Here is a 55,979-nt window from a genome sequence, read left to right on the forward strand (position 1 = left end):
TTTCACATCGGTTGGTGGGGGGGGTGGCGGCGGTGGTGGGGCGGGCTGCGGCTGTCCGCCCTGACGGGACCGCTGCTTGAGAGTTACGGACCTGACTGGCCGGGCCCCCTCCCCCCTCCCCCTCCCACCCTCCGCCACCACCCACCCACCCGCGCGCGCCCACCACCCACCTCGGCCACCTCGGCCACCTCACCCACCCACCCACCCGCCCGCCACCTGGCGCGGCCCTCTGGCACAGCCCTCAGGTGCAGCCCCTCAGGTACAGCCCTCAGGCACAGCCCTCAAGTGCACCCCTCTGCCACAGCCCTCCAACCCTCGCCACCCTCCGCCGGCTGGGCACCGGGCCCGGTGCCCAGCCTTGCGGGGTGTGCGGTGTCAGCGCCGGACCGGGCCGTTCTCCTTCCGCATCGACTTGGTGATCGTCTTCCACTTCTTCAGCCGCGCCGAGGCGAGCCGGGCGTCCGACCGGGACGCGATCCACTCGTTCTCGCGCTGGAGCTTGCGGTAGCTCTCCCACCTCCGCTGCGGCAGCGTGCCCTCCTCCAGCGCGGCCTGGACGGCGCAGCCGGGCTCGGTGTGGTGGCCGCAGTCGTGGAACCGGCACTCCTCGGCCAGCTCGGCGATGTCGGCGAAGGCCAGGTCCACGCCCTCACCGCCGTAGAGGCCGACTTCGCGCAGTCCGGGGGTGTCGATGAGCACGCCGCCCCCGGGCAGCGCTATGAGTTCGCGGGTGGTCGTGGTGTGGCGTCCCTTCTGGTCGACGTCGCGGGCGGCCTGGACGGTCATGACGGCCGCGCCCGCGAGCGCGTTGGTGAGGGTGGACTTGCCGACGCCGGACTGCCCGATGAGGGCGGTGGTGCCGGGGGTGCAGGCGCGCAGGACGTCCATGCCCTCCCCGGTCTCGGCGCTGACGACGAGCACGGTGACGCCGGGGGCGACGCCTTCGACGTCGGCGCGGATGAACTCGGCGTCGTCGACGAGGTCGGCCTTGGTGAGGACGACGACGGGTTCGGCGCCGGACTCCCAGGCGAGGGCGAGGAAGCGTTCGATCCGGCCGAGGTCGGGGTCGGCGGCGAGGGAGGCGGCGATCAGGACGGTGTCGACGTTGGCCGCGAGCACCTGGCCGTCGGAGCGCTTGCCGGCGACCTTGCGGATGATCGCGGTGCTGCGCGGCAGCAGCGCCGTGACCGCGGCCATGGGCTGGGCGTCGAGGTCGACGGCGGCCCAGTCGCCGGTGCACGGGCAGTTGATCATGTCGGCGTCGCCGACCGGCCGGGTGTCGAGCCGGACGGTGCGCGCTTCGCCGGTTTCGGGGTCGGCCAGGACGGCGTCGCACTGGCCGCGGTCGACGCGGACGATGCGGGCCGGGACGAGACCGGCCTCGGCGAGCGGGGTGAACAGCTCGTCGAGCTCGGCCGTCCAGCCGTAGCCGGACAGCGCGGCGCAGAGCTCAGAGCTCTCCGCGTGCTCAGAGCGCTCGAAGTGCTCAGAGCTCTCGGCGTGCTCAGGCAGCTCGAAGTGCTCAGCGGCCGGGGAGGACGAGGAGGAAGAAGAGGGGTACGACGGAACGGAGGCAGCGTTGAACAACGCAGTGGGCCCTTCGGGAGGAGATGATCCCGGCAGGCTGCGGCTGGCTCGGAACGTCAGCCGGCGGCCGGGAAAAGGAGGTGATCGCGCGTGCTGCCCAGGGCAGCTATCGGGGCAACGACGGCCATGGGGCTCACCTCCTGCTCTCTACTCCTCGGGCGGCCCGAAGAGGGCGCCCGAACCGGACGGGAGAAACGCTAGCGAAGAACGGTTCCCGCGCCAACAGGTTTTTGATCTGCGGAAATGCGCGGGCGAGGGCGGGATCAGCCGCCGTAGCGGTGCTTGAGGTTGGGGTCGTCCAGCCACCAGGGCCGCATCCCGGTCTCCTCTTCCTCCTCGCGGCCCTCCGCGCGCGCCTGGGCCGCCGCCTCCTCGAAGCGGGCGTCCAGCTCGGCGTCCACGGCCTTGATCTCCTCGCGCCCCTGCACCACCATGCGCCGCACGAGCGCGGCCAGGAACGGCAGCCCGACGAGGTCCCCCAGCACCCAGAAGGCGTTGCCGCCCCAGGTCTGGTCCTGCGCGAGGCTCGGCCCCCAGGGCCGCCCGAGGGCGACGTAGTGGTGCTCGGCGACGAGGTGGCCGCCGTAGATGAGGACGATCCCGAGCCCGGCGTCGAAGATCACCTCGGCGAAGGTGATGAACAGCCCGACCAGGTGCGGGTACTCGTGCCCGACGGGGTCGATCTGGAGCCGCGGCCAGAAGTAGGCGAGCCCGAGCAGCACGAGCACCAGGTGCAGCACGAGGTTCCCGGCGCCGCTGGAGACCGACCAGTCGTACCAGGGCGTGAAGTAGAGGAGCCACGGCGGCGCCATCAGCAGCGCGGTCGAGACGGCCGGGAACATCAGCACCTTGGACGGCTTGCTGCGCAGCGCCCGCAGGATCCGCTCGCGCCGCCGCTCGGACGCGGACCCGACGAGCAGCGAGACCGGCGCGCCGAGCGCGAGCAGCAGCGGGACGACCATGAGCAGCAGGACGACCTGGACGGCCCGGTCGGTGAAGAGGACGCGGTCGTAGACGCCGAGGCCGGAGCAGGTGGCCCAGATCCACAGGAGCAGCCCGCCGAGGAAGGCCGCGGTGCGGGTGGGCTGCCAGCGTTCGCCGCCGGTGCGGTGGACGGCCCGGACGGCGAGGAGGTACCAGGCGCCGAGGAGGACGGAGAGGCCGAGGACGAGGGGTTCGGCGGTCCACGAGGTGGCGAGGTCGGACCACTGCCAGGCCGGCGGCCCGCTGTAGCCGAGCGCCTGCACCGAGCCGTCCATCCGTCCGCCACCTCGTCCACGCCGTGCTGCCGCCGGCCCCGTGCCCGGGCGGGCTCGGGGTGCGCCGGGGTCCGTTCGCGGTGTCCGGCGCCCCGCCATGATGGCCGGTGGGCAGTGGATCACCGCGGCCAGGGGGCCTCTCTATACCCCACCCTGAACAAAGCTTTGCCAAACCTTGCCGAAGCTTTGCCGAGGCAAAGTTTTCGCCCCGTTCCGTCCCCATGCGCAACCGGCGGAGGGGCACGTTCGTCTGGCAGGATGCACCGTCGGCATACCGGCCACGTGGGTGACAACAAGGGGACGACAAGGGTGCAAAGCACTGCACGCGGCGAGGGCCGCCGGCTGGCGGCGCGCCACCGCAACATCGAGCTGGGCCTGCTGGCCCTCGCGGTGGCCGTCTGTGTGGCGGGACACATCGACGCCGATCTGGCGCTGACCGGCAAGATGCCGCCGAACCTGCTGATGCGGCTCCTGCCCCTGGTCGGGCTGGTGGGCGCGGCGCACATGGCGGTGCGCCGGTTCGCCCCGTACGCGGACCCGCTGATCCTGCCACTGGGCGTGTTCCTGACCGGTTTCGGGCTGATGCTGCTGGACCGGCTGGACATCTCCTACGCGGCGGCGCACGCGAAGAAGGGCGACTTCCAGAAGCTCCCGGCCGCGCCGCAGCAGTTCATGTGGGTGTTCATCGCGGTCGTGGTGTCCCTCGCGCTGGTGGTGTTCATCAAGCACCACCGGTTCTTCCAGCGCTACGTCTACATCCTGATGGCGGGCGCGCTCGTCCTGCTGGCCGCGCCCGCGTTCTTCCCCGGGCGTCCGGAGGACTTCGGCGCCAAGCGCTGGATCCGCCTGTTCGGGCTCTCCTTCGAGCCGGACGAGTTCGTCAAGGTCGCGATCACGATCTTCTTCGCCGGCTACCTGATGGCCTCGCGGGACGCGCTCGCGCTGGCCGGCCGCAAGATCTGGGGCATGACCCTGCCGCGCGGGCGGCATGCCGGGCCGGTGCTGGCGATCTGGGTGATGAGCCTGCTGGTGCTGATCTTCGAGCGTGACCTCGGCACCTCGCTGATCTTCTTCGGCATCTTCGTCGTGATGCTGTACGTGGCGACCGAGCGCACCAGCTGGGTGGTGCTCGGCCTGCTGATGGCGGTCGGGGGCGCGGCGGTGGTCGGCACCCTGGAGCCGCACGTGCACGGCCGCGTCGAGGCGTGGCTGCACCCGCTCGACATCTACAAGCCGGTGCACGACAAGGCGATCATCTCCGACCAGCCGGCCGAGGCGCTGTTCAGCCTGGGCACCGGGCACCTGACCGGGACGGGCCTGGGCTCGGGCCGGCCGTGGCTGATCGGCTTCGCCGGGCGCAGCGACTTCGTCTTCACGACGATCGGCGAGGAGCTGGGCCTGGCCGGGGTGACGGCCGTGCTGCTGGTGTACCTGCTGCTGGTGCAGCGGGGTCTGCGGACGGCCGTCGGGCTGACCGACCCGTTCGGGAAGCTGCTGGCGACGGGTCTGTCGACGGCGCTGGCGCTGCAGGTGTTCGTGGTGGTCGGCGGGGTGAGCGGCCTGGTGCCGCTGACCGGCAAGGCGTTGCCGTTCCTGGCGGCGGGCGGTTCGTCGCTGCTGGCGAACTGGCTGACGGTGGCACTGCTGATCAAACTGAGCGACTCGGCGGGGCGGACGGCGCTGGAGCCGGCGCTGCCGAGCACGGACTTCCCGGCGCAGGTCGCCTCGAAGCGCCCGGCCCAGGCCGACCAGAGGGCCGGTCAGGCCACCGGCCAGGGCTCCGGCCAGGCCGGTCAGGGGGACGGCCAGGCCGGCCAGGCCCCGGGCCGGACGCCCGCGCACGGCACGCCGTCGGACCCGCGGTCCGAGCCCGCGCCCGAGGCGGGTGGGCAGCAGGCCGGCCGGCCGGGCGCGGTGGCGGACTTCCCGACGGCGCCCGGCTACGGCACCGCCCCGGATCCGTCCCGGCCGGGCGGCACGCTGGGCGGCGGCTTCCACACGCCGGCGCAGCCGTCCGGACCGCACTCGTCGACACCGCAGCCGTCGACTCCGTACCCGCCCGGCCCGTACCCGCCGAACCAGAACCCGGCGACCGCCTGACGGGCCGCAAAGGCACCCCGAAAGCACCGGGACACCGGGCACACCGGGCACAGCGGGCACAGCGAAACAGCAAGCGAAGCAGCAAACGCCACAGGGCCTCCCCCGCACCCGCGGGGGAGGCCCTGTCGCACGTCCTACCGCTGCTGGTCCCAGGGCGGCCGCGGCGGGTAGCCGGGCGGCGGGTACTCCGGGGGCGGGGCGGTGGGCCGGTCGCTGTCGGGCGGCGGCGGGGTGGGCCGGTGGTGGGGGCCGCCGCGGGCGGTGAGGCGGCCGCGCACGTTGTCGGCGGCGAGGACGTCGGCCCAGCGCTCGGGGTACTCGGAGGGCACGTCGACGTCGTCGCCCTCGTCCTCGCCCCACTCCTCCTCGGCGCCTTCGGCGAGGCCGAGTTCGCGGGCCCGGCGGGCGCGTTCGGCGGCGCGCCGGGCGGCGACCTCGCGGACCGTGGCCGCGGCGGCGGCCTCGTGGGCGCGCTCGTTCTCGGCGCGGGCGTCGGCGGTCTCCAGGGTGGGCCAGCGCCGGTCTATGGCGGCGTTCATGGCGGCGCCGATGAGCACGGCGAGCGCCACGACGAAGATCCACAGCAGGACGGCGACGGGCGCGGCCAGCGAGCCGTAGACGGAGGGGCCCTCGACGGAGCTGACGAGGTACAGGCGCAGCGCGACGCTGCAGAAGACGAGGACGACGAGGGCGACGAGGGCGCCGGGGATGTCCTCGCGCCAGGGCGTGGAGACGGGCACGGCGAGGTGGTAGAGCGTCGTGAGGGAGACGATCAGCAGGGCGATGGCGACGGGCCAGTAGGCGGCGCCGACGAGCCCGGCGATGCCCGGTACGGCGTTCTCGACGAGGCCGGGCCCGGCCATGAGCAGCGGCAGCACGAGGGAGCCGATGAGGAGGGCGCCGAGGTAGAGGCCGAGGGACATGAGGCGGGTCTTGACGATGCCGCGCTTGCCGTCGAGGCCGTACATGACGGTGATGGTGTCGATGAAGATGTAGAGGGCCCTGGAGCCGGACCACAGCGAGAGCAGGAAGCCGATCGAGATGAGGTCGGGCCGGGTGGTGTCGAACACCTGGTTGAGCAGCGGCACGACGACGTCGTTGATGGAGGAGTCGGAGAGGACCGTCCCGGAGGCCGAGACGATGTCGTGCTTGAGGCGCTCGATGGTGCCGGCGCCGAGGACCTGGTCGAGGTAGCCGAGGGTCGCGGCGAGGCCGAGGAGCAGCGGCGGGATCGACAGCAGGGTGAAGAAGGCCGCCTCGGCGGCGAGGCCGGTGACCCGGTACTCGACGCAGGTGTTGGTGGTGTCCCGGACCAGTTCCCACGCCGTGCGGCGCCAGGTGGCCTGCTTGGCCGCGCGCCGGGAGCCCTTGCCCCGGCGTCGGGAGGGCCGCTCGGGGTGCGGTCTGCTCGTATCGCCTGCTGCTTGCACAGGGCTAACGGTATCGGGCCGGGCCCGGCCGGTTGATCTCAGCGGGGCCCCGGGCGTGCGTCCGCCGGTTTCCGGGCGGGCGGCGGGGGGAGCGGCGGGAACGCGGCGGCGTCCCGCATTCCGAAACCACAGCGTCCATGATGCGGACGTTAGTGGACCGCGAGTCGTGCGCCGTGCGAATCTCTTGCCATGCCTAGCGCCGGAACCACCCTGGTAGGTCGACTCCACGTCGATCTCCTTCGCGTGTCCAGCGCCATCTGTCCGGTGACCTGAGCCCCACCCCGCCGCCACCACCGCACCCCGGCGCCACCACCTCGCCATCCCCGCCGACGTGGATGCGCACGGCGCCCGCCCGGCCCGGTCACTGCCCTCACGGTCCTGAGAAACAGCAGGTCACAGGAGCACCGTCCGGTCGAGCACGCCCAGCGACCCACCCGGCGTCAGAGCCACCTGCCCCGAAGGACTTCACCATGGCCACCTCCCCCGAGACCGTCGAGCCCACGGCCGACAGTGCCGCCGAGCGCCGCCCCGCCGGGGTCCGCAAGGTGACCCGCCACCGCGGTGAGGGCCAGTGGGGCATGGGGCACCACACCCCGCTGAACGCCAACGAGCAGTTCAAGAAGGACGACGACGGTCTCAATGTGCGGACACGCATTGAGACGATCTACGCGCACCGCGGCTTCGACTCGATCGACCCGGCCGACCTGCGCGGCCGGATGCGCTGGTGGGGGCTGTACACCCAGCGCAAGGAGGGCATCGACGGCGGCAAGACCGCGATCCTGGATCCGCACGAGCTCGACGCCGAGTACTTCATGCTCCGCGTGCGCGTCGACGGCGGCCGGCTGACCGTCGCCCAGCTGCGGGCGATCGCCGAGGTGTCCGAGCAGTACGGCCGCAACACCGCCGACCTGACCGACCGCCAGAACGTCCAGTACCACTGGATCCGGATCGAGGACGTCCCGGCGATCTGGCAGAAGCTGGAGGCCGTCGGCCTGTCCACCACCGAGGCCTGCGGCGACACCCCGCGCGTCATCCTGGGCTCGCCGGTGGCCGGCGTCGCCGAGGACGAGATCATCGACGGCACCCCCGCGATCGAGGAGATCCAGCGCCGCTTCATCGGCAACCCGGACTTCTCCAACCTGCCGCGCAAGTTCAAGTCCGCGGTCTCCGGCTCCCCGCTGCTCGACGTCGCGCACGAGATCAACGACGTCGCCTTCGTCGGCGTCGTGCACCCCGAGCACGGTCCCGGCTTCGACCTGTGGGTCGGCGGCGGCCTGTCCACCAACCCGAAGCTCGGCGTGCGCCTGGGCGCCTGGGTCCCGCTGGAGGACGTGGCCGACGTCTACGGCGGCGTCATCGGCATCTTCCGCGACTACGGCTACCGCCGCCTGCGCAACCGCGCCCGCCTGAAGTTCCTCGTCGCCGACTGGGGCCCGGAGAAGTTCCGCCGGGTGCTGGAGGACGAGTACCTCAAGCGCGCGCTGACCGACGGCCCCGCGCCCGCCGAGCCGGTCGGCCGCTGGCGCGACCACGTCGGCGTCCACAAGCAGAAGGACGGCCGCTTCTACGTCGGCTTCGCCCCGCGCGTCGGCCGGGTGGACGGCAAGCTGCTCGGCCAGATCGCCGACCTCGCCGAGGCCCACGGCAGCGACCGGGTGCGCACCACCGCCGAGCAGAAGATGCTGGTCCTCGACATCGCGGAGGACCGGGTCGAGTCGCTGGTGGCCGGCCTGGAGGCGCTCGACCTGCGCGTCACGCCGTCACCGTTCCGCCGCGGCACGATGGCCTGCACCGGCATCGAGTACTGCAAGCTCGCCATCGTCGAGACCAAGGAGCGCGGGCGCACCCTGATCGACGAACTGGAGGAGCGCCTGCCGGAGTTCGCCGAGCCGCTGACCATCAACATCAACGGCTGCCCGAACGCCTGCGCCCGCATCCAGGTCGCCGACATCGGCCTCAAGGGCCAGCTGGTCACCGACGAGCACGGCGACCAGGTCGAGGGCTACCAGGTGCACCTGGGCGGCGCACTGGGCCTGGAGGCCGGGTTCGGCCGCAAGGTCCGCGGCCTGAAGGTCACCAGCGCCGGCCTGCCCGACTACGTCGAGCGGCTCCTGACCCGCTACCAGGCCGACCGCACCGAGGGCGAGCGCTTCGCCCAGTGGACGGCCCGGGCCACCGAGGAGCAGCTCTCATGAGTGAGCGAGCCGCACCGTTCTTCTGCCCGTACTGCGGGGACGAGGACCTGCGCCCCTCCGAGGCCGGGCACGGCTCCTGGGAATGCCACGGCTGCCGCAGGGCCTTCCAGTTGAAGTTCCTCGGCCTGCTGTCACCCGCTGCCGCGGGGGGACCGAGCGAAGGGGGAAACGCAGTTGACCGGCACGACGACTGACTACGAGGCGATCGCGACCGCCGCGGGCCGCGACCTGGAGGAGGCGACCCCGCAGGAGATCCTGCGCTGGGCCGCCGACACCTTCGGCAAGCGGTTCTGCGTCACCTCCTCCATGGAGGACGCGGTCGTCGCCCACCTCGCCTCCTCGGTGTTCCCCGGCGTGGACGTGGTGTTCCTGGACACCGGGTACCACTTCGCGGAGACCATCGGCACCCGGGACGCGGTCGCCGCGACGATGCCGGTCAACGTCATCACGCTCACGCCGCTGAGGACCGTGGCCGAGCAGGACGCCGAGCACGGGCCGCACCTGCACGACCGCGACCCGGACCTGTGCTGCTCGCTGCGCAAGGTCGAGCCGCTCAACCGCGGCCTCGGCGCCTACGACGCGTGGGCGACGGGCCTGCGCCGCGACGAGTCGCCGACCCGGGCGAACACCCCGGTGGTGTCGTGGGACCCCAAGCGCCGCAAGGTCAAGCTCGCCCCGATCGCCCGCTGGACGCAGGACGACGTGGACGCCTACGTCGCCGCGAACGGGGTGCTGCTCAACCCGCTGCTGTGGGAGGGCTACACCTCGATCGGCTGCTCGCCGCTGTCCTGCACCCGCAAGCCCGCCGAGGGCGAGGACGCGCGGGCCGGCCGCTGGTCCGGCTCCGGCAAGACCGAGTGCGGCATCCACCTCTGAACCTCCGAACCACCGTCAACCGACCAGAAGGAACCCCACCGTGACGACAGCCGACACACTGGCCGCCAACGGAGCCGCAGAGGCGGCCCGCGCGGCCGCCCCCTGCGAGCGCGGCGCCACCGTGTGGCTGACCGGGCTGCCGAGCGCGGGCAAGACCACGCTCGCCTTCGCCCTCGCCGAGCGGCTGCGCGCCGAGGGCCACCGGGTCGAGGTCCTGGACGGCGACGAGATCCGCGAGTTCCTCTCCAAGGGCCTCGGCTTCTCCCGCGAGGACCGGCACACCAACGTCACCCGGATCGGCTTCGTCGCCGAGAAGCTGGCCGCCAACGGCGTCAAGGTGCTCGCCCCGGTGATCGCCCCCTTCGCCGACTCGCGCGCCGCCGTCCGCGAGCGCCACGCCGCCGCCGGCACCGAGTTCCTGGAGATCCACGTCGCCACCCCGGTCGAGCTGTGCGCCGAACGCGACGTCAAGGGCCTGTACGCCAAGCAGGCCGCCGGGGAGATCTCCGGCCTCACCGGCGTCGACGACCCGTACGAGGCGCCGGAGCACCCGGAGCTGCGCCTCCAGACGCAGGGCCGCGCGGTCACCGAGTCCGCCGCCGAGCTGCACGCCTTCCTGACCGAAAGGGGCCTCGCATGACCACCGCGACCCAGCACACGGTGCAGGCCGACGACACCCCGTTCGCGCTGTCCCACCTGGACGCGCTGGAGGCCGAGTCGGTGCACATCTTCCGCGAGGTCGCGGGGGAGTTCGAACGCCCGGTGATCCTCTTCTCCGGCGGCAAGGACTCCATCGTCATGCTGCACCTGGCGCTCAAGGCCTTCCGGCCCGCCGCGGTGCCCTTCTCGCTGCTGCACGTCGACACCGGGCACAACTTCCCCGAGGTCATCGCCTACCGCGACCGCGTCGTCGCCGAGCACGGCCTGCGCCTGCACGTCGCCCACGTCCAGGACTTCATCGACCGCGGCGTCCTGCGCGAGCGCCCCGACGGCACCCGCAACCCGCTGCAGACCGTCCCGCTGCTCGACGCGATCGAGACCAACCGCTTCGACGCCGTCTTCGGCGGCGGGCGCCGCGACGAGGAGAAGGCCCGCGCCAAGGAGCGCGTCTTCTCCCTGCGCGACGAGTTCGGCGCCTGGGACCCGCGCCGCCAGCGCCCCGAACTGTGGTCGCTCTACAACGGCCGGCACGCCGTCGGCGAGCACGTGCGCGTCTTCCCGCTCTCCAACTGGACCGAGCTCGACGTGTGGCAGTACATCGAGCGCGAGGGCATCGACCTGCCGGAGATCTACTACGCCCACGAGCGCGACGTCTTCTCCCGCAGCGGCATGTGGCTCACCGCCGGCGAATGGGGCGGGCCCCGCGAGGACGAGCCCGTCCAGCGGCGCCTGATCCGCTACCGCACCGTCGGCGACATGTCCTGCACCGGCGCCGTCGACTCCGACGCCACCACGATCGAGGCCGTGATCGCCGAGATCGCCGCCAGCCGCCTCACCGAGCGCGGCGCGACGCGGGCCGACGACAAGCTGTCCGAGGCCGCGATGGAAGACCGCAAGCGCGAGGGGTACTTCTAGCCATGACCAGCACCACCCAGGCCGGCATGACCCAGACCGGCACCGCCACGTCGCTGCTGCGCTTCGCCACCGCCGGCTCCGTCGACGACGGCAAGTCCACCCTCGTCGGCCGCCTCCTGCACGACTCCAAGTCCGTGCTCGCCGACCAGCTGGAGGCCGTCGCCCACGCCTCCCGCAACCGCGGACAGGCCGCGCCCGACCTCGCGCTGCTCACCGACGGCCTGCGCGCCGAGCGCGAGCAGGGCATCACCATCGACGTCGCCTACCGCTACTTCGCCACCCCCCGGCGCCGGTTCATCCTCGCCGACACCCCGGGCCACGTGCAGTACACGCGGAACATGGTCACCGGCGCCTCCACCGCCGAGCTCGCCGTCGTCCTCGTCGACGCCCGCAACGGCGTCGTCGAGCAGACCCGCCGGCACGCCGCCGTCGCCGCCCTGCTGCGCGTGCCACACGTCGTCCTCGCCGTCAACAAGATGGACCTCGTCGACTACGCCGAGCCCGTCTTCGCCGCCATCGCCGCCGAGTTCACCGCCTACGCCGCCTCCCTCGGCGTCAAGGACGTCCTCGCCGTGCCGATCTCGGCCCTCGCCGGCGACAACGTCGTCGAGCCCTCCGCCCACATGGACTGGTACGGCGGCCCGACCCTGCTGGAGCACCTGGAGACCGTCCCGGTCGGCAGCGACCCGAGCGCCGAGCCCGCCCGCTTCCCCGTCCAGTACGTCATCCGCCCGCAGACCGAGGCGCACCCCGACTACCGCGGCTACGCCGGCCAGCTGGCCTCCGGCGTGCTGCGCGTCGGCGACGCCGTCACCGTCCTGCCCTCCGGCCACACCACCACCGTCGCCGGCATCGACGCGCTCGGCGAGGAGACCGACATCGCCTGGGCCCCCCAGTCGATCACCGTGCGCCTCGCCGACGACATCGACGTCTCGCGCGGCGACCTCATCGCGGCCGGCCCCGCCCCCGTCCCCACCAAGGACATCGAGGCGACCGTCAGCCACCTCAACGAGCGCCCGCTGCGTGCCGGGGACAAGGTGCTGCTCAAGCACACCACCCGCACCGTCCGCGCGCTCGTCAAGGAGATCTCCTACCGGATCGACATCGACACCCTGGAGCGTCGTTCCGGCGCCGACGGGCTGAACGTCAACGACATCGGCCACGTGGTGCTGCGCACCGCCGAGCCGCTGGCGCTCGACACCTACTCCGCCAACCGCCGCACCGGATCGTTCCTGCTGATCGACCCGGCCGACGGCACCACCCTCACCGCCGGCATGGCGGGCGAGGCCTTCGACACCGTACGCAGCACCGACGTCAACGACGCCACCGAAGAGGAGGACTGGGTCTGATGCCCAGCGAGGCGTTCTCGGGCATGGACAAGGAAGGCGGCCGCATCGGCAGCGGCGTCCTCGGCAGTGGCCAGGGCGGACTGAGCCGATGTGTGGGCCGACAGGGCTGAGAACGCCCTGTCACCGGGCCGCCTCCCCCGCAGCCGCCCGGCTTGCCCGGCATCCGCGATGCCGCAAGCACCACCTTCCGAACTCCAGCCCCGAGACCGCCTCCTGACGGTCCGTCCGCGAACGGGACACCACCATGGCACCGATCCAGGCCCTCCTGCATACCCGCATCCGCCCCAACGCCGGGCGGATCAGACGCGCCGCCGCGGCCGCCGTCGCCGGCCTGGCGACCGTCGCCCTGCTGTCCGCGTGCAGCTACGGTTCCAAGGCCGAGGGGAAGTCCTCCGGCGACGCCGGCTCCTCCGCCGCCGGGGCTTCGGCCGCCGGCGACAAGCTCTCCGCCGACACGGTCAAGATCGGCTACTTCGCCAACCTGACCCACGGCACCGCCCTGGTCGGCCTCCAGGAGGGCCTCTTCCAGAAGGAGCTCGGCGCCACCAAGATCAAGACCCAGGTCTTCAACGCGGGCCCGGCCGAGATCGAGGCGCTCAACGCCGGCTCCATCGACATCGGCTGGATCGGCCCCTCCCCCGCGATCAACGGCTACACCAAGTCCGACGGCAAGTCGCTGAGGATCATCGGCGGTTCGGCCTCCGGCGGGGTCAAGCTGGTCGTCAACCCGGACAAGGTCTCCTCCCTCGACGACCTCAAGGGCAAGAAGATCGCCACCCCGCAGCTGGGCAACACCCAGGACGTGGCGCTGCTCAACTACCTGGCGGGCAAGGGCTACAAGGTCGACCCGAGCACCGGCGCCGGGGACGTCTCGGTGGTGCGCACCGACAACAAGGTCACCCCCGACGCCTACAAGCAGGGCTCCATCGACGGCGCCTGGGTGCCCGAGCCCACCGCCTCCAAGCTGGTCACCCTCGGCGCGAAGGTCCTGCTCAACGAGAAGGACCTCTGGCCGGACAAGAAGTTCGTGATCACCAACATCATCGTCTCGCAGAAGTTCCTCAAGGAGCACCCGGACGTGGTGGAGGCCGTGCTGCGCGGCTCGGTGAACGCCAACGCCTTCATCAAGGCCAACCCGGACAAGGCCAAGGCCGACGCCAACGAGGCCATCAAGAAGGAGTCCGGCAGCGCGCTGGAGCCGGCCATCCTCGACCCGGCCTGGGCGGACATCGACTTCCTGGACGACCCGCTGGCCGGCACCCTGCAGGCCGAGGCCGACCACGCCGTGACCGCGGGGCTGCTCAAGAAGCCCAACCTGAACGGGATCTACGACCTCGGCCCGCTGAACAAGGTGCTCGCGGCCAAGGGCCAGGCCCCCGTGGCGGACGCCGGACTCGGCGCCAAGTAGCGCCGTCTCCCCTCCAGTTCCGCGGTCCGGACCCCCGCCCGCCCGGTCGATCCCCGATCGATGCCCACCGGACGGGCGGGGCCGGACCCCGGCTCCCAAGCTCCCCGCCCCTCCCTCCTGCCCGCCGACGGGCAGGAGGGGCCCATGACCACTCACGCAGGAGGTGCCCGGATGACCTCGGCACTGACCACCTCGGCGGACGCCCCCGGCACCGCCGGCGCCGCGCCCGCGCCCGCCGTCCGGATCTCGCACGTGCACAAGTCCTTCGGCCGCCCCGGCGCGCAGACCCACGTCCTGGACGACATCACCCTCGACGTGGCGCCCGGCGAGTTCGTCACGCTGCTCGGCGCCTCGGGCTGCGGCAAGTCGACCCTGCTGAACCTCGTCGCCGGCCTCGACCGCCCCACCCGCGGCAGCATCGAGGTGCCCGGCGCCCGGCCCGCCCTGATGTTCCAGGAGCACGCGCTGTTCCCCTGGCTCACCGCCGGGCGCAACATCGAACTCGCCCTCAAGCTCGCCGGCGTCCCCCGCCCCGAGCGGCGCGCCGAGGCCGAGCGGCTCCTCGAACTCGTGCGCCTGAGCGGCTCCTACGGCAAGCGCGTGCACGAGCTGTCCGGCGGCATGCGCCAGCGCGTCGCGATGGCCCGCGCCCTCGCCCAGGGCAGCAAGGTGCTGCTGATGGACGAGCCGTTCGCCGCGCTCGACGCCATCACCCGCGACGTCCTGCACGACGAGATCACCCGGATCTGGGCCGAGCGGCAGCTGTCCGTCCTGTTCGTCACCCACAACGTGCGCGAGGCCGTGCGCCTCGCCCAGCGCGTGGTGCTGCTCTCCTCCCGCCCCGGCCGCATCGCCCGCGAGTGGCACATCGACCTGCCGCAGCCGCGGCGCATCGAGTCCGCCGGCGTCGCCGACCTGTCCATCGAGATCACCGAAGAACTGCGTGGGGAGATCCGTCGCCATGTCCAGCACTGACACCACCCCCGTCCTGGACAAGCGCGGAGCCGCCGACACCGCCGACGTCGGCGCCGGCCTGGACGCCCTGGACGCCGTCTCCGCCCGGCGCAGCTCGCTCGGCGAGGTGCTGCGGCAGAAGGCGCTGCCGCCGCTGCTCGGCGTCCTCGTCGTGCTCGCGCTGTGGCAGGGCGCGTACAGCCTGCACCTCACCACGTCCGACAAGCTGCCCAGCCCGGCGGCCGTGTGGCACTCCGCGCAGGACCTCTGGTACCAGGGCACGCTGTTCTCGATCATCTGGACGAGCGTGTGGCGCGGCCTGTCCGGCTTCCTGCTGGCCGTCGTCATCGGCACCCCGATCGGCCTGGTCGTCGCCCGCGTGAAGCCGGTGCGCACCGCGATCGGCCCGGTCCTGCAGGGCTTGCAGTCGCTGCCGTCGGTCGCGTGGGTGCCGGCCGCGGTGATCTGGCTCGGCATCAACGACTCGATGATGTACGCGGTGATCCTGCTCGGCGCCGTGCCGTCCATCGCCAACGGCCTCGTCGCCGGGATCGACCAGGTGCCGCCGCTGTTCCTGCGCGCCGGGCGCACCATCGGCGCCACCGGCCTCACCGGTGCCCGGCACGTGCTGCTGCCCGCCGCGCTGCCCGGCTACCTGGCCGGGCTCAAGCAGGGCTGGGCGTTCTCCTGGCGCTCGCTGATGGCCGCCGAACTCGTCGCCTCCTCCCCCGACCTCGGCCTCGGCCTCGGCCGGTACCTGGAGAACCAGCGCGAGTTCTCCGACATGCCGGGGGTGCTGCTCGGCATCCTCCTGATCCTGTTCGTCGGGATCGCCATCGAGCTGCTCGTGTTCACCCCGGTCGAGCGCCGGGTGCTGCGCAACCGCGGCCTGCTGGCCGCCGCGAAGTAGGGACGCACCGCATGACCGCCCTCCTCCTCATCGCCCACGGCAGCCGCGACCCGCGGCACGCCGCGACGGTGGCCGCGCTCGTCGACCGGGTGCGGGCGCAGCGGCCCGGGCTCGACGTCGCGACGGCGTACCTGGACCACTGCGCGCCGCGGATCCCGCAGGTGGTCGGGCGGCTCGGGGCGGCGGTGGCGGTGCCGCTCCTGCTGAACCGGGCGTTCCACGCCAAGCACGACATCCCGGCGGCGCTGCGCGCGGCGGGCGCGGGGCTGCCGGTGGCGGACGTCCTCGGTCCGTCGCCGCTGCTGCTCGCCGCGCTCGACCGGCGGCTGGCGGGGGCGGGCCTGGACGTCGCGTCGGCGGCGGTGCGGGCCCGCACGGGCGTGGTGCTCGCGGCGGCGGGTTCCTCCGACCCGGCGGCGGACGCCGCCACCCGCGCGGTGGCCGCCGAGTGGCGGCGCACCCGCGGCTGGGCCGCGGTCGAGGTCGCCTACGCAGCCGGCACCGGCCCCCGCGTCCCCGAGGCCCTGGCCGCCCTGCACGCCGCTGGCGCCGCGCGCACCGCCGTGTCCCCCTACCTCCTGGCGCCCGGCCGCCTCCCGGACCGCATCGCCGAGGCGGCCACCGAGGCCGACCTTTGCGCCGACGTCCTGGGCGCGGCCCCCGAACTGGCCACCCTCCTCCTGGAGCGCTACGACGAGGCCCTGCGGACGTCGCGAGCAATCCCCGCCCTCACGGCCTGAGCCGTCACGACGCCTTGCGGTGCTGGTACTCGGCCACTGCCGCAGTGATCACGCTGAACGGCACCGGCTCGTCCAGGTCGGCGATCGCGGCCTCGATCCACTCCCGCATGATGGCCGTCGGCTTCAGCCCGCGTTCGCGGGCCCGGCGCCGCACCTCGTCCATGACCGGCTTGGGCAGCCGCAGCGATGTGGTGATCATGACCGCCTCGGCCGGCACCGGCTCGGCCGGCTCGGCACTCATGATCTCCTCCTCGGTCAGCTCGTGCGTCTCGTAGTACTCGGCGATCGCTTCAAGGTCCGCACCGTTGTCCGTCATCGTCACCCTCAACTCGTCCGCTTGAGGAACAAGCGCTTCTCGGCAGCCGTCATGTCGCGCGCAGTAGCGCAGTACCACGCGGATGGAACCGCCGCACTCGTTACCAGCACCACCAACAGGTAGCGCCCGGATTGCGTCACGCCGTGGCAGAGCGTCGTGCTCTCCCGGCCACGCGCGAACCAGTGAGGGCGGGAGAACACGACGTCCTCCACCTCTTCCGGCTCCACGCCGTGCCTGGCGATGTGCTCCTCGGACCGCTCGGTCCAGTAGATCTCACTATGCACGAGACGCAGCGTGTTGCAAACGCATTGCGCGTGGCCAGTTGCGATCACACGAGTGGGTTACGGCGTACGGAAGCGTCGAGAGCGCACCCGGCCCCTGCCGAACGCGCCCTCGACCGATCCGCTCAGAGAGGCGGGTACGGCGAAGGGCGCCCTCCGGAGTCCCGGAGAGCGCCCTTCCGCGCGTGTGTGTGCGTCAGTCGAACGTGCGGCGCTGGCGGCCCGTCCCGTAGTTGGAGCCGGACTTGGCGCCGCTTCCGGGCTTGGCGCGGCCGGAGGAGCGGCCGATGAAGCCGGCCGCCTGCGGGCGCTCGCCCTGGGCCTGGGCGGCGGCGCCCATGCGCTGCTTGGGGCGGGGGCGGCGCGGGTTGCCGTTCATGTCGACGTCGGCGGGCAGCCCGGAGCGCTTGCCGGGGCGGCGGCGCGGGGCGCCCTTGCCCTCGGCCTTGGGCTTGGCGTCGGCCTCGGCGGCGGGCACCGGGACGGCGACGGTGACGGCGACGCCGCTCGGGGTGCGGGCGCCGGTGATCTTGGCGAGGTCGGCGTCGCCGGGGCGGACCTTGGTGACGGTCGGGCGGATGCCGGCGACCGTCATCAGCCGGTTGACCTCGCGGCGCTGCTCGGGCAGGACGAGGGTGACGACCGTGCCGGACTCGCCGGCCCGGGCGGTGCGCCCGCCGCGGTGCAGGTAGTCCTTGTGGTCCACCGGCGGGTCGACGTTGACGACGAGGTCGAGGCCGTCGATGTGGATGCCGCGGGCGGCGACGTTGGTGGCGATCAGCGCGGTGACGTGGCCGTCGCGGAACTGGTCGAGGACGCGGTTGCGCTGCGGCTGGGACTTGCCGCCGTGCAGCGCGGCGGCCTTGACGCCGTTGGCGAGCAGCTGCTTGGCGAGCCGGTCGGCGCCGTGCTTGGTGTGCACGAACATGATCAGGCGGCCGTCGCGGGAGGCGATGTGCGCGGTGGTGGACGCCTTGTCGGCCGGGTCGAGCTGCAGAACGTGGTGGTCCATGGTGCTGACCGCGCCGGCCGAGGGGTCGACCGAGTGGGTGACCGGGTCGGAGAGGAAGCGCTTGACCAGGCGGTCGACGTTGCGGTCCAGGGTGGCGGAGAACAGCATCCGCTGCCCGCCCTCGGCGACCTGCTCCAGCAGCTTGGTGACCTGCGGCAGGAAGCCCATGTCGGCCATCTGGTCGGCCTCGTCGAGGACGGTGATCGCGACGTCGGACAGGATGACGTCGCCGCGGCCGATCAGGTCGTCGAGCCGGCCGGGGGTGGCGACGAGGACCTCGGTGCCACGGCGGACGGCGTTGGCCTGGCGCCCGATCGACATGCCGCCGACGACGGTGGTGATCCGCAGGTTGACGGCGGTGGCGTAGGGGGTGAGCGCCTCGGTGACCTGCTGGGCGAGCTCGCGGGTGGGCACCAGCACGAGCGCGAGCGGGTGCCGGGCGTCGGCGCGGCGCCCGGCGGTGCGGGCGAGCAGCGGCAGGCCGAAGGCGAGGGTCTTGCCGGAGCCGGTGCGGCCGCGGCCGAGCACGTCGCGCCCGGCGATCGAGTCGGGCAGCGTGGCGCCCTGGATCGGGAACGGCTCGGTGACGCCCTCGCGGCCGAGCGCGGACAGGATCGCCTTCGGCAGGTCGAGCTCGGCGAAGGTGGCCGCCGGGGGCCGCGACGGGGTGCCCTGGACGACGGTGAAGTCGGCGGGCGCGGCGGCGGTGGCGCGGGAGGTCTTGGGGGCGCGGGATCCGGCGGTGCGGGATCCGGCGGCGGGGCCGGCGCCGGTGCGGCCGCGCGGCTTGCGGGTGCGCGGGGCGCCTTCGGTGCGGGCGCCGTCGGTACGGGCGCCGCGGTCGCGCGGCGTGCGGGCAGGGGTGGTCACGGGTTCTCCGTCGGTCGGTCGGCGGCAGCCCGGGGTACGGGCTGGTCGGCCGTCGGTGGGAGATACGCCGCCCCGGCCGTATGGCGGCTTCTGCCGCCGTGTGGCGGCATGCGCGAGGGCCCGCACCGAGCGGTGCGGGCCCCCGCTACGCGAGATCGCGAGTCAGCTCGGGGGCTGGACTCAGATGACGCGGATGTTCTCGGCCTGCGGGCCCTTCTGGCCCTGGGTCACGTCGAACTCGACCTGCTGGCCCTCGACGAGCTCACGGAAGCCCTGAGCAACGATGTTCGAGTAGTGCGCGAACACGTCCGGGCCGCCCTCGGCCTGCTCGATGAAGCCGAAGCCCTTTTCGCTGTTGAACCACTTCACGGTGCCGGTAGCCATAACCGTCTCCTCTAAAACTGGGGCATCAGGGATCCACACCGCGTGAACCCCTAAGTAGCCGCGATCCCCATCCGGAGACTGAAACACCGGACAAAACAAATGCGCCTGTTGGTTGGGACCAGCAGGCGCACACAAGCGTTCATGGGAACCAAAACTGCAACTGGTTCGACTGTAGCACGGGGACACCCCGATTGACCGGGGGATTTTGTGCTCTGGAGATCACGTTTGCGGGCCCCGGGAAGCGGGCAGGCGGCGCCCCGCCGAAGCGGGACGCCGCCTGTGGACCACCGGGTCGGTCCGGTGGGCCGCACCCGTGGTCCGGCCCGGCGAGTCGGATCACCGGGTCGGACCAGTGGGCCGGGTCACCCGGCCGGACGAGCCGGCCGGACGGGTCGACCGGAGGCTCAGCGCCGCCCGGCCGGCTCCGGCACGCCGTGCGCGTCCTGGAGCGGCACGGAGCCGCCGCCGTGGCCGCCGCCGTCCCCGTGGCCGGGCCACCAGGCGCGGTGGCCCAGCAGCGCGGTGAGCGACGGGGTGAAGAACATCGCCATCACGAAGGCCGCCAGCACGATGCCGAAGGCCAGCGAGAAGCCGAGCTCCATGAACAGGACGTTGCCCGCGAGCATGAAGGTCGCGAACGAGGCCGCCAGGATGAAGCCGGCCGCCGCGACCGTCGGGCCGCCGTGCTTGATGGCCTCGCTCGCCGCCTCGCGCGGGCTGCGGCCCTCGCGGGCCTCCTCGCGGAGGCGGGCGATGATCAGGATGTTGTAGTCGGTGCCGATCGCCACCACGAACAGGTAGATGAAGATCGGCAGCATGAACATCAGACCCGGCTCGCCCTTGATGTTCTGGAACAGCAGGGTGGTGGCGCCGAGGGTGCCGCCGAAGCCGAGGCCGACCGAGGCCATCAGGTACCAGGGGGCCACGACGCTGCGCAGCTGCAGGCCCAGGATGAGCATGATGAGCAGGGCCGCGATCGGGAAGACCAGCGTGTAGTCGTGCACCATCGCGGTGTTGATGTCCTTGTACACCGAGGTGATGCCGCCGACCAGCGACTTCGAGTCGGCCGGGGCGGCCGCGTGGGCGGCGTCGCGGACCTTCCCGATGGTGTCGATCGCCTTGTTGGAGGCCGGGGCGTCCTTGAGCAGCACGGTGAAGTCACCGGTGGTGCCGTCGGCGCTGATCGCCTTGTTCTCCGCGCTCGGCGTCACGACGCCGGCCACGCCGTCGACCGCGCCGAGCCTGCCGGCGAAGTCCTTCAGGGCGGCGTCGCTCAGCTTGGCGCCGTTGGTGGAGGTCAGGTAGACGTGGCTCGGGTCGGCCGCGCCGGCCGAGAAGGCCGTCATCAGCTTGTCCTGGACGACCATCGACTCCTTGTTCTTCGGCATGGAGCTGCCGGCGAGGTCGTAGGTGCCGTTGTAGTTGAGGCCGGCCAGGGCCAGCACCACGAGGACGCCGCCGGAGACCAGGGCGACCAGGCCGGGCTTCTTGCCGGTCATCCGGCCGAGCGCGGCGAAGCGGGCGTTCTTGGGCTCCTGCATCCACTTCTTGCCCGGCCAGAACACGGCCTTGGACGGAATGACGGTGAGCACGGCCGGGGCCAGGGTCAGCGAGACCAGGGCGGTCGCGACGACGGCGATGGCGAGCGCCGGGCCGAGCGCGGTGAACATGCCGAGGCTGGAGAGGATCAGCACCGCGAAGGCCACGGCGACCGCGCCGGCGGCGGAGGCGATCGCCTCGCCGACCCGGCCGACGGCGTTGGCCACGGCGGTCTTGCGGTCCTCGCCGGTGCGCAGCCGCTCGCGGTAGCGGAAGGCGAGGAACAGGAAGTAGTCCGTGCCGACGCCGAGCACGACGATGATCAGGATCGCCGAGGTCATCGGGGAGGACTTGAGGTCGAACATCTTGATCGCGTCGGCGATCAGGCCGTTGGCCACCGGCATCGCGATGACCAGCGAGAGCAGCACCGGCAGGATGCCCGCGAGGATGCTGCGGAAGATGATGCCGACGATCAGGATGACGAGCAGCAGGCTGCCGAGCATGACGATCATGTCGGTGGCGCCGGAGGCGTCCTGCTGGTCGAGGCTGCTGGCGGCCTGGCCGCCGACCTGGAACTTCAGGCCGGTGCCGTCGGCGAGCTTGGAGCCGTCCTCGCGCAGCTTCTTGGCCGCGTCGGTGTACTCCTTGTCCTGCATCTTGGACTTGTCGATGGCGACCATGGACAGCGCGTACTTGCCGTCCGCGGACTTCGCCTTCTCGGAGACCGGCAGGATCTGCTGGACGGCCGGGATGTTCTCGTCGGTCAGGCCCTTGACGACCTTCTCCATCGAGGTCTGGTCCTCGGCGGTGAGCTTCTGGCCGTCGTTGCGCTCGAAGAGCAGCAGGGCGGCGGGGGTGAAGCTCGACGGGAACGCCTGCTCCTGGAGCTGCGCCGCCTGGATCGACTCGTAGTGCTTGGGCAGGAACGCGGACTCGTCCGTCTGCGAGGTGACGGCGGGCGCGCTCGCGACGATGGCGATCATCGCGACGACCCACGCCGCGATCACCCACCAGGCGCGGCGGACGACGAAGTGTCCTAGTCGGTGGAACATGCTCGTGATGCCTCCTGGGCATGGTTCACCGCAGCCCTTGGGGACGGGACGCCGGGCGACGGCAGGACCGGCCGAGGACGCGCGCGGGCGCCCCCTTACCGGTCGGCAGGTAAGTTGGTCTGGAGACTCATCCTACGAGTACTTGCTTGCCGCCCGGCAAGTTGTTTTCGCAGGCCGCCCCCGTGAGGCCCCCCGTGTCCGCGGCCCCGCACCAGTCTCGCCCGTCCGCATACCCCTTGACCTCGTGCTCCGGGTGGAGACCGCTCCCCCTCAGGGTGGAGCTTGCCCCCACCCCCGGGGATGAGGGATCAGGGTCGGAAGGTAGGGAAAACCCCACCCCGGCCCCGAGGCGGGCACCAGGGCCGGGTACCCCGCCAGCCGGATTACGGCCCGACTCGCCTTTCCCTACCGTCTTTCACGACGCCGGAACGCGACCCCGGCGCCCGGCGGCCGGGGGCCGCCGACCACCCGGCGCACGACCGCCGTTCTCCCAGGGGGAAGTCCGTGAAGACCAGGCTCGGCACGGCCGCCGCGATGGGCGCCTGGAGCGCCCGGCACAGAAAGACCGCCGTCTTCGGCTGGCTGCTGTTCGTCGTCCTCGCCGCCGTGCTCGGCGGGATGCACGGCGGCACGAAGGTGGGCCGCGACGAATCGGTGCCCGGCGAGGTGTCCCGGGCCGCGCGGATCCTCGACGACGCGGGGATCAAGGCCCCGGCCGGCGAGACCGTCCTCGTCCAGAGCCCGGAACTGACCGCCGACGCACCGGCGTTCCGGGCCGCCGTCGCCCAGGTGGTCGCCGCGGTCGACGGCACCGGCAAGGCCGCCGCCGTCCGCTCCCCCTACGACACCAAGGCCGTTTCCGCGGACGGCCACTCCGCGCTCGTCCAGCTGACGCTCAAGGGCGACCGCGACGAGGCCGTCGCCGACGTCCCCGCCGTGATGGACGCGGTGGCCGGCGTGCAGAAGCAGCACCCCGAACTGACCGTCGTCGAACTCGGCGACGCGAGCTCCGGCAAGTGGATCCAGGACCAGTTCGCCGACGACTTCACCCGCGCCGAGTGGACGGCCGTCCCGCTCGCGCTCGGCATCCTGCTGGTCGCCTTCGGCGCGCTGGTCGCCGCCGTCCTGCCGGTCGTGCTCGCGCTCACCGCGTTCGTCGCCGCCGGCGGCCTGGTCGCCCTCGCCAGCGGGCTGCTGCACACCAGCGACGACGCGAGCTCGGTGATGCTGCTGGTCGGCCTCGCCGTCGGCGTCGACTACTGCCTCTTCTACCTGCGCCGCGAGCGCGAGGAGCGGGCCGCCGGACGGGACCTCGCGGACGCGCTCGCCGTCGCCGCCGCCACCAGCGGCCGGGCCGTGCTGGTCTCCGGCGTCACCGTGGTCGTCGCCATGGCCGGCATGTTCCTCACCGGCATCGCCGACTTCCGGGCGATGGCCTTCGGCACCATCGTCGTCGTGGTCACCGCCGTCCTCGGCTCGCTCACCGTGCTGCCCGCGCTGCTGTCGATGCTCGGCGACCGCGTCGCGAAGGGCCGGGTGCCCTTCCTCGGCAGGCTGCGCCGGCCGGAGGCGGCCACCACGGGTGGGCGCTTCTGGAACGCCGTGCTCACGCCGGTGCTGCGCCGGCCGCTGGCGGCCACCCTGCTCGCCGGGGCGTTCTTGCTCGGGCTGGCCGCGCCGCTGCTCACCATGCACACCGCCAACCTGACCTTCCAGCAGCAACTGCCGCGCGGCAACGCCCTCGTGACCGCCTCGCAGAAGATCGAGGCCGCCTTCCCCGGCAGCCCGGCCCCCGCGACCGTCGTCATCAGGTCCACCGACATCTCCTCCCCCGCGATGACCGCCGCGATCGCCGACCTCAAGGCCCGCGCCCTGGCCAGCGGCCGGATGCACGGCCCGGTGGACGTCACCGTGCACCGCGAGCAGAACGTCGCCACCGTCGACATCCCCCTCGACGGCAGCGGCAACGACGCCACCAGCAACGCCGCGCTCAAGGCCCTGCGCGACGACATCGTGCCCGCCACCGTCCTCAAGGTGCCCGGCACCGAGGCCCCCGTCACCGGGCAGACCGCCGGCTCGCACGACTTCAACGCGAAGATGACCGGCTCGCTGCCCGCCGTGTTCGGCTTCGTCGTCGCCTTCGCCTTCCTCCTGATGCTCACCTCCTTCCGCTCGCTGGCCGTCGCCGCGACCGCCGTCGTGCTCAACCTGCTCTCGGTGGGCGCCGCCTACGGGGTGCTGACGCTGGTCTTCCAGCACGGCGTCGGCGCCTCCCTGCTGGGCACCGCCGGGGTCGGCGCGGTGGAGTCCTGGGTGCCGTTGTTCCTCTTCGTGATCCTCTTCGGCCTCTCGATGGACTACCACGTCTTCGTGGTCTCCCGGATCAAGGAGGGCCGCGACCGCGGCCTGCCGACCCGCGCCGCGATCGCCCACGGCATCCGCTCCACGGCCGGGGTGGTCACCAGCGCCGCGGTGATCATGGTGGCGGTGTTCGCGGTCTTCGGCACCCTCTCGATGCAGGCGATGAAGCAGATGGGCGTCGGCCTCGCCGTCGCCGTCCTGATCGACGCCACCGTGATCCGCGCGGTCCTGCTGCCCGCCGTGATGACCCTGCTCGGCGAGCGCAACTGGTACCTGCCGCGCCTGCTCCACTGGCTGCCCGACCTCTCGCACGGCGAGCCCACCGCGCCGGTCGGCACCGGCGGCGCCCTCCACGGCCCGGCCGCACCGCGCCACCGGATCGAGGTCTGAGCCACCCGCTCACCGGCGCCGGGCTCCGCATCGCGCGGGGCCCGGCCCCCGTGCGTCATGATGATCACCGTCCGGAGGCCTCCGGACGAACGCCGGCGGAACGGAGCCAGGTCATGACCGCCTTCGACGAGGGCCGCGCCCGGGTCCTGCTCGCCGACGCCTGCGCCTCGGCCGGCCTCCCGGACCCCGGCGACGCGCGGCTGCTCGCGCTCGGCGAGAACGCCGTCTTCGATCTCGGCGAGCCCGCCGTCGTCGCCAAGGTCGGCCGCGGCCCCGGGCTGCGGGAGCGGGCACGGCACGAACTCGCCGTCGCGAACTGGCTGGCGGGGCAGGGCATCCCGGTGGTCCGCCCGTACGACGCCGTCGCGCCCGGACCGCAGCTCGCCGACGGGCACCCCGTCACCTTCTGGCACCGGCTCGCCCCCGCCGTCCGCCCCGCCCGGCCCGCCGACCTCGCCCCGCTGCTGCGCGACCTGCACCGGCTGCCGCTGCCGCCCTTCCCGCTGGCCCGGCGCGACCTGCTCGCCCCGGTCGAGCGCTGGCTGGCCTCCGCCGAGGGCCACGTCGACCCGGCCGACGTCGCGTTCCTGCGCCGCCGCCGGGACGCCTTCGCCGCCGCCCTGCCCGACCTCGCCCCGCACCTGGAACCCGGGCTGATCCACGGCGACGCGCTGCCGCGCAACGTCCACGTGGGCCCGCAGGGGCCCGTCCTGCTCGACCTGGAGAACGTCTCGCGGGACCTGCGCGAGCACGACCTCGTGGTGCTCGCGCTCAGCCACGACCGGTACGGCGTGCCGGGCGAGGAGTACCTCGCGTTCACCGCCGCGTACGGGTGGGACGTGCGCGACTGGCCGGGGTTCGCGGTGCTGCGCGGCGCCCGCGAGACGGCCAGCGCCTCGTGGGTCGCGCAGCAGGCGGCGGGCAGCCCGGCGGCGCTGGCGGAGTTCCGGCGGCGGGTCGACTCGCTGCGCGACGGGGCGACGGACGTGCGCTGGTACCCGTTCTGAGGGTCTGGGAGTGACCCGGCGGGACTCGGCGGGACGGGTGGGGTAGCCGTGGCGGCGGGCGGACGCCAACCCGGGCGGCTGTGAGAAGACTCCTACGACGGAGCGGTCCGGCACGCAACCGGGGCAACTACGATCGGCGTCCTATCGGACAGTCATCCTGACCGAGAGGATCGGCACCCGCCGCCAGTTCCCCAGGAGCCGCCGCCATGCCCCAGTCCGCCGCCCGCCGGCCCGCTTCCCCGAACCGCTCGGCCCGCCTCCGCCGCCGGCTGATCATGGGCAGTGCCGCCGTCGCCGCCGCGCTGGGCGTCGCCGCGTGCGGGACGGCCAGCGGGGCCCTCCAGCCGAGCGCCTCGCCGTCCGCGAAGGGCGCGATCACGATCTCGCCGAGCACCGACCCGGCGCCCGGCGCCCCGGGCACGCCCGGTTCGGACGGCGTGCCCGTCACCGCGGGCGCGGGCGGCCAGGCCGCGCCGCCGGTCACCCCGCGCACGCCGAGGACGCCGGACACCACTGCCGGCCCGAGCCCGTCCAGCGCGAGTCCGTCGACCGCGAGCCCCTCCACCGCCGCTGCCGCCCCGGCCGTGCCCGCCACACCGCTCTCGGTGACCAGCGTGATCGGCTCGACCGCCTCCGGCGGCCGGACCGTCGCCCTCACCTTCGACGACGGCCCCGGCCCGGCCACCCAGCAGATCCTCGACCTGCTCGCCCAGTACAACGTCAAGGCCACCTTCTGCGAGATCGGCCAGAACGCCGCCGCCAACCCGGGCCTGGTCAAGAAGGTCCTCGCGGCCGGGCACCGGCTGTGCGACCACAGCGTCCACCACCCGCAGCCGTTCCAGAAGCTTCCGCACGACAAGGCCGTGGCCGAGATCTCCGGCGCGAAGGACATGATCGTCAAGGCCGCCGGCCCCGGCACCCAGGTCACCTGGTTCCGCGCGCCCGGCGGCGGCTTCAACGCCGACAACGAGCACATCGCGGCGGGCCTCGGCATGAAGTCCCTCGGCTGGTCGGTCGACCCGCGCGACTGGTCCCGCCCGGGCGTGCCGGCGATCGTCTCCACCGTGCAGAGCCAGCTCAGGCCCGGCGGCGTGATCCTCATGCACGACGGCGGCGGCGACCGCAGCCAGACCGTGGCCGCGCTCAAGCAGCTGCTCCCGTGGCTGGTCGCCCAGGGCTACACCTTCGACTTCCCGGCGGCCTAGGGACGTTGGCGCACCGGCCGACGGCGCTCCGGGTGACCGGGACGCCGTCCGCTACGGTGAGCCGCGTGACGGACCCCACCCCCGCCGGCCTGGTCGACGCCGTGCCCGCCCTCGCCTCCTACCTGCGGCCGGCCACCCTGCTGCACCCCGAGGCCAAGGTGCCCACCGCACACGGGAGTTCGCTCGGCGGACCCGCACTCTGGCCCGACGGCGCACCCTGGCCGCACTGCACCGCCGGGCACCCCGACGATGCCTACGAGGACGCGGCCCCGCGCGACCGGGAGATCACGGCGGCGATCGCCCTCGTCCCGGTCCTGCGCGTCCGCGCCGCCGACGCACCCCACCTGCCCTGGCCCGACGGCGCCGACGTGCTCCAGGTGCTCTGGTGCCCCAACGACCACGACGACATCCAGGGCGAGCGCTACTACTACGGCCCCGCCGTCGAACTCCACTGGCAGCGCGCCGACGGCCTCGCGCCCCGCACTCCCCCGCGACCCCGGCGCTCCGACGACGAATACCTGCCCACGCCGTGCGTGCTGCGCCCCGAGCAGATCCGCGACCTCCCCGACCGCGACGAACTGCCCGGCGAACTCCGTTCCGCCGCCGAGGAGTTCGCCGAACGGAACGGCACCGAGTACCACCGTGGCCTCGCCTGCGCCGGGGGCTGGAAGCTCGGCGGCTGGCCGTCCTGGCGCTCCACCGACCTGATCCCCGTCGACTGCGGCGCGTGCGGCACCCGGATGCGGCACCTGCTCACCGTCGAGAGCGGCGACGACCCGGACGTCAGCGTCGGCCGCCACGGCGAACTGCACGTCTTCGTCTGCCCGCAGGACCTCGGCCACCCCGTCGGGCTCGACCTCCAGTAGGCCCCCGGCCGTCAGACCAGGTGGAGCCGGTACACCTGCCGGGAGCCGCCCTCCGGCCCCGGCTCCGCCGGCTCGGCCGGCGTGAAGCCCAGCCGTTCGTAGAACACCCGGGCCCCGCTCACGACCGCCCCGGGGTGGTCCGCGCCGAACGTCACCACCTCGACGGTCGCCGGGCGGACCCGGACCCGCCGGCGCAGCACGTCCTCGACCAGCGCCCGGCCCACGCCCGTCCCCCGGGCCCGCTCGGCGACCACCAGCCAGTGCAGGTGGTGCACCGGCGGCTCACCACCGAACAGCAGGGCGCCGAGCAGGCCGCCGTCCGGGCCGTCGACCACCGTGGCGCGCCCGCGGTCGATGTTCCGGACGACGGCCCGGCGGAACCCGGGGTCGTCCACCATCGGCCCGAACCAGTGCTCGACCTCGGCGGCGAGGGCGAGGAAGCCGGGCAGGTCGGCGGGCCGCGCGAGGCGTGTGATCACCCGGGGAGTCCGGCAGGCGCGCCGCCCGCTACCGCAGCGGCCAGCGGGGGTCCACCACGGCCTGCGGGTCCTTGCCGCGGCGCAGCCAGGCCTGGAGGCCCTCGGCCCACTCCCGGTACCAGTGGACCTGACGCCCGTGCAGGTCGGCCGGGGCCACGTCGCCGACCTCGGAGCGGTAGCGCTCGGCGAGGGCGACGGCGACGCGGACGGCGGCCAGGGCGTCGCTGCCGGCCTCGTGGGCGTCGGTCAGCTCGACGCCGTACACCTCGCAGACGCGCTGCAGGGTGCGGGAGCCCTTGCGGTACTTGTCCACCGCCCGGTCGATCACCAGCGCGTCCAGCACCGGCCCGACCGGACGGCCGAGGCGCTCGGCGAGCGTCGCCAGCCCGTGCCGGCGCAGCTCGGCGTCGAGGAGGGAGAGGTCGAAGGGCGCGTTGAACCCGACCACCGGCCGCCCCGCCGCGAGCCGCTCGCAGAGCGCCGCGGCTATCTCCTCCACCGCCTCCTTGGCCGGCCGGCCCTTGCGCCGGGCGACGTCGTCCCCGATCCCGTGGATCGCCTCCGCCTCGGCGGGGATCGGCACCCCGGGATCGAGCAGCCAGCCGGCGACCCCCACCCGGCGGGCCCCGACGGTGTCCACGAGCGCGGCCGTGACGATGCGGTCCACGGCCGGGTCGGTGCCCGTGGTCTCCAGGTCGAAGCCGACCAGTGGCTGCTGCCACCAGCTCATGCGCCCGCCTCGCTTCGCTCGACAGGGGCACTCGCCCACGCGCGCCTCTCAACGATTCGCTCGCTCCGCTCGCTCATGGGGTGCGTCCTTCCGTCCTGCTGTGCGAAACAGCCCCTATCATGACCCGCCCCACCGACAACCCGGCCGCCCAGGGGTCCGCTCCGGCGGTCCGCCGGGCCCTAGGCTGGTCCCCGGACCCGATCGGAGGAGCCGACGATGAGCACCGCCCCGAACCTGCCCGTGCCCCCGAACCGGCCCGACGAGGCCCACCCGCTGCGGACGATCAGAGAGATCCGCGCGTCCTTGCCCGGGGACCAGGTGGAGCACTTCGACGCCGAGCTCGCCGACACCGACATCGACGAGCTGCCGGCGGTACTGCACCGCTGGGCCACCCTGGGCACCGACGGCTTCGTCGACTTCCTGCTGTCGGCGCCCCTCGAAGGGCTGGAATTCGGAGCCCGGTCCTACGACGACGAGGCCGGCCCGGGCACCGGTGTCGTCGCCGAACCCACCGCCCGGCCGAAGGCGGTCAACCCGGCGGAGTACTGAGGGTCCGCCGGGTCTCCGGGCCGGGCGGGGCGGTCACCGGGCCCCGTGGGTGAGGGCGAGGCGGCTGGGGATGACGCTGGACAGGACGGCGAGGACCAGGCAGACGGCGGCCGCTCCGGCGAGCGGGGTCCAGGGGAGGCGGAAGGCGATCGCGGTCTGGCCGGCCAGGATGCGGTGGTCGATCAGTGCCGTCGCGCCCCACTGGGTGAGCGCGGTGACGGCGAGGGCGAGGACGGCCGCGGTGGCGACGACCAGGACGGCCTCCAGGGCGACCATCGACAGCACCTGCCGGCGCACCGTCCCGGCGAGGCGCAGGACGGCGAAGTCGCGGCGGCGGTCCGCGGCCGACATCACCATGGTGTTGACGATGGCGATGAGCGCGTAGAGCAGGGCCGGGCCGAGGATCGTGCTGGTGGCGATCCACGCGTAGTGGGCGCCGGGGTCGGGGCCGGGCGTGCGGGCGTCGGTGAGCGTGCCGCCGTAGGTCGCGGCCGGGGCCTCGGAGAGGTGGACGGCGCCGGGGCGGGCGCCGTCCAGGTGCGCGGTGACGGCGTCGCCGCTGAGCAGCACCTCGTCGAGGCCGAGCTGGGTGCGGTAGACCAGGGCGAGCCGCAGGCTGGTGACGGTGCCGTCGGCGAGCCGCAGGTTGACCTGGTCGCCGAGCTTCCAGCCGTGGCCGCGCACCTGGTGGACGGAGGCGGCGAGGGTGGCGCCGTGCAGGTCGGCGGGGCTGCCCTCGACGGCGGGCAGGGTCCAGGCGGTGGCGAGGTCGCCGGTGACGACGGTGGCGGCGGACGGCGCGGAGGCGGCCGAGTCCTCGCTGTGGTCGGCGAAGGACGCGGTGTCGGCGCCGAGGCCGGTGATCACGGTGGGGGTGGTGGCGGTGGCGCGCAGGCCGGGCCGGTCGGCGGTGAGCCGGGCGAGGGTGTCGACGGGCAGCGGGACGGCGCCGGGCCGCAGCACGTAGCGGGCGGCGGCGGTGGCCCGGCCCTGGGCGGTCATGGCGTCGGCGAAGGCGGCGGTGGCGCCGATGGCGGTGCCGGTGAGCGCGATGGTGAGGAAGGCGGGGGTGGCGGTGGAGACGGTGCGGCGGACGGCGGTGAGCGCGTTCTGCCGGGCGAGCAGGGGGGCGGCGGCGACGGTCCAGCGCAGCGGGGCGCTGAAGGCGCGGACGAGCAGCGGGACGAGCAGCGGCGCGAAGAGGGCGAGCGCGGCGATCGTCATGAGGTCGGCGGCCATGACCCACTGGGAGGCGAGCTGCGGGTCGTCGGGCTGGTCGCCGGGGGCGGGGGGCATGCTCGGGGCGGCGAGGTAGTAGCCCACCGCGCCTGCCAGGGCGAGGAGTTGGGCGGCGGCGCAGGCCCAGCGCAGCGGCGTCATGACCTTGCGGTCGACGGCGGCGTCGCCGAGGGCCTCGACGGCGCGGACGCTCCCGGCCCGCAGGGCGGCGCCGAGGGCGCCGAGCAGGGCGACGAGCAGGCCCACGGCGGCCGCGACGAGCATCGGGGTGAGCGCGGGGTGGGAGGTGAAGCCCGCCTGGGCGGCGCCGCGGGCGACCAGCCAGGCGGCGAGCGCGGGTGCGGCGGGCAGGGAGAGGAGGCAGCCGCAGACGGCGGCGGCGAGGGCGACGGCGGCGGCCTCGCCGGTGATCAGCAGCACGACCTGGCGGGGCGTCGCGCCGACGGCGCGCAGCATCGCGATCTCCTGGCGGCGCTGGGCGACGGCGAAGGCGAAGGTGCCGGCGACGACGAAGACGGCGACGAAGGCGGCCATGCCGGCGGTGAAGGTGAGCACCTTGTGCAGGGAGGGCGCACCGAGCGGGGAGTCGTCGCCGGCGGTGTCGTCGAGGAGGGTGCCGGTGGTGGCGACGAGGGTGACGCCGAGGGTGAGCGCGACGTAGGAGCCGGCGAAGGCGGCCTTGCGGCGGCGCAGGCTCGCGGTGGCGACGGGCAGGAGCGTGGCCATGGTCATGCCGCCGTCTCCAGGGCCGTCATCCGCTCGGCGACCTGCTGGGCGCTGGGGCGGGCGAGGTCGTCGGCGAGGCGGCCGTCGGCGAGGAAGAGCACGCGGTCGGCGTAGGAGGCGGCGACCGGGTCGTGGGTGACCATGACGGTGCTCTGGCCCTCGCGGTCGACGAGGTCGCGCAGGAGGGCGAGGACGTCGCGGCTGCTGGAGCTGTCGAGGGCGCCGGTGGGCTCGTCGGCGAACAGGACCCGCGGGCGGGCGATGAGGGCGCGGGCGATCGCGACGCGCTGCTGCTGGCCGCCGGAGAGCTGGGAGGGCAGGTGGCCGGTGCGCTGACCGAGGCCGACCTGGTCGAGGGCGCGGTGGACCTGCTCGCGGTCGGGGCGGCGCCCGGCGAGGCGCAGCGGCAGGCCGACGTTCTGTTCGGCGGTGAGCGAGCCGACGAGGTTGAAGGCCTGGAAGACGAAGCCGAGCTTCTCGCGGCGCAGCACGGTGAGCCGGGTCTCGGTCAGCGTGGCGAGGTCGGTGCCGTCGAGGGTGACGCGGCCGGTGTCGGGCCGGTCGAGGCCGGCGGCGCACTGGAGCAGGGTGCTCTTGCCGGAGCCGGAGGGGCCCATGACGGCGGTGAAGGTGCCGCGCGCGAACTCGACGTCCACCCCCCTGAGCGCATGGACGGCCTCCGGGCCGGTTCCGTAGGTGCGGTGCAGTTGTTCGAGGCGCAGGACGGCCTCATCCCCCGTGATCATCACGGGGGCTATGCCTACCACGAGCGGGCCTGCTGAGGCCATCTCAAATGGCGAAACGATTCTGCTGCGTCCGGGGTTCACGAACGAGGAGGACGTCGACCCGGTCCTCGCGTTCCAGGACGAAGCCGTGGCGCTCGTACAGGCGTTGGGCGGCGCTGCCCCGCAGGACGACGAGGCGCACCGGCTCCCCGGCCGCGTCGGCCTCGGCGAGGACGTGGCGCAGCACGGCCGTGCCGAGGCCCCGGCCCTGGAGGTGCGGGGCGAGGTAGAACAGCTCCAGGTGGCGCCCGCCCCGCTCGTCGGGCCGGACGCTGAGGGAGCCGGCGAAGGCCCCCTCGACCAGCAGGACGGAGGTGTGCGCGGTGGAGAAGGCGTCCCGCACGCGCCGGCGGGAGCGCTGCGGGTCCCAGCGGCCGAGGCGTTCCAGGTCGGCGCGCATGACCTGGTCCTTGAGGTCGCAGACGCGGTCGACGTCCTCGGGCCGGGCGGGCTCCAGGGTCCAGTGCGGGAGGCTGTTCACGGCGCGCAGTCTGGCAGCGTCCGCACCCGCCCCACCAGCGCCGCCCGAGAGGTGGACGCGGCTCAGGACACGGGCCGGGAGTCCGCCCAGACCCCCTCGAACTCCTCGCGGTAGACCTCCAGCAGGCCCGCCTCCGTGCCGCCGGGCTGCTGGCCGGCGCCGCCGCGCAGGACGAGCGCGGGGGACTCCATGCCGCGGGCGCGGCGCAGGTAGGGCTGGACGACGCCGAGGTCGCGGCCGGCCCGGCGCCCGCCGCGGCCCTCGGGGCGCGGGCCCTCGACGAGGTAGGCGGTGAAGCGCGGGGTCTCGTCGAAGACCCGGATCTCGAAGCCGCCCGGGTCGCGCAACCGGGCCCGCACCCGGCGGACGTGCATGATGTTCATCTCGATCGAGCGGGACAACTCGCCGCGTCCGAGGCCGAGTTCGCGCTCACGGCGGCGCACGGCGCTGCTCGCCGGATTGAGGAACAGCAGCCGCATCCGGCAGCCTTCGCCGGCCAGGCGCACCAGGCGCTTGCCCGTGTAGTTCTGGCAGAGCATGCCGAGGCCGATGCCGAGCGCGTCCAGCCGCCGGGCGCCGTCCAGGAGGTCCTCGACGGGCAGGTCGCGCTGGAGGCGGACCCGGTCGGCGTGCACCGCGACGACGTCCGCGTACCGGCCGGCGACCAGCGACTCGACGACGTCGGCGGGCACCCCGCCGGCGCCGCCGTCGAGCAGGGCGAGCAGGCGGGCGGCGGCGCGCTCGGTCTGGGCGAGGACGGTCTGGGTGAGGACGCGGTTGCGGGAGACCACGTGCCGGGCCACCTCCAGCTCGTCCAGGGCGAGTTCGATCTCGCGCCGGTCGGCGAGGTAGGGCTCGAAGCACGGCCAGTGCTGGACCATGAGCTCGCGCAACTGGGGCAGGGTGAGGAAGACCAGCGGGTCGTCGTCGGCGGGGTCGAGCAGGTAGCCCTTGCGGCGGCTGACCTCCCGGACGGCGCCGGCGCGGTGCGCCCACTCCTCGCCCGCCGGGCCGGCGGCGGCGGTGACCCAGTCCTCGCCGTGGGCGGGGGCGTAGATGGGGTGCAGGACCTCGTCGACGAGGGAGCGCAGCCGCTGCTCGACCAGGTTGAGCCAGACGTAGGCGCGCCCGGACAGGCGCACGCGCTGGTAGGCGTCCTCCCACTCGGCGCCGGACCAGGCGAGGGCGGGGATCTCCACCGGGCCGCCCTGGGCGGGCACCAGGGAGCGGCCGGTCATGGTGGGGCGCATGACCACCGTGGGCGCCTCGCTGCGGGCGCCGCCCCGCTCGGGGCCGTCGGGCCCGGCGCCACGGCCGCCAGCAGGGAACACCATGCGCCACCTCATCTGCGGCTGACCCCCGCGGGTGCGGGGACCGTTGACGGGCCGTTGACTAGCACCGGTCGGCCGGGGCGGCCGGACGATCAAGGGTACTGCCCGCCGAGAGCCGTCCGCAGCCGGTTGCCCGAGGGGGCGCGGACGCACCAGGGGACCCACCCGTCACAGCGCTGCGCTTAATCGGAGGAATACCGCCCGGACGCCCGTTCGGGCTAACGCAGGGCACGGGTCCCGGCGACCGGGGGAAGGGTCGTGGAGTATGCGGACTGTGCCGTGCGTCACGGCGCGCGAACGCCGCACATGCCCGGCCGCACGGCCGGGAAGACAGCCGCTGATTCTTGGACTGGACGTCAGTTTTCTTTTTTGGCAAGGAAGTTGAGGACTCATGCAGGTCTGGCCCGGCAAGCCCTACCCCCTCGGCGCCACCTACGACGGGGCCGGTACCAACTTCGCGGTGTTCTCCGAGAGCGCCGACCGGATCGAGCTGTGCCTGATCGACGGGGACGGCTCGGAGAGCGCCGTCGAGCTGCGCGAGACGGACGCCTTCGTGCGCCACGCCTACCTCCCGGGCGTCCAGCCCGGCCAGCGCTACGGCTTCCGCGTCCACGGGCCGTACAACCCGGGGCTCGGCCAGCGGCACAACAGCGCCAAGCTGCTCCTGGACCCGTACGCCAAGGCGATGAGCGGGAACGTCGACTGGGACGAGTCCGTCTACGGCTACCACTTCGGCGCCCCCGAGCGCCGCAACGACCTCGACTCCGCCCCGCACACGATGCACTCGGTGGTCATCAACCCCTACTTCGACTGGGGCACCGACCACCCGCCGCGCACCGACTACCACCGGACCGTCATCTACGAGGCGCACGTCAAGGGCCTCACCCGGCTGCACCCCGGCATCCCCGAGGAGATCCGCGGCACCTACGCGGGCCTCGCCCACCCGGCGGTGATCGAGCACCTCGCCAAGCTCGGCGTCACCGCGATCGAGCTGATGCCGGTGCACCAGTTCGTCCGCGACCACCGGCTGCGCGACCTCGGCCTCGCCAACTACTGGGGCTACAACACGATCGGCTTCTTCGCCCCGCACTCCTCCTACTCCTCCGACGGCGACCGCGGCCAGCAGGTGCAGGAGTTCAAGTCGATGGTCAAGGCGCTGCACGCGGCCGGGATCGAGGTGATCCTGGACGTCGTCTACAACCACACCGCCGAGGGCAACCACCTCGGGCCGACGCTCTCCCTGCGCGGCCTGGACAACGTCTCCTACTACCGGCTCGCCCAGGACCAGCGGTTCTACGAGGACACCACCGGCACCGGCAACAGCCTGCTGATGCGCAGCCCGCACGTGCTCCAGCTGATCATGGACTCGCTGCGCTACTGGGTCACCGAGATGCACGTCGACGGCTTCCGCTTCGACCTGGCCGCCACCCTGGCCCGGCAGTTCCACGAGGTCGACCGGCTCTCCTCCTTCTTCGACCTCGTCCAGCAGGACCCGGTCGTCTCCCAGGCCAAGCTGATCGCCGAGCCCTGGGACCTCGGCGAGGGCGGCTACCAGGTCGGCAACTTCCCGCCGCTGTGGACGGAGTGGAACGGCATGTACCGGGACACCGTGCGCGACCTGTGGCGCGGCGAGACCGCCGCGCTCGCCGAGTTCGGCTCCCGGCTCACCGGCTCCTCCGACCTCTACCAGGACGACGGCCGCCGGCCCATCGCCTCCATCAACTTCGTGACCTGCCACGACGGTTTCACCCTGCGCGACCTCGTCTCCTTCAACGAGAAGCACAACGCGGCCAACGGCGAGGACAACCGGGACGGCGAGTCCTTCAACCGTTCCTGGAACTGCGGCGTCGAGGGCCCGAGCAACGACCCGGCCGTCGAGGAGCTGAGAGCGCGCCAGCAGCGCAACCTCATCGCCACCCTGATGCTCTCCCAGGGCGTGCCGATGCTCTCCCACGGCGACGAGCTCGGCCGCACCCAGCACGGCAACAACAACGCCTACTGCCAGGACAACGAGCTCACCTGGGTGCACTGGCCCGAGGAGGACGGGCCGCAGGCGCGGCTGCTGGAGTTCACCCAGGGGATGATCTGGCTGCGCCGCGACCACCCGGTGTTCCGCCGCCGCCGCTTCTTCCACGGGCGGCCGGTCTCCGGGCGGGTGGTCTCCGGGCAGCCGGCCGCCGGCCGCGCGGCGGCGGAGGCGGGCGGCTACGACGACCTCACCGACATCGCCTGGTTCACCCCGAGCGGGGAGGAGATGACCAAGCGCAACTGGGGCGCCAGCTACGCCAAGTCGCTCACCGTCTTCCTCAACGGCTACGCGATCTCCGAGCCCGACCGGCGCGGCGGGCGGATCGTCGACGACTCCTTCCTCCTCATGTTCAACGCGCACTTCGAGCCGCTGGAGTTCACCGTCCCCGCCGACCACGGCCAGGAGTGGCAGGTCGTGGTGGACACCGCGCAGCCCCGGCTGCCCGCCCCCGGCACCGGCGCCCGGGTCAAGGCCGGCGACACGCTCTGGCTCACCGACCGGTCGCTGATGGTGCTCCAGCGCCCGGCGTGAACCCGCGGACGGTCACCTGTTCGGATCAGCAGCGGGTCTTGGCGGCGGGCTCCCCCGGGTACTCATGGAGCTATGACCTCCGCCGCCGAGCCCGCACGGACCCGCCCGGCCGCCAGTGTCCCCCCGTCCTGGACGCCGACCGCCGGCTACCGACTCCAGCTCCAGCCCGGCTTCACCCTCCGCGACGCCACCGCCGCCGTCCCCTACCTCGCCGCCCTCGGCGTCTCCCACCTCCACCTGTCCCCGCTGCTGGAGGCCGCCCCCGGCTCCACCCACGGCTACGACACCGTCGACCACGGCCGCGTCAGCGAACAGCTCGGCGGCGAGCCCGCCCTGCGCGAGCTGGCCGCCGCCGCGCACCGGCACGGCCTGCGGCTGCTCGCCGACGTCGTGCCCAACCACATGGCCGTGCCCGTCCCCGAACGGCTCAACCGACAGCTGTGGGAGGTCCTGCGCGACGGGCCCGACTCCCCGTACGCGCGCTGGTTCGACATCGACTGGGCCGCCCAGCCCGGCCCCGCCGACGCCCCCGGACGCGGCCGGGTGCTGCTGCCGCTGCTCGGCGGGCGGCTCGGCGACGAACTCGGCCGGATCACCGTCGACGGCGACGTGCTGCGCTACCACGACCACGTCCTGCCGCTGCGCCCCGGCACCGGGCACCTGCCGCTCGGCGAGCTCCTCGCCCGCCAGTGGTACCGCCTCGCCTGGTGGCGCCTGGCCCGCACCGAGCTCAACTACCGGCGCTTCTTCACCGTCAACGAGCTGATCGCCGTGCGGGTCGAGGAGCCCGAGGTCTTCGACGCCACCCACGCCGTGCTGCTGCGGCTGCACGCCGACGGCGTCCTCGACGGCTTCCGGATCGACCACCCCGACGGGCTCGCCGACCCGCGCGGCTACCTGGCCCGCCTCGCCGCGGCCACCGGCGGCGCCTACACCGTCGTCGAGAAGATCCTCACCGGGGACGAGCGGCTGCCCGCCGACTGGCCGTGCGCCGGCACCACCGGGTACGACGCGCTGCGCCGCATCGACGGGGTGCTCACCGACCGGGTCGGCGCGGGCCGGCTGGCCGCGGCCTACGAGGCGTTCCTGCACGGGACCGCCGCCCCCGCCGAGCTCCGCCCGGACCCCCACCCGGCGGTCGCCGCGGCCCTGCGCGGCCGGGCCGAGATGACCGCACCGCGCGGCGAGCTCGCGGCCGAGGTCGACCGGCTGGTCCGGCTCGCGGTGCGGGTCGGGGCCGCCGAGCCCGAGCACGCCGACCACGCGCCCTGGCAGCTGCGCGCCTCGCTGGAGCGGCTCCTCACCGGCTACCCGGTCTACCGGCCGTACGTGCGGCCCGGCGAGGCCGGCGACGACGGGTACCTGCGCGCGCTGCTCGACGGCACGGCGGACCCCACCGACTCCCTCGTCGCCGCCCTCGCCCTCGGCGAGCTCGGGCGCGGGCCCGAGAAGGACGAGTTCTGCGCCCGCTTCGCCCAGACCGCCGCCGCCGTCGCCGCCAAGGGCGTCGAGGACACCGCCTTCTACCGGTGGAACGCTCTGCCCGGCCTCAACGAGGTCGGCGGCGAACCCGCCCGCCCCGGACTGGAGCCCGCCGGCTTCCACGACTGGTGCCGGTACCTGGAAGGCGCCTGGCCGCTCAGCATGACCGCGCTCTCCACCCACGACACCAAGCGCAGCGCCGACGCCCGCGCCCGCCTCGCCGTCCTCGCCGAGCAGCCCGGGGCGTGGGCCGCCGAGGCCGCCGCGTGGTCCGCCGCGGCCGGGCCCGGCGGCGACCGCGACGGCGACTGGCTGCTGTGGCACACCCTCGTCGCCGCCTGGCCGATCGGCCCGGACCGCCTCGTCGCCGCCCTCCTCAAGGCCGCCCGCGAGGCCAAGCTGCACACCTCGTGGACGGCCCCCGACGCCCCCTTCGAACGCGCCCTGGAGGAGCGCGCCCGCGCCGTGTACGACGACCCCGGGCTGCTCCCGCGCATCGAGGGCCGGGTGCACGCGCTCGCGCCGTACGCCCGCTCCAACACGCTCTCCGCCGCGCTGCTGCACCTCACCGTGCCCGGCGTCCCCGACCTCTACCAGGGCAGCGAGGAACCGCTGTACACCCTCGTCGACCCCGACAACCGGGGCGTCGTCGACCTCGGCGCCCTCGCCGTCCGGCTCACCGACGCCGCCACCCCGCGCCCCGGCGACCTCGCCCGCGAGAAGCTCCACCTCACCGCGACCGCCCTGCACCTGCGGCGCTCCCGCCCGCTCGGCCCCTACCGGCCGCTGCCCGCCACCGACCTCGCCTCCGACCACCTGCTGGCCTTCGCCCGCGGCGACGACGTCGTCACCGCCGTCACCCGCCTCCCGTACGGCCTGGAGCGCGCCGGCGGCTGGCGGGACACCTTCCTCGACCTGCCCGCGGGCGGACCGTGGACGGACGAACTGACCCACCGCACGCACCCGGCGGGACCGGTGCCGGCCGCCGACCTGCTGGCGACGTACCCCGTGGCGCTGCTGACGAGGAGGAGCCCGGCGTGAGGCCGTACGAGGTGTGGGCGCCGTTCGCCGCCCACCGGGTCGAGGTCGAAGTCGACGGCGTCCCCCACCCGTTGGACCGTCGCCCGGACCGGGACGGCTGGTGGGGCGGCGAGGCGCCGGAGGGCGACTACGCGTTCCGCCTCGACGGCGGCCGCCCCCTGCCCGACCCGCGCTCGGCCCGGCAGCCGCACGGCCCGGACGGCCCGAGCCGGGCCGTCGACCACGCCGCGTTCCGCTGGTCGCACACCGGCTGGCGCGGCCGCCCGCTGCCCGGGGCGGTGGTCTACGAGCTGCACGTCGGCACCTTCACCGCCCGCGGCACCTTCGACGGCGCCGCCGAACACCTCGACCACCTCGTCGGCCTGGGCGTCGACTTCGTCGAGCTGATGCCCGTCTGCCCGTTCCCCGGCAAGCACGGCTGGGGCTACGACGGCGTCTCCCTGTGGGCCGTCCACGAGCCCTACGGCGGGCCCGAGGGCCTGAAGCGCTTCGTCGACGCGGCGCACCGCGCGGGCCTCGGGGTGATCCTCGACGTCGTCCACAACCACCTCGGCCCGTCCGGCAACCACCTTCCGGCGTTCGGCCCGTACTTCACCGACCGGCACCACACCCCGTGGGGCTCCGCGATCAATCTGGACGGCCCCGGCTCCGACGACGTGCGGACGTACCTCATCGGCAGCGCGCTCTCCTGGCTGCGCGACTACCGCATCGACGGGCTGCGCCTGGACGCCGTGCACGCCCTCGCGGACGACCGGGCGGTGCACTTCCTGGAGGAACTGTCCGGCGAGGTGGAGAAGTTGGCGGCGGCCACCAACCGCCCGCTGTTCCTGATCGCCGAGTCCGACCTCAACACCCCGCGCACCACCACACCGCGCGAGGCCGGCGGCCAGGGTCTCGACGCCCAGTGGAGCGACGACTTCCACCACGCCCTGCACGCCGCCCTGACCGGCGAATCCCAGGGATACTACGGCGACTTCGCGCGGGCGCCGCTCGCCGCCGTCGCGAGGACGCTCACCCGCGGGTTCTTCCACGACGGCACCTGGTCCGCCTTCCGCGGGCGCCGCCACGGGCGCCCGTTCGCGCCGGCCGGCGCCGGGCACCGGCTGCTCGGCTACCTGCAGACCCACGACCAGATCGGCAACCGGGCGCTCGGCGACCGGATCTCCACCACGCTCACCCCCGGGCGGCTCGCCGCCGGCGCCGCGCTGGTGCTCACCTCGCCGTTCACGCCGATGCTGTTCATGGGCGAGGAGTGGGGCGCCGCCACGCCCTGGCAGTACTTCACCGACCACACCGACCCCGACCTCGCCGAGGCCGTCCGGCGCGGCCGGCGCCGGGAGTTCGCCGAGCACGGCTGGCGCGCGGAGGCCGTCCCGGACCCGCAGGAGCCGGCCACCGTGCTGCGCTCGGTGCTCGACTGGACCGAGCCGCGGCGCCGGCCGCACGCCGAACTGCTCGACTGGCACCGGCGGTTGATCCGGCTGCGACGGGAGCGGCCCGAGCTGTCCGATCCGGACCTGGGCGCGGTGCGGGTCGAATTCGACGAGACCGCACGGTGGTTCGTCGTCCACCGGGGGCCGTACCGGGTGGCGGTCAACCTCGGCTCCGGCGAGGCCGCGCTGCCGCTGGGCGGCGAAGGGCGGGAGGTGGTGGCCGCGTTCGGGCCGGCCGCACTGGACGGTCCGACGGTGCGGCTGGGGGCGGACGCGGTGGCCGTCGTCCTGCTGTGACCGGCCGCGGCTACCACAGGAAGGTGGCGATCCGCTCCCGCAGCGAGGCCGCGTCCAGGCCGTAGGCCGCCAGGTGCTCGGGGATCGAGCCGTAGTGCCGGTGCTCCTCGCGCGGCACGCCGAGACCCAGCACCCGGTGCGGGCGGTCGGCCAGCGCCGCGTGCGCCTCGTTCGCCGACGTCCCGGCCAGGTACGGCTCGACCAGCACGACGTCCGGCCGGTCGCCCAGGGCCGCGCGCAGCCCGGCCGCGTCGAACGGGCGCACGGTGGCGGCGTACAGCACGGTCACGTCCAGGCCCTCGGTCGCCGCCAGCACCGCGTCCAGCATCGGGCCGACGGCGACGACCACCCCGCCCGAGCCCTCGCGCACGGCGGTGAACCGGCCCGGCTCGACGGCCACCGGCGCCTCGTTCTGGTGCGCGGACAGGCGGACGTACACGTTGCGGTCGCCGTCCGCGACGGCGTGGCGCAGCAGCGTCTCGGCCTCGTCCGGGTGGCCCGGCACGTGGACGGTCCAGTCCGGCAGGGTGTCCAGCAGCGCGACGTCACCGGGCGACATGTGGGTGCGGCCGCCGGCCGGCCAGTCGTACGAGCCGGCCGCGCTCACCAGGACCGCGCCGACGCCCTGGTGGACCAGGTCCAGCTTGACCTGCTCGAAGGGCCGCTCGACGAGGAAGCTGGCGAATGTGTGGGCGATCGGGCGCATCCCGGTCAGCGCCAGGCCGCCGGCCGCGCCGATCAGCAGCTGTTCGCGGATGCCGACGTTGATCACACGGTCGGGGTGGCGCCCGGCCGCCGGGGCGAAGGAGGCCGCGCTGATGTCGGCGAGGACGAGGGCGACGCGCGGGTCCTGGTCGAGGAGGTCGGTCGTGACGTCGAAGAAGCGCTCGCGCATGGTTTCCATCGGTGAAGTCCCCTTGTGTATCGGCGGGTTGTGCGTGACGGCGGTGGTGCTCGGCCGGGAGTGCCCGGCGGTGCTCGGTAGTGCTCGGTAGTGCTCAGGAGTCCTTGGGCTCGACGCGGGCCACCACGACCCGCGGGCGGCCCGGGTGGGCGGCGGTGTAGGCCGCGTGCAGCGCCTCGTGGTCGCGGCCGTCGACGGTCTGCGCCGACCAGCCCTCGGCCGCGAACCGGGCCGCGATGCCGCCCTGCCAGCCGTGCGTGGCCGAGGAGTTGTCGATGACCACGGCGTGCAGCCGGTCCAGCCCGTAGGCGCCGGCGAAGGCCACCGCCTCGTGGTTGGAGCCCTCGTCGAACTCCGCGTCCCCGAGCAGCACCCACACCGCCGGATCGGCCAGGCCCTGGGCGCGCAGCCCGAGCGCCGTGCCGACGGCCAGCGGCAGGCCGTGGCCGAGCGATCCGGAGGCGATCTCGACGCCCGGGACCAGCATCCGGTCGGGGTGGTGGCCGAGCGGGGAGTCGTAGGCGCCGAAGCTCGGCAGCACCTCGGGGTCGATGAACCCCTTGGCGGCGAGCACGGCGTAGTACGCCATCGGGCCGTGGCCCTTGGAGAGCAGGAAGCGGTCGCGGTCCTGGTGCTCGGCCGTCCCCGGGGTCACCCGCAGGATCCGGTCGTAGAGCACCCAGAGCGCGTCCAGCGTGGAGGTGGCGGCGGGGCCGTGCTTCTCGTCGCCGGTCATCAGCGCCATGAGGGCCGGGAGGTCCTCGAAGCGGGCGCCGGTCCGGGTCCCGCTCGCCGTCTGCGTCGTGTGCGTCGCCTGCGTCATCTGCTTCGTCATGACGATGATGGTGCAACTTAAAGCCAGCTTGAAGTCAAGCGATCACCGACGGTGTCCGCGGCCTGGCCGGAAAACCAGTTGCCGCAAGACCGTTCGCACGCCTAGCGTCCTGCCGTGCTGCCTGTGGTGGAGACCGAAGATCCGAACCCGCCCGCGGTCCACCCGAAGCCCCCTGGAACCCCCTGGAGCCCCTTGCAGTCCGCTTGAAGTCCGCTTGAAGTCCACGGATAGAGTGGGCCGCATGACCGCAGCGCCCGGCCACGGCCCCACCCGCCACGACCTCCTCACCATCGGCCAGCTCGCCGAACGCAGCGGCCTCGCCACCTCCGCCCTGCGCTACTACGAGAGCCTCGGCCTCATCCACGCCACCCGCACCGCCGGCGGCCAACGCCGGTACAACCGCGCCACGCTGCGCCGCGTCGCCTTCGTCCGCGCCGCGCAGCGCGTCGGCCTCTCCCTCGACGAGGCCCGCGTCGCCCTCGACCGCCTCCCCGAGCACCGCGTCCCCACCGGCACCGAGTGGGACGCGGTCGCCACGTCCTGGCAGAGCCGGATCGACGAGCAGATCGCCGAACTGGAGCGCCTCAAGGCCAAGCTCACCGGCTGCATCGGGTGCGGCTGCCTCTCGCTCTCCCGCTGCGCGCTCTACAACGCGGCCGACCGCGCCGCCGCCTCCGGCCCCGGCGCCCGCTACCTCCTCACCCGCGACCCCGGCACCGGCCCGGAGCCGGCCGTAGCGCCGTAGGACCTCAGGGCCTCAGGATCGCAGGGCCTCAGGGCCTCAGGGCCTTGGGTCCGTCCGCAGGATGCTGTAGCGCACGACGTCGCGCCAGGCGCCGTCGCGGAAGGCCAGGGCCCGTTGGACGCCCTCCCGGGTGAAGCCGCACTTCTCCAGGGCGCGCTGCTCGGCGAGGTTGGTGTCCTCGGTGTCCGCCTCCAGCCGCATCACCGGGGTGTGCGCGAACAGGTAGGCCACGAGCTGCCGTTGGGCCTCCGTGCCGATGCCCCGGCCGCGCGCCTCCGGGCGCAGCTGCACGCCGATGTTCCAGTACGCCGACGCCGCCCGCGGGCTCGCCTGCCGCCAGGAGACGAAGCCCGCGAACGCGCCGCCGCTCTCCACCGCGAGCACCGAGCGGTGGTCCGCGAGCAGCCCGTCCTCGGCGAACTGCCGGCGGATCGGCCCGAAGTCCCGCCAGCCGTACCACTGGAACTCGCCGAGCGCGTCGGGGTCGTTCATCATCGCGTGGAGGACCGGAAGGTCCGCCTCGGCGATCGGGCGCAGGGTCACCGGTTCTTCGTTCATGTCCGCCCGAACGCGCGAGTTTCCCTGACCGTTCCTCATATCGTCTCGCCGAAGGCCAAGATGGTCGGGGACGCACGGGATCCGGCGACGAAGGGGAACGGCCATGGCGGGGACGACGGTCAGCACGGTGGTGGAGGCTCCGGCCGGCAAGGTGTGGGAGCTGATCGGGGACTTCCACGCCCTCGGCGCGTGGCACCCGGACCTGCCTCCGAGCCGGCGCGGCAACGACCTGGGCGGCACGGCCGTCGGCGCCGTCCGCCTCTTCGAGCTCGGCGACACGGAGCTGAGCGAGACGCTGCTCGGCTATGACGACGGGGCCCGGAGCTACACGTACGGCTTCGCCGACGGCACCTTCGAGCTGAGCTCCTACCGGGCGACCCTGCGGGTGGTGCCGGTCACCGAGTCCGACGCGGCGTTCGTCGAGTGGAGCGCGACGTACGACGTCGAGCGCGAGCACCGCGAGGCGTCGACGGCCCTGGTGCACGGCGTGTTCACGGCCGGCCTGCGCGCCCTGCGCGAGCGCTTCGCGAGCTGACGGCAGGCCGCGGCGGGCCCGTCGAGACCGTCGCGAAAGCGTTATCCGGGGCCGTTCCCGGGCACCTCCCAGCCCCGCCCGGAAGCGGCCCTTCCCGCCCCCTGGCGCCCGCGCCGCCACCTGCACACCCCGGGGCCGGTGCGCCCGGACGCCCCACTCCGCAGCCCACCGTCAGGAGCCGCTACACCCCTTCCCAGCAGGGGAGTTGGCCCTGGGAAAGCCTCTCGCAGCCGCCTAGGCTCGACCCCATGAACCGCACGATCCGCACCACCGAAGACGTCCTCGCCCTCCTCGACCGCCTCTTCCCCCCGGCCGCCGACCGCTGGACCTCCGACGCCTCCGCCTGGTGGGACGGCTTCTACGCCGACCGGAGCGCCGGGCGCCCGTTCTTCGTGCCGAAGCCGGACGAGCACCTCGTCTCCTACCTCGACCGCGGCCTCGTCGCCCCCGGCGGCCGGGCGCTCGACCTCGGCTGCGGTCCGGGGCGCAACGCCCTGCACCTGGCCTCGCTCGGCTTCGACGTCGACGCCGTCGACCTCTCGCCCGCCGCCGTCGCGTGGGCCGAGGAGCGGGCGGCGGCCTCCGGGCTCGGCCCGCGCTTCCACTGCGGGAACATCTTCGATGTCGAGCTCCCGCACGCCCGGTACGACCTCGTCATCGACTCCGGCTGCCTCCACCACCTGCCGCCGCACCGCAGGATCGGTTACCTCGCCCTGCTCGACCGGGTCCTCGCGCCCGGCGGCCACTTCGTGCTCAGCACCTTCGCCGCCGGCGCGATGGGCTCGGAGCGGCCCGACGAGGACCTGTACCGCGTCGGCGGCCTGGAGGGCGGCCTCGCCTACGCGCCCGAGGAACTGCGCGCCCTCTTCGCGGACTTCGAGCCGGTCGAGATCCGTCCGATGGCCGAGCAGTCCCCGGACTCACCGCTCTTCGGGGTCCCGTTCCTGCTCACCGCGCTGTTCCGGCGGCCCTGAGGCCCGACGCCCGGCACCGACGGGCTCCCAGGCACCTCCCAGCGGACCATCAGACGATCACCAGCCTTTAAGCGCCCTCTCATGTCCCCGTCCTAGCCTCCGCCGCATGAACGTCTCACTGCTCGGCGGCTGGTTCCCGTGGACCGTACAGGCCGTCGCCGTCGCCCTGTTCGTCACCGCCGTCGGCTGGCGGGACCGGACCTGGCGCGTCAAGTGGGGTCCGATCGCCCTCGGGGCGGCGGCGGGCCTGACCGCGCTCGCGGCGGTCGGGGTGCTGACCCTGTCCGGCATCACCGACCCGATCCCGTTCGGCGTCTGGCTGTGGAGCGGCGTGGCGGTGGGGGCGTTCAGCGTGCTCGGGTTCGGCTGGCGCGGCGCCCGCTGGTGGCGGCGGGCGCTGGCGCCGCTCGCCGCCGTCCTCGCGCTGTTCGCGGCGGCCAACAGCCTCAACGTGGCGACCGGCTACTACCCGACCATCGGCGACGCGGTCGGCGAGCTGAGCGGCGACCCGCTGCCGGACCAGATCACGCTCGCCCAGCTCGGCTCGATGCACGGGAAGACGAAGACCGGCCGCATCGTCCAGGTCGACATCCCGGACACCGCCAGCGGCTTCGCGCACCGCCAGGAGCTGGTCTACCTGCCGCCCGCGTGGTTCCGCAGTCAGAGCCGGCCCAAGCTGCCGGTCCTGGAGATGATCGGCGGCGAGTTCTCCGCGCCGGACAACTGGATCCGCTCCGGCGACGCGGTGAAGACGGCGGACGCGTTCGCCGCCAAGCACAACGGCTTCGCGCCGATCCTCGTCTTCGTCGACGCGACCGGCGGCTTCCGGGTGGACACCGAGTGCGTGGACGGCCCGCACGGCAACTCCGAGAGCCACCTGGTCAAGGACGTCCCGCCGTTCGTCCAGAAGACCTTCAACGCCGCCACCGACCCGCACAAGTGGGGCGTGGCCGGCTGGTCGATGGGCGGCACCTGCGCCTTCGACCTCACCGTCGAACACCCCACGGTCTTCACCCACTTCGGCGACTTCTCGGGCGACAAGGGCCCGTACATCGGGGACAAGGACCACACCGTCCAGGAGCTCTACGGCGGTGACGCCGCCGCGTGGTCCGCGCACGACCCGGTGACCGTCCTCGCCCACCACCCCAAGTACCAGGGCGTGTCCGGCTACTTCGGCCAGGGCGACGAGGAGCACGGCCAGATCGAGTCGGCCAAGGTGCTGAACGACGCGGCGAAGAAGGACGGCATCCGCACGACGACGGCCGTCGGTTCCGGCAAGCACACCTGGCAGACCGGCGCCGCGACCTTCGTCCAGGCCCTGCCCTGGCTCGCCGCCCAGCTCGGCGTCCCGGGCACCCGGGCGTAGGGGCAGCTGGTCCCCACACGAACCTCGCCGGGGAAACCCTTGACGTCCCCGACCCCGCCCCCGCCTCCCCGCAACGGCCGTTCACCAGGCGGCAGAAGGGCCGACCGGCCGTGCGGGGCCGCCGGAGGGCGGCTCCCACCTCCGGCCCGCCATCGCTTCTTCCGCGGGCGCGCACACCTTCGCCACCGGGCGGCTGCAACTGTCCGGCACCCCGGGCTACCAGCCGGTTTTCCACTTTGCAAGGGATGGCCGGATAGCACTAGGTTTCGACCGCTGTCGATGCCGCGCAGGTCTGAGTACCCCTCAAGCCCAGGTCGGAAACGGTGTCGTGCCCCCGGACGTACGGGGGAAGGACCAGCCATGCCGCGTGCCCACCAGGGGCCGGGAGCCACCGGGCACCCGACCCCGATCCGGCACACCGGACACGTGAGGAGCCGTCGGTTGCGCACCACCCGCCCGGCCGGCGTCACCGGTGCGGCCCCGCCCTGCGAGGCCCTTCCGGGCTGCTGAGCAGCACGCACAGACCGCCCCGGTCGCGATACCGGGGCACGACGGGTCGGCCCGTCCGGCACAGGGGACCGGACGGGCCGGCCCGTCACCACGCGCCGCCGGCCGTCAGAGGCCGAGGCGGCTCAGCGCGGTCGTCCAGTCGGAGGCGATCGCTCTGCGCGCGGCGTCGAGCGTGACCTGCCCGCCGCACACCGCCTTCTTCAGCCGGTTCTCGACGGTGTCCTTGCTCTGCGCCGGCTCGTTGCCGTACCGCGGCTCGGGCCACAGGTTCCGCGGGTCGCGCGGGGCGCCGCCGAGCTCCAGGGGGACGAAGTGGTCCTCCTCGTAGTCGGCCGGGTTGGTGTCCGAGTAGCCGTACTGCGCGATCTGCTGCGCCTTCAGGGCGTTGGTGTAGCTCGCCGGCGGGCGCACGGTGGCGGTCCAGCCGGAGACGCAGATCGTCTTCTGGATGGTCGCCTGGGTGACGGCCGGGTTGTACGCGCCCGGCGTGCAGGACGGGTCGGGCAGCGGCAGGTGCGCGCGCGAACAACCGGCCGCACGGGCACCGGACTTGTGGGCGGACGGGTGCGAGGCGGCCTGCGCGGTCCCGGTGCCGGCGGCGATCCCGGCGGCGGCGAGGGCGGTGGCCGCGGCGACCACGGTCAGGCGCTGACGAAGCATCATGGAGGCTCTCTCCTGGGCCGGCCCGGCCGACTGCCGGGCGACTGTGCCCATGACAGCAGCGCCACCACGAACACCGTCAGCCCCAGGACGTGAACTACTTGGTAAGAGTTTGCCGGTGCGTCAACTCCCGGGCCAGCAGGGCCGCCGGGCCCTCCGGGAGGCTGCCGTGCACGAGTTCGGTGCGGTGCACCAGGCGCGGCAGCGTGACCGGCACCCCGACGACGCCGGGGGCGGCGGCCAGGGCGGACGGCGGCAGCAGGGCCAGGCCGTGGCCGGTGGCCACGAGCGCGAGCAGGGCGTGCACGTCCGTGCCGCGGTAGCGGGTGGCGGGGCGGAAGCCGTCGGTGCCGGTGGCCGCGCGCAGCCGGGCGGGCGGCGGGGTGAGGTCGGGGGCGTCGAGCCAGCGGGCGGCGGACAGGTCGGCGAGGGCGACCCCGGGCCGGCCGGCCAGCGGGTGCCCGGCGGGGAGCGCCACGACGACCGGCTGCTCGGCGACGGCGACGGTGCCGAGCGGGCCGACGTCGGGCAGCGGCAGCGGGTCGCTGGGCGCGGCGAGCCCGTCGACGAGGGCGAGGTCGACGTCCCCGGTGGCGACCAGCGCGGGCAGCGCGTCCTGGGCGAGCACCCGGACGTCCACCTCCGCGCGCGGGTACGTCCGGCGCACCTCGCCGAGCGCACGCCCGACCGCGGTGCCGAGCGCCAGGGGGGTGGCACCGAGCACCAGCCGGGCACTCGCGGCACCGACCAGGCGCGCGACGTCGGCGCGCGCCGCCTCCAGCCGCACGAGCAGCGGCGCGGCGTGCTCCAGCAGCCGCACGCCCGCCTCGGTCGGGCCGACCGGGCGGCGGACGAGCAGCGGCGCCCCGAGGTCCGCCTCCAGCGCGGCGATCTGCTGCGAGACGGCGGACTGCGTGTACCCGAGCTCGCGCGCCGCCTCGGAGAACGAGCCGAGGCGGACGACGGTGACGAAGGTGCGCAGCTGCTGCGGATCCACAGTCTCATCAGCCGATCTGATCGATGGGTAAGAAATCATCGTTGGCGGTGATCTCGGGTGCCGGGCCAGGATAGCCGCATGACCTACCAGACCCCGCGCATCGCCCTGGTCGGCGACCGCTCCCCCGCCGTCCGCTCGCACGCCCGCATCCCCGGCCTGCTCGACGCCCTCGCCACCCGTGACCAGCTCGACCTGGACGCTTACTGGATCCCCACCGAGGACGCCGGGGCACCCGGCGCCCTCGACGGCTTCGACGCGATCTGGCTGCTCCCCGGCAGCCCCTACCGCAGCGAGGACGGCGCCCTGGCCGCCGTCCGGACCGCCCGCGAGCTCGGCATCCCGTTCCTCGGCACCTGCGCCGGCTTCCAGCACGCGGTGCTGGAGTTCGCCCGCGACGTCTGCGGCATCGGCGACGCCGTCCACGCCGAGCAGGACCCGGACCGGGACGAGCAGGTCATCGAGCCGCTCGCGTGCTCGCTGGTCGGCCACGAGGGCGCGGTGAACGTCACGCCCGGCACGCTCGCCGAGCGCGTCCTCGGCACCACCCGCACGCTGGAGCGCTACCACTGCGCGTACGGGCTCAACTCCGCCTACCTGGACCGGCTGCGCGAGCACGGGCTGCGGTTCAGCGGCGCGGACGAGGCGGGCTCGGTGCGCATCCTGGAGCTGACGGACCACCCGTTCTTCCTGGCCTCGCTGTTCCAGCCGGAGCTGTCCGGCGACGGCACCCGCCCGCACGCGATGATCCGCGCCCTGGCCGCCGCCGCGGTCGAGCGGGCCGCCTCCGTCGAGCGCGCCGCCTCCGCCTGACGGGCCCGCCCGGCCCGCTCACCCTGGTGCCGGCCCGTCACATCGGCAGCGACCGCAGCCGCACCGCCCCCTCCGGCCAGGCGGCGCCGGCCCGCAGCGGGGCCCACATCGTGCGCAGTGGCATCACGGCGAGCAGCCCGCCGGGCTGCTCGACCGTCACCTCGCCGGGCACCTCCCGGAAGCCCAGCCGCTCGTAGAGGCCGACGAGCGGCGGACGGCAGAACAGCAGGGCGTAGGCGGGGCCGAGCGTGCGGGCGTGGTCGAGGGCGGCCCCGACCACGGCGCGCGCGAGGCCGCCGCCGCGCCGGTCGGCGGCGACGGCGACGCCCCCGACGCCGACGGCCGGCACCTCCGCGCTCCCGATCGTGAGGGGCAGCGGCAGCAGGCCGGTGTGCGCGACGAGCCGGCCCCCGGCGGACCGGACGCCGAAGTGGATCTCCTTGGGCAGGAACGTCAGCCCGGTGTGCGCCACGCCGTAGGGGTCGTCGCCGGGCCCGAGGATCTCGTCCTGGTCGGCACGGGTGTACTGCGGCAGCCGCACGACCTCGACCGGCGCGGCGGGGCTCCCGGAGGGAAGATGATCGGTCATCCCGCCATGGTCGCTTCCGGGGCTCACTGAAATCCAGGGCCGACCGGATCCAGGGCCGACCGGGATCCAGGGCCGACCGGGATCCAAGACCGGCCGGAACCCCGGTGTGGAAGCATGCCCCCATGCGCCAGCCCACCGACCAGCAGCCCGGGCACCGCCCGGTCCCCGGCCTGCGGGCCGCCCACCGCTCCACGATGCTGGTGAGCCTGCCGGTCCGGCTGCCCGCCCCGGTCGTCGCGCTCGCCCCGACCGTCCTCGCCCTGCTGATCCTGGTCCCGCTCGCCGCGGGCGACCCGGACGTCGGGCCGACGTCCTCCCGCGGGGTCAACGCCACCCTGATGGCGATCGGCGCGCTCGCCCTGGCCTTCCGCTGGCGGGCCCCGGCGACGGTCACCGCGCTCACCCTGCTGAGCGGCCAGCTGCCCCTCGCCGTCGCGCTCTACGGGTTCGCCGCACGGCGCGGCCGGACCCGGGCGCTCGTCGTGATCGCCGTCCTCGCCGAGATCCGCCTGCTCATCCCGTTCGACCTCGGCGACCTCAGCACGCTGAACAACATCGCCAACATCATCGAGGACCCCCTCGTGTACGGCGCCGTGCCGCTCGCCCTCGGCCTCACCGCCCACCAGCGCGCCCGCGCCGTCGACCTGCTCGAAGACCGCAACCGCCTCCTGGAGGCCGCCCGGCAGCACGCCGAGGAACGCGCCGCCGCAGCCGAACGGGCCAGGCTCGCCCGGGAGATGCACGACGTCGTGTCCAACCGGGTCTCGCTGATCACCCTGCACGCCGGCGCCTGCCAGGTCGCCGCGCCGAACGACCCGGCCGTCGTCAAGGAGACCCTCGGGCTGATCCGCACCCTCGGCCTGCAGGCCCTCACCGAACTGCGCGGACTGCTGGGCGTGCTGACGCCCGCCTCCGACGAGGGCCCGTCCCTGGGCGGACTGCCCGCACTCGTCGGGGAGTCCCGCCGGGCCGGCCTGTCCGTACGGCTGAGCATCGACGGCCCGGCCGACGGCGGGCCCGAGCCGAGCCCCGCCGTCCAGTACGCCGCCTACCGGATCGTCCAGGAGGCGCTCACCAACGTGCACAAGCACGCCCCCTCGGCCACCGTCGCCGTCACGGTCGAGATCCGCGCGGACGGGCTGCGCCTGTCCGTCGTCAACTCCCCCGGCGACGGCGGCGAGGACCCGCACCTGCCCTCCGGCGGACACGGCCTGGACGGCATGCGCACCCGCGCGGACGACCTCGGCGGCACCCTGGAGGCGGGCCCCACCCCGGAGGGCGGCTTCGCCGTCCGGGCCCGCCTGCCGCTCACCGCCGACGTGCCGGCCGGCGCGACCTGATCAGGAGCGGGGCCGCAGCCGCGCCCACACCTCGGCGACGCGGGCCGGCAGCTCCTCCAGCGGACCGCTGTTGTCGATCACGACGTCCGCGATCGCGAGCCGCTCCTCGCGGGTGGCCTGCGCGGCCATCCGGGCCCGGGCCTCGTCCTCGGTCATGCCGCGCAGCTCCACCAGCCGCGCGACCCGCACGTCGTCCGCCGCGTCGACCACGACGACCAGGTCGTACAGCGGGCCGAGCCCGTTCTCGGCGAGCAGCGGCACGTCGTGCACGACGACGGCGTCCGGCGCGGCGGCGGCCTCCAGCTCGGCCGAGCGGGCCCGCACCAGCGGGTGGACGATCGCGTTCAGCGCCTGGAGCCGGTCCGGGGCGGCGAACACGATCGCACCGAGGGCCGGACGGTCCAGCGCACCGTCCGGCCGCAGCACGGCGGGCCCGAACTCGGCCACCACGGCGGCGAGTCCGGCCGTCCCGGGCGCGACCACCTCGCGGGCGAGCACGTCGGAGTCCACGATCACCGCGCCGTGGGCGGCGAGCAGCCGGGACACCTCGCTCTTGCCGGCGCCGATGCCACCCGTCAGTCCGATCTTCAGCATGGCGCCAGGCTACCGGCGCCGCCCTCCCGGCGGTCAGCCGAGGTCGAGGCTCTCGCCCTCGCCCAGCGCCCGCAGCCGGGCACCGCCCGGCCCGTCCTCGCCGACCAGGCGGGAGTGCACGGCGAGCCCGATCGGGCTGAGCACCGCGTCGTGCACGGGCACCGCCACGCGCGGGGCGGCCTCGCGGACGTAGTCGACCAGTTCGCCCGCCTTGCTCCAGGGCGCGCCGATCGGCAGCAGCAGCGTCTCGACGGCGTGCGGCGGCACGGTGAGCGCGTCGCCGGGGTGGAAGAGGCGGCCGCCGAACAGGAAGCCGATGTTCTTCACGAGTGGGACGTCCCGGTGGATCTCCGCGTGCCACTCGCCGTGCACCGACACCTCCAGCCCGCCGAGCTCGAACGCGTCGCCCTCGCCGACGGCGCTCACGCGCTGCGCCACGCCGTCGAGCTGGGCGGCCACCGCGTCGTTGGTCCACACCCGCAGGGCCGGGTCGGCCTCCAGCGCGGCGCGCAGCCGGGACTCCTCGAAGTGGTCCATGTGCTCGTGGGTGATCAGGACGGCGTCGGCCCCGGCGAGGGCGGCGGGGTCGGTGAACATCCCGGGGTCGATGACGACGGTGGTGCCGTCGTGCTCCAGGCGTACGCAGGCGTGTCCGAACTTGGTGATTCGCATGGGAAAAACAATACAGCGAAACTGCGCAGCATGCCTACACAGTTTTGCTGCACAGATTCCCGGTAGGCTTCTGCCATGAACAGTCCGGCCCCCGAGACCCTCGAACTCGCCGCCGACCTGCGCGCCGCCCTCGGCGGCCTGGTCCGCTCCCTGCGCGACAACGACGAGCTGCCCCAGAACCAGGCCGCCGTCCTCGGCCTCCTCGTCCGCGACGAACGCGCCTACACCGTCGCCGAGCTCGCCGAGCGCCAGCGGGTGCGCCACCAGTCGATGGCCCGCACCGTCGCCCTGCTCACCGAGGCCGGCCTGGTCACCCAGGGCCCGCACCCCACCGACGGCCGCAAGCTGCTCGTCACCGCCACCGGGGCCGGCCACGACGCCCTCCTCGAACAGCGCGCCCGCCGCGAGGCGCAGATCGCCGCCGCCATCGAGACCCGCCTCACCCCCGAGGAGCGGCAGACCCTGCGCGCGAGCGTCACCCTGCTGAGCCGACTGCGCTGAGCCCGTCACCGGGCCGGCCGTACCGGGCCCGTCACCGAGCCGCCGACCCTGGGCCCGTCACCGAGCCGCCGGCGCTGGGCCCGTCACCAGGCCTCCGGCCCTCATCCGGTCACCGGGCCGGCCGTGCCGAGCCCGTCACTGCGCCGACTGCGCCGAGCCCGTCCCCGTGCCCACGAGCTCGGGACGCTGCGCCGGGATCACCGCCGGTGCGATCGGCGGCAGCTCGACGTGCTCGCTCAGCCCGAAGCGCCGGTGCAGCCGCCGCAGCGGCGCCGGCGCCCACCAGTTGAACTCGCCGAACAGGCTCATCGCGGCCGGCACCAGCAGACAGCGCACCAGCGTGGCGTCCACCGCGACGGCGACCGCCAGGGCGATGCCCATCTGCTTGACCATGAGCATGTCCCCGAGCGCGAACCCGGCGAAGACGATCACCATCAGCAGCGCCGCCGAGGTGATGATCCGCCCGCTGCGCTGCACGCCCAGCTCCACGGCCTTCGCACAGCTGTAGCCGCGCGAGTGCAGTTCCTTGATGCGGGCGAGCAGGAACACCTCGTAGTCCATGGACAGCCCGAACGCGAACGCGAAGACCAACACCGGGATGAAGGTCTCCAGCCCGCCGGTCGGACTGAACCCGAGCAGCCCGCTGAAGTACCCGTCCTGGAAGATCAGCGTGAGCGCGCCGAGCGAGGCGCCCAGCGACAGCAGGTTCATCAGCAGCGCCTTGACCGGCATCACCACCGAGCCGGTCATCAGGAACAGCAGCACCAGCGTCCCGAGCGCGACCAGCCCGAGCGCCCAGGGCCCGCGCGAGGTCAGCTCGTTCGAGAAGTCGACCACCGAGGCGGCGCCGCCGGTCACGTAGGTCTTCAGCCCGCCGCGGTCGGCCCGCAGCTCGTCGACGACCTGCTTGGCCGTCCCGCCCTGCGGGTCCCCGTGGACGAGCACGTCGATCGTCGAGACGGAGTCGCTCACCGGCGTGACCGCCCGCACCCCGCTCACCCCGGGCAGCTTGGCGACGACCTCGTCCGCGTACGCCTGCGCCACCGGCGCCCCGCCCTCGACCACCACCGTGATCGGCGCGGCCGCGACCTGCGGGAAGCGCTGGTCGATCGCGTCCGCGACCTGCCGCCCGGCGGAGGAGGCGGGCAGCACGGCCGCCCCGGAGTTGCGCATCTCCGCGTGCAGGAACGGCGCCCCGGCCGCCATCAGCAGCGCGGTGCAGGCGAGTGCGACGGGCACCGCCCGTTTGCGGACCCGGCGGACGGTCCGGCTGAAGAAGCCCTCGTCGGGCACCGGCGCGGCGGGCGCCTTGATCCGCGAGCCGGCGAAGCCGAGCAGCGCGGGGATCAGGGTGAGCGCCGCGGCGACGGCGATCACGACCACGCTCACGCCGGCGGCGGCGACGGCCCCGAGCACCGGGCTGGTGAAGACGAAGAGGCCGGAGAGCGCGACGGCGACGGTCAGTCCGGAGAACGCGACGGTGCGCCCGGCGGTCGCGGCGGTGCGTTCGACGGCGGCGGCGATGCCGGCGCCGTGCCCGCGTTCCTCGCGGAAACGGTTCACCATGAGCAGCGCGTAGTCGATCGAGAGCCCGAGCCCGAGCACCGTGGCGATCGGCAGCACGCTGGTGTCGATGTCCATGATCCGGCTGAAGCCGAACATCGCCAGCAGTGCCCCGCCCACCGAGGCGACCGCGCCGATCACCGGCAGGCTGGCCGCGGCGAGGCCGCCGAAGACCAGCACCATGACGACCAGGGTGAGCGGCAGGGTCACGATCTCGCCGAAGCGGGTGTCCTGCTCGGTCTGCTTCTTGACCTCCTGCTGGAGCACGAGGTCACCACCCACCGTGACGTGCGCGCCGCCGGTGCCGTTCAGCGCGGCCAGCCGCTGGGTGACGGCGTCGGCCTGGGCGGCCGTGCTCGTGTCGGCCATCCGGACGGTCACCAGACTCGCGTTCCCGTCGGCGGACCGCAGCGCGGCGGCGGCCGGCCCCGGCCCGTACGCGTCGTTCGCGGACGCGACGCCGGGCAGGGCGGCGATCTCCCGGGTGGCCTTGGCGACGGCCGCCCGTACCGCCCCGTCGTCCACCGGCCTCCCGTCGACGACGGCGGTGACGACTCCCCGGGCCGGATCGGCCGCGGTGGCGACCGCACTGCCCCGGTCGGCCTCGGAACTGGCCGAGGAGGCCCCGGCCACCGACCCCTCGAAGACCCGGCCCCCGATCACGACACCGACGACCAGGACGACGGCCCAGAAGCCGAGGACCCAGCGCCGGTGCCGGAAGCAGAACCGCCCGAGGGCGGCGAGCCGCCCGCGGACCCGGAGGTCGGCGGCAGCGGCGGAGGGCTTGTGCATGAAGGAGCCTTTCGGGCAGTTCCACTCAATGTAGGTGGAACCCGAACTCCGGCCTAGGGAAGGGCGATGAGCCTCATCTCACACTTTCCTGCACATAAACACCACATAAGTCAAATCGGAAAACGAAAGGGGCCCCACCCGGATCGGAATCCGGGTGGGGCCCCTCCCCTAGCTAGACGCCCCGCGGAATCGAGAGCCACACCTCAGGCCCCCGGCCACCATCTCGCGCAGGGCG

Annotated in this window: 50 protein-coding genes; 27 read left to right on the plus strand and 23 right to left on the minus strand. The window is 73.9% G+C overall.

The genetic code is table 11. The features are described 5' to 3' along the window. Positions 1 to 375 precede the first annotated feature (375 nt). Entirely contained in the window at positions 376 to 1,437 is a 1,062-nt protein-coding gene (rsgA, locus tag ACFXDE_RS10010) for a ribosome small subunit-dependent GTPase A (RefSeq protein WP_380492870.1), read from the minus strand. A 413-nt stretch (positions 1,438 to 1,850) separates the two neighbouring features. Continuing rightward, complete coding sequence (locus ACFXDE_RS10015) at positions 1,851 to 2,846, minus strand: cytochrome c oxidase assembly protein (RefSeq protein WP_380492699.1); 996 nt, start codon at positions 2,844 to 2,846, stop codon at positions 1,851 to 1,853. Between the two features lie 309 nt (positions 2,847 to 3,155). On the opposite strand from ACFXDE_RS10015, the gene ACFXDE_RS10020 reads away from it, so the two are divergent. Next, entirely contained in the window at positions 3,156 to 4,946 is a 1,791-nt protein-coding gene (locus tag ACFXDE_RS10020) for an FtsW/RodA/SpoVE family cell cycle protein (RefSeq protein ID WP_380492701.1), read from the plus strand. A 134-nt stretch (positions 4,947 to 5,080) separates the two neighbouring features. On the opposite strand, the gene ACFXDE_RS10025 is transcribed toward ACFXDE_RS10020, so the two are convergent. Further along, positions 5,081 to 6,376: a YihY/virulence factor BrkB family protein gene (locus tag ACFXDE_RS10025; RefSeq protein WP_380440932.1), complete on the minus strand. Its 1,296-nt coding sequence runs from the start codon at positions 6,374 to 6,376 to the stop codon at positions 5,081 to 5,083. Positions 6,377 to 6,565: 189 nt separating this feature from the next. On the opposite strand from ACFXDE_RS10025, the gene ACFXDE_RS10030 reads away from it, so the two are divergent. From ACFXDE_RS10030 to ACFXDE_RS10080, 11 genes are all read left to right on the plus strand, one after another. Beyond that, on the plus strand, positions 6,566 to 6,649 hold the full coding sequence (locus tag ACFXDE_RS10030) for a putative leader peptide (RefSeq protein WP_310593185.1): 84 nt from the start codon (positions 6,566 to 6,568) through the stop codon (positions 6,647 to 6,649). Positions 6,650 to 6,846: 197 nt separating this feature from the next. Continuing rightward, positions 6,847 to 8,571 carry a nitrite/sulfite reductase gene (locus ACFXDE_RS10035; protein WP_380492704.1) on the plus strand — a complete coding sequence of 575 codons (1,725 nt, stop codon included), beginning with the start codon at positions 6,847 to 6,849 and terminating at the stop codon, positions 8,569 to 8,571. Then, positions 8,568 to 8,765, plus strand: coding sequence for a hypothetical protein (locus tag ACFXDE_RS10040; protein ID WP_380492706.1), 198 nt, complete (start codon positions 8,568 to 8,570; stop codon positions 8,763 to 8,765). The genes ACFXDE_RS10035 and ACFXDE_RS10040 overlap by 4 nt, the downstream gene beginning before the upstream one ends. Further along, entirely contained in the window at positions 8,746 to 9,447 is a 702-nt protein-coding gene (locus tag ACFXDE_RS10045; protein WP_380440940.1) for a phosphoadenylyl-sulfate reductase, read from the plus strand. Before ACFXDE_RS10040 ends, ACFXDE_RS10045 begins: the two co-directional genes overlap by 20 nt. A gap of 58 nt (positions 9,448 to 9,505) precedes the next feature. Then, positions 9,506 to 10,087: an adenylyl-sulfate kinase gene (gene cysC, locus ACFXDE_RS10050; protein WP_380441043.1), complete on the plus strand. Its 582-nt coding sequence runs from the start codon at positions 9,506 to 9,508 to the stop codon at positions 10,085 to 10,087. Next, on the plus strand, positions 10,084 to 11,022 hold the full coding sequence (cysD, locus tag ACFXDE_RS10055; RefSeq protein WP_380440943.1) for a sulfate adenylyltransferase subunit CysD: 939 nt from the start codon (positions 10,084 to 10,086) through the stop codon (positions 11,020 to 11,022). Before cysC ends, cysD begins: the two co-directional genes overlap by 4 nt. A 2-nt stretch (positions 11,023 to 11,024) precedes the next feature. Further along, positions 11,025 to 12,371 carry a sulfate adenylyltransferase subunit 1 gene (locus ACFXDE_RS10060; protein WP_380440946.1) on the plus strand — a complete coding sequence of 449 codons (1,347 nt, stop codon included), beginning with the start codon at positions 11,025 to 11,027 and terminating at the stop codon, positions 12,369 to 12,371. A gap of 244 nt (positions 12,372 to 12,615) precedes the next feature. Next, positions 12,616 to 13,779: an aliphatic sulfonate ABC transporter substrate-binding protein gene (locus tag ACFXDE_RS10065; RefSeq protein WP_380440948.1), complete on the plus strand. Its 1,164-nt coding sequence runs from the start codon at positions 12,616 to 12,618 to the stop codon at positions 13,777 to 13,779. A 171-nt stretch (positions 13,780 to 13,950) separates the two neighbouring features. Further along, on the plus strand, positions 13,951 to 14,754 hold the full coding sequence (locus ACFXDE_RS10070; RefSeq protein WP_380492873.1) for an ABC transporter ATP-binding protein: 804 nt from the start codon (positions 13,951 to 13,953) through the stop codon (positions 14,752 to 14,754). Next, a complete protein-coding gene (locus ACFXDE_RS10075; RefSeq protein WP_380440950.1) occupies positions 14,741 to 15,643 on the plus strand; it encodes an ABC transporter permease in 903 nt (300 codons plus the stop codon). Before ACFXDE_RS10070 ends, ACFXDE_RS10075 begins: the two co-directional genes overlap by 14 nt. Before the next feature lie 11 nt (positions 15,644 to 15,654). Further along, the gene (locus tag ACFXDE_RS10080) at positions 15,655 to 16,383 is read left to right on the plus strand and encodes a sirohydrochlorin chelatase (protein WP_380492709.1); all 729 of its coding nucleotides are present in this window, start codon (positions 15,655 to 15,657) and stop codon (positions 16,381 to 16,383) included. 4 nt (positions 16,384 to 16,387) lie between these two features. Here the strand turns inward: ACFXDE_RS10080 and ACFXDE_RS10085 are convergent, their stop codons facing one another. The 5 genes from ACFXDE_RS10085 to ACFXDE_RS10105 all read right to left on the minus strand — a co-directional run bounded on the left by ACFXDE_RS10085 (position 16,388) and on the right by ACFXDE_RS10105 (position 21,837). Next, the gene (locus tag ACFXDE_RS10085; RefSeq protein WP_380492711.1) at positions 16,388 to 16,705 is read right to left on the minus strand and encodes a hypothetical protein; all 318 of its coding nucleotides are present in this window, start codon (positions 16,703 to 16,705) and stop codon (positions 16,388 to 16,390) included. Positions 16,706 to 16,707: 2 nt separating this feature from the next. Further along, on the minus strand, positions 16,708 to 16,983 hold the full coding sequence (locus ACFXDE_RS10090; protein ID WP_380492713.1) for a hypothetical protein: 276 nt from the start codon (positions 16,981 to 16,983) through the stop codon (positions 16,708 to 16,710). A 193-nt stretch (positions 16,984 to 17,176) separates the two neighbouring features. Beyond that, complete coding sequence (locus tag ACFXDE_RS10095; RefSeq protein ID WP_380492715.1) at positions 17,177 to 18,862, minus strand: DEAD/DEAH box helicase; 1,686 nt, start codon at positions 18,860 to 18,862, stop codon at positions 17,177 to 17,179. A gap of 180 nt (positions 18,863 to 19,042) precedes the next feature. After that, the gene (locus ACFXDE_RS10100) at positions 19,043 to 19,246 is read right to left on the minus strand and encodes a cold-shock protein (protein ID WP_218202470.1); all 204 of its coding nucleotides are present in this window, start codon (positions 19,244 to 19,246) and stop codon (positions 19,043 to 19,045) included. A 404-nt stretch (positions 19,247 to 19,650) separates the two neighbouring features. Beyond that, complete coding sequence (locus ACFXDE_RS10105) at positions 19,651 to 21,837, minus strand: MMPL family transporter (RefSeq protein WP_380492717.1); 2,187 nt, start codon at positions 21,835 to 21,837, stop codon at positions 19,651 to 19,653. 534 nt (positions 21,838 to 22,371) lie between these two features. Here ACFXDE_RS10105 and ACFXDE_RS10110 point away from each other — a divergent pair. From ACFXDE_RS10110 to ACFXDE_RS10125, 4 genes are all read left to right on the plus strand, one after another. Beyond that, on the plus strand, positions 22,372 to 24,588 hold the full coding sequence (locus ACFXDE_RS10110; RefSeq protein ID WP_380492875.1) for an MMPL family transporter: 2,217 nt from the start codon (positions 22,372 to 22,374) through the stop codon (positions 24,586 to 24,588). Between the two features lie 113 nt (positions 24,589 to 24,701). Further along, the gene (locus ACFXDE_RS10115) at positions 24,702 to 25,595 is read left to right on the plus strand and encodes a phosphotransferase (protein WP_380440963.1); all 894 of its coding nucleotides are present in this window, start codon (positions 24,702 to 24,704) and stop codon (positions 25,593 to 25,595) included. Positions 25,596 to 25,801: 206 nt separating this feature from the next. Continuing rightward, positions 25,802 to 26,800 carry a polysaccharide deacetylase family protein gene (locus ACFXDE_RS10120; RefSeq protein ID WP_380492720.1) on the plus strand — a complete coding sequence of 333 codons (999 nt, stop codon included), beginning with the start codon at positions 25,802 to 25,804 and terminating at the stop codon, positions 26,798 to 26,800. 65 nt (positions 26,801 to 26,865) lie between these two features. Then, entirely contained in the window at positions 26,866 to 27,666 is an 801-nt protein-coding gene (locus tag ACFXDE_RS10125; RefSeq protein WP_380492721.1) for a hypothetical protein, read from the plus strand. An 11-nt stretch (positions 27,667 to 27,677) separates the two neighbouring features. On the opposite strand, the gene ACFXDE_RS10130 is transcribed toward ACFXDE_RS10125, so the two are convergent. Continuing rightward, positions 27,678 to 28,145 (minus strand): GNAT family N-acetyltransferase, encoded by a 468-nt coding sequence (locus tag ACFXDE_RS10130; RefSeq protein ID WP_380492723.1) that lies wholly within the window; start codon positions 28,143 to 28,145, stop codon positions 27,678 to 27,680. Between the two features lie 28 nt (positions 28,146 to 28,173). Further along, positions 28,174 to 28,875, minus strand: a complete 702-nt coding sequence (locus tag ACFXDE_RS10135) for an exonuclease domain-containing protein (RefSeq protein WP_380492725.1) — start codon at positions 28,873 to 28,875, stop codon at positions 28,174 to 28,176. A 216-nt stretch (positions 28,876 to 29,091) separates the two neighbouring features. Between ACFXDE_RS10135 and ACFXDE_RS10140 the strand changes: the two genes are divergently transcribed. After that, complete coding sequence (locus ACFXDE_RS10140) at positions 29,092 to 29,424, plus strand: hypothetical protein (protein WP_380492727.1); 333 nt, start codon at positions 29,092 to 29,094, stop codon at positions 29,422 to 29,424. A 33-nt stretch (positions 29,425 to 29,457) separates the two neighbouring features. Here the strand turns inward: ACFXDE_RS10140 and ACFXDE_RS10145 are convergent, their stop codons facing one another. The 4 genes from ACFXDE_RS10145 to ACFXDE_RS10160 all read right to left on the minus strand — a co-directional run bounded on the left by ACFXDE_RS10145 (position 29,458) and on the right by ACFXDE_RS10160 (position 33,989). Further along, complete coding sequence (locus ACFXDE_RS10145) at positions 29,458 to 31,395, minus strand: FtsX-like permease family protein (protein WP_380492729.1); 1,938 nt, start codon at positions 31,393 to 31,395, stop codon at positions 29,458 to 29,460. Next, on the minus strand, positions 31,392 to 32,135 hold the full coding sequence (locus ACFXDE_RS10150; protein ID WP_380492731.1) for an ABC transporter ATP-binding protein: 744 nt from the start codon (positions 32,133 to 32,135) through the stop codon (positions 31,392 to 31,394). Before ACFXDE_RS10150 ends, ACFXDE_RS10145 begins: the two co-directional genes overlap by 4 nt. Positions 32,136 to 32,178: 43 nt before the next feature. Continuing rightward, a complete protein-coding gene (locus tag ACFXDE_RS10155) occupies positions 32,179 to 32,655 on the minus strand; it encodes a GNAT family N-acetyltransferase (RefSeq protein ID WP_380492733.1) in 477 nt (158 codons plus the stop codon). A gap of 62 nt (positions 32,656 to 32,717) precedes the next feature. Further along, positions 32,718 to 33,989, minus strand: coding sequence for an SAV2148 family HEPN domain-containing protein (locus ACFXDE_RS10160; RefSeq protein WP_380440981.1), 1,272 nt, complete (start codon positions 33,987 to 33,989; stop codon positions 32,718 to 32,720). 388 nt (positions 33,990 to 34,377) lie between these two features. Here ACFXDE_RS10160 and glgX point away from each other — a divergent pair, with 388 nt between their 5' ends. The 3 genes from glgX to treZ all read left to right on the plus strand — a co-directional run bounded on the left by glgX (position 34,378) and on the right by treZ (position 40,799). After that, entirely contained in the window at positions 34,378 to 36,546 is a 2,169-nt protein-coding gene (gene glgX, locus ACFXDE_RS10165) for a glycogen debranching protein GlgX (protein WP_380492736.1), read from the plus strand. Between the two features lie 72 nt (positions 36,547 to 36,618). Beyond that, positions 36,619 to 39,069, plus strand: coding sequence for a malto-oligosyltrehalose synthase (gene treY / locus ACFXDE_RS10170; protein ID WP_380492738.1), 2,451 nt, complete (start codon positions 36,619 to 36,621; stop codon positions 39,067 to 39,069). After that, a complete protein-coding gene (gene treZ / locus ACFXDE_RS10175; RefSeq protein WP_380492740.1) occupies positions 39,066 to 40,799 on the plus strand; it encodes a malto-oligosyltrehalose trehalohydrolase in 1,734 nt (577 codons plus the stop codon). The genes treY and treZ overlap by 4 nt, the downstream gene beginning before the upstream one ends. A 10-nt stretch (positions 40,800 to 40,809) precedes the next feature. Here treZ and ACFXDE_RS10180 read toward each other — a convergent pair whose 3' ends face one another. Both ACFXDE_RS10180 and ACFXDE_RS10185 read right to left on the minus strand, forming a co-directional pair. Further along, positions 40,810 to 41,703, minus strand: coding sequence for a transketolase family protein (locus ACFXDE_RS10180; RefSeq protein WP_380440989.1), 894 nt, complete (start codon positions 41,701 to 41,703; stop codon positions 40,810 to 40,812). Positions 41,704 to 41,797: 94 nt separating this feature from the next. Continuing rightward, positions 41,798 to 42,526: a transketolase gene (locus ACFXDE_RS10185; RefSeq protein WP_380492877.1), complete on the minus strand. Its 729-nt coding sequence runs from the start codon at positions 42,524 to 42,526 to the stop codon at positions 41,798 to 41,800. 253 nt (positions 42,527 to 42,779) lie between these two features. Here ACFXDE_RS10185 and soxR point away from each other — a divergent pair, with 253 nt between their 5' ends. Next, on the plus strand, positions 42,780 to 43,283 hold the full coding sequence (soxR, locus tag ACFXDE_RS10190) for a redox-sensitive transcriptional activator SoxR (RefSeq protein WP_380492742.1): 504 nt from the start codon (positions 42,780 to 42,782) through the stop codon (positions 43,281 to 43,283). A gap of 36 nt (positions 43,284 to 43,319) precedes the next feature. Here soxR and ACFXDE_RS10195 read toward each other — a convergent pair whose 3' ends face one another. Beyond that, complete coding sequence (locus tag ACFXDE_RS10195) at positions 43,320 to 43,841, minus strand: GNAT family N-acetyltransferase (RefSeq protein ID WP_380492744.1); 522 nt, start codon at positions 43,839 to 43,841, stop codon at positions 43,320 to 43,322. Positions 43,842 to 43,944: 103 nt separating this feature from the next. Here ACFXDE_RS10195 and ACFXDE_RS10200 point away from each other — a divergent pair, with 103 nt between their 5' ends. From ACFXDE_RS10200 to ACFXDE_RS10210, 3 genes are all read left to right on the plus strand, one after another. Then, on the plus strand, positions 43,945 to 44,376 hold the full coding sequence (locus tag ACFXDE_RS10200; protein ID WP_380492746.1) for an SRPBCC family protein: 432 nt from the start codon (positions 43,945 to 43,947) through the stop codon (positions 44,374 to 44,376). A gap of 248 nt (positions 44,377 to 44,624) precedes the next feature. Next, on the plus strand, positions 44,625 to 45,350 hold the full coding sequence (locus tag ACFXDE_RS10205; protein ID WP_380492748.1) for a class I SAM-dependent methyltransferase: 726 nt from the start codon (positions 44,625 to 44,627) through the stop codon (positions 45,348 to 45,350). Between the two features lie 106 nt (positions 45,351 to 45,456). Continuing rightward, entirely contained in the window at positions 45,457 to 46,716 is a 1,260-nt protein-coding gene (locus ACFXDE_RS10210) for an alpha/beta hydrolase (RefSeq protein WP_380441000.1), read from the plus strand. A 615-nt stretch (positions 46,717 to 47,331) separates the two neighbouring features. On the opposite strand, the gene ACFXDE_RS10215 is transcribed toward ACFXDE_RS10210, so the two are convergent. Together ACFXDE_RS10215 and ACFXDE_RS10220 are read right to left on the minus strand one after the other, a co-directional pair. Further along, positions 47,332 to 47,889, minus strand: a complete 558-nt coding sequence (locus tag ACFXDE_RS10215) for a hypothetical protein (RefSeq protein WP_380492750.1) — start codon at positions 47,887 to 47,889, stop codon at positions 47,332 to 47,334. Between the two features lie 94 nt (positions 47,890 to 47,983). Continuing rightward, positions 47,984 to 48,883 (minus strand): LysR family transcriptional regulator, encoded by a 900-nt coding sequence (locus tag ACFXDE_RS10220; protein ID WP_380492752.1) that lies wholly within the window; start codon positions 48,881 to 48,883, stop codon positions 47,984 to 47,986. Between the two features lie 78 nt (positions 48,884 to 48,961). Here ACFXDE_RS10220 and ACFXDE_RS10225 point away from each other — a divergent pair, with 78 nt between their 5' ends. Beyond that, positions 48,962 to 49,693, plus strand: coding sequence for a hypothetical protein (locus ACFXDE_RS10225; protein ID WP_380492754.1), 732 nt, complete (start codon positions 48,962 to 48,964; stop codon positions 49,691 to 49,693). Between the two features lie 37 nt (positions 49,694 to 49,730). Here the strand turns inward: ACFXDE_RS10225 and ACFXDE_RS10230 are convergent, their stop codons facing one another. Beyond that, positions 49,731 to 50,282: a GNAT family N-acetyltransferase gene (locus ACFXDE_RS10230; RefSeq protein WP_380441011.1), complete on the minus strand. Its 552-nt coding sequence runs from the start codon at positions 50,280 to 50,282 to the stop codon at positions 49,731 to 49,733. Between the two features lie 122 nt (positions 50,283 to 50,404). Here ACFXDE_RS10230 and ACFXDE_RS10235 point away from each other — a divergent pair, with 122 nt between their 5' ends. Continuing rightward, complete coding sequence (locus ACFXDE_RS10235) at positions 50,405 to 51,622, plus strand: sensor histidine kinase (RefSeq protein ID WP_380492756.1); 1,218 nt, start codon at positions 50,405 to 50,407, stop codon at positions 51,620 to 51,622. Here ACFXDE_RS10235 and coaE read toward each other — a convergent pair whose 3' ends face one another. Further along, positions 51,623 to 52,216 carry a dephospho-CoA kinase gene (coaE, locus tag ACFXDE_RS10240; RefSeq protein WP_380492758.1) on the minus strand — a complete coding sequence of 198 codons (594 nt, stop codon included), beginning with the start codon at positions 52,214 to 52,216 and terminating at the stop codon, positions 51,623 to 51,625. Between the two features lie 33 nt (positions 52,217 to 52,249). Continuing rightward, positions 52,250 to 52,888 carry an MBL fold metallo-hydrolase gene (locus ACFXDE_RS10245; RefSeq protein WP_380441017.1) on the minus strand — a complete coding sequence of 213 codons (639 nt, stop codon included), beginning with the start codon at positions 52,886 to 52,888 and terminating at the stop codon, positions 52,250 to 52,252. 75 nt (positions 52,889 to 52,963) lie between these two features. On the opposite strand from ACFXDE_RS10245, the gene ACFXDE_RS10250 reads away from it, so the two are divergent. Beyond that, entirely contained in the window at positions 52,964 to 53,389 is a 426-nt protein-coding gene (locus ACFXDE_RS10250) for a MarR family winged helix-turn-helix transcriptional regulator (protein WP_380492760.1), read from the plus strand. Between the two features lie 135 nt (positions 53,390 to 53,524). Here the strand turns inward: ACFXDE_RS10250 and ACFXDE_RS10255 are convergent, their stop codons facing one another. Then, on the minus strand, positions 53,525 to 55,744 hold the full coding sequence (locus tag ACFXDE_RS10255; protein WP_380492762.1) for an MMPL family transporter: 2,220 nt from the start codon (positions 55,742 to 55,744) through the stop codon (positions 53,525 to 53,527). Positions 55,745 to 55,979: the final 235 nt, after the last annotated feature.

It is taken from the genome of Kitasatospora sp. NPDC059408 (assembly GCF_042751525.1).
In the GTDB taxonomy this organism is placed as follows: domain Bacteria; phylum Actinomycetota; class Actinomycetes; order Streptomycetales; family Streptomycetaceae; genus Kitasatospora.

Excerpts from the sequence above, each read along its gene's own strand:
- ACFXDE_RS10015 (WP_380492699.1), bottom strand. The coding sequence starts at position 2,846 with ATGGACGGCTCGGTGCAGGCGCTCGGCTACAGCGGGCCGCCGGCCTGG.
- ACFXDE_RS10030 (WP_310593185.1), top strand. The coding sequence starts at position 6,566 with ATGCCTAGCGCCGGAACCACCCTGGTAGGTCGACTCCACGTCGATCTC.
- ACFXDE_RS10035 (WP_380492704.1), top strand. The coding sequence starts at position 6,847 with ATGGCCACCTCCCCCGAGACCGTCGAGCCCACGGCCGACAGTGCCGCC.
- ACFXDE_RS10040 (WP_380492706.1), top strand. The coding sequence starts at position 8,568 with ATGAGTGAGCGAGCCGCACCGTTCTTCTGCCCGTACTGCGGGGACGAG.
- cysD (WP_380440943.1), top strand. The coding sequence starts at position 10,084 with ATGACCACCGCGACCCAGCACACGGTGCAGGCCGACGACACCCCGTTC.
- ACFXDE_RS10060 (WP_380440946.1), top strand. The coding sequence starts at position 11,025 with ATGACCAGCACCACCCAGGCCGGCATGACCCAGACCGGCACCGCCACG.
- ACFXDE_RS10065 (WP_380440948.1), top strand. The coding sequence starts at position 12,616 with ATGGCACCGATCCAGGCCCTCCTGCATACCCGCATCCGCCCCAACGCC.
- ACFXDE_RS10070 (WP_380492873.1), top strand. The coding sequence starts at position 13,951 with ATGACCTCGGCACTGACCACCTCGGCGGACGCCCCCGGCACCGCCGGC.
- ACFXDE_RS10075 (WP_380440950.1), top strand. The coding sequence starts at position 14,741 with ATGTCCAGCACTGACACCACCCCCGTCCTGGACAAGCGCGGAGCCGCC.
- ACFXDE_RS10080 (WP_380492709.1), top strand. The coding sequence starts at position 15,655 with ATGACCGCCCTCCTCCTCATCGCCCACGGCAGCCGCGACCCGCGGCAC.
- ACFXDE_RS10100 (WP_218202470.1), bottom strand. The coding sequence starts at position 19,246 with ATGGCTACCGGCACCGTGAAGTGGTTCAACAGCGAAAAGGGCTTCGGC.
- ACFXDE_RS10105 (WP_380492717.1), bottom strand. The coding sequence starts at position 21,837 with ATGTTCCACCGACTAGGACACTTCGTCGTCCGCCGCGCCTGGTGGGTG.
- ACFXDE_RS10110 (WP_380492875.1), top strand. The coding sequence starts at position 22,372 with ATGGGCGCCTGGAGCGCCCGGCACAGAAAGACCGCCGTCTTCGGCTGG.
- ACFXDE_RS10115 (WP_380440963.1), top strand. The coding sequence starts at position 24,702 with ATGACCGCCTTCGACGAGGGCCGCGCCCGGGTCCTGCTCGCCGACGCC.
- ACFXDE_RS10120 (WP_380492720.1), top strand. The coding sequence starts at position 25,802 with ATGCCCCAGTCCGCCGCCCGCCGGCCCGCTTCCCCGAACCGCTCGGCC.
- ACFXDE_RS10135 (WP_380492725.1), bottom strand. The coding sequence starts at position 28,875 with ATGAGCTGGTGGCAGCAGCCACTGGTCGGCTTCGACCTGGAGACCACG.
- ACFXDE_RS10140 (WP_380492727.1), top strand. The coding sequence starts at position 29,092 with ATGAGCACCGCCCCGAACCTGCCCGTGCCCCCGAACCGGCCCGACGAG.
- ACFXDE_RS10145 (WP_380492729.1), bottom strand. The coding sequence starts at position 31,395 with ATGACCATGGCCACGCTCCTGCCCGTCGCCACCGCGAGCCTGCGCCGC.
- ACFXDE_RS10150 (WP_380492731.1), bottom strand. The coding sequence starts at position 32,135 with ATGATCACGGGGGATGAGGCCGTCCTGCGCCTCGAACAACTGCACCGC.
- ACFXDE_RS10160 (WP_380440981.1), bottom strand. The coding sequence starts at position 33,989 with ATGGTGTTCCCTGCTGGCGGCCGTGGCGCCGGGCCCGACGGCCCCGAG.
- glgX (WP_380492736.1), top strand. The coding sequence starts at position 34,378 with ATGCAGGTCTGGCCCGGCAAGCCCTACCCCCTCGGCGCCACCTACGAC.
- treY (WP_380492738.1), top strand. The coding sequence starts at position 36,619 with ATGACCTCCGCCGCCGAGCCCGCACGGACCCGCCCGGCCGCCAGTGTC.
- ACFXDE_RS10180 (WP_380440989.1), bottom strand. The coding sequence starts at position 41,703 with ATGGAAACCATGCGCGAGCGCTTCTTCGACGTCACGACCGACCTCCTC.
- ACFXDE_RS10185 (WP_380492877.1), bottom strand. The coding sequence starts at position 42,526 with ATGACGCAGGCGACGCACACGACGCAGACGGCGAGCGGGACCCGGACC.
- soxR (WP_380492742.1), top strand. The coding sequence starts at position 42,780 with ATGACCGCAGCGCCCGGCCACGGCCCCACCCGCCACGACCTCCTCACC.
- ACFXDE_RS10195 (WP_380492744.1), bottom strand. The coding sequence starts at position 43,841 with ATGAACGAAGAACCGGTGACCCTGCGCCCGATCGCCGAGGCGGACCTT.
- ACFXDE_RS10200 (WP_380492746.1), top strand. The coding sequence starts at position 43,945 with ATGGCGGGGACGACGGTCAGCACGGTGGTGGAGGCTCCGGCCGGCAAG.
- ACFXDE_RS10205 (WP_380492748.1), top strand. The coding sequence starts at position 44,625 with ATGAACCGCACGATCCGCACCACCGAAGACGTCCTCGCCCTCCTCGAC.
- ACFXDE_RS10210 (WP_380441000.1), top strand. The coding sequence starts at position 45,457 with ATGAACGTCTCACTGCTCGGCGGCTGGTTCCCGTGGACCGTACAGGCC.
- ACFXDE_RS10215 (WP_380492750.1), bottom strand. The coding sequence starts at position 47,889 with ATGATGCTTCGTCAGCGCCTGACCGTGGTCGCCGCGGCCACCGCCCTC.
- ACFXDE_RS10225 (WP_380492754.1), top strand. The coding sequence starts at position 48,962 with ATGACCTACCAGACCCCGCGCATCGCCCTGGTCGGCGACCGCTCCCCC.
- ACFXDE_RS10230 (WP_380441011.1), bottom strand. The coding sequence starts at position 50,282 with ATGACCGATCATCTTCCCTCCGGGAGCCCCGCCGCGCCGGTCGAGGTC.
- ACFXDE_RS10235 (WP_380492756.1), top strand. The coding sequence starts at position 50,405 with ATGCGCCAGCCCACCGACCAGCAGCCCGGGCACCGCCCGGTCCCCGGC.
- coaE (WP_380492758.1), bottom strand. The coding sequence starts at position 52,216 with ATGCTGAAGATCGGACTGACGGGTGGCATCGGCGCCGGCAAGAGCGAG.
- ACFXDE_RS10245 (WP_380441017.1), bottom strand. The coding sequence starts at position 52,888 with ATGCGAATCACCAAGTTCGGACACGCCTGCGTACGCCTGGAGCACGAC.
- ACFXDE_RS10250 (WP_380492760.1), top strand. The coding sequence starts at position 52,964 with ATGAACAGTCCGGCCCCCGAGACCCTCGAACTCGCCGCCGACCTGCGC.
- ACFXDE_RS10255 (WP_380492762.1), bottom strand. The coding sequence starts at position 55,744 with ATGCACAAGCCCTCCGCCGCTGCCGCCGACCTCCGGGTCCGCGGGCGG.